We start from the raw sequence: 54,173 nt of genomic DNA on the forward strand, positions 1-54,173 counted from the left end.
TGGCGCCCGGCAGCGTGGTGGCAGGCTTCATCGACGGCGCCCTCAGCCTCAACCGCAATGAGTACGGCATCAAGACCTTCCCCGGCGTCATCGGCGAGACCGTCGCCGTCAGTCTGAACGCCGAGGCCGGCAAGGTCGCCCAGACCGCCCAGAAGTAACCGGACGTCCCGTTTCGTGATGGGGGGCACAGGGGTTTACCCCGGTGCCCCCCAGCGTCTTTGGGCTAAACTGGCCGTTCATGCGAGCGCGCCCATGAACCATCCTCTGCCTCCCGAGACCTCGAACGAGCCCCTAGCCCCGGGCCAGCGGCTGCCGGAATCCGAACGGAAGGAATTCAGCCCCGAGGCCCTGGCGGAGATCCAGGCCCTCATGGTCAAGTTCCCGGACAAGCTCGCGGCCACGCTGCCGGCGCTGCACATCGCCCAGCGCGAGTTCGGCTTCGTGAGCCTCTCGGCCATGAAGGCCGTGGCCAAGGCCATCGGCATCCCCGAGGGCCACGTCTTCGGCGTCGCCACGTTCTACACGATGTACCAGAAGGCCCCGGTGGGTCAGTTCCACCTCCAGGTCTGCACCAACATCAGCTGCGCCCTGCGCGGCGCCGCCCAGCTGCTGGAGAAGGTCTGCGAGAAGACCGGCGTGAAGCCCGGCCAGGGCCCCAGCGCCGACGGCATGTGGAGCGTGGAGGAGGTCGAGTGCCTCGCCGGCTGCGGAAGCGGCCCCTGCGTGCAGGTGAACCACGATGTCTACGACGAGTTCGTGGACGAGAAGAAGCTCCTCGAGGTGATGGAAGCCTGCAAGCGGGGCGATTACCGGCCTTGGGCCCACTGAGCGGAGACACAGACATGGCCGCCATTCGCACCAAGCCCGATCCCCAGATCTACACCTTCCCCGGCTTCGGCACGGAGAAGTACCCGAACCTGATGCTCCGCGGGGCGGGGGACCTGGACAACTGGCACCTCAAGGTCTACGAGCAGAAGCACGAGGGCTACGTGGCCCTGAAGGCCGCGCTGAAAATGGAGCCGGTGGCCGTGGTCGAGGAAATGAAGACCTCCGGCATCCGCGGCCGCGGCGGCGCGGGCTTCCCCTGCGGCCTGAAGTGGTCCTTCATGCCCAAGGACACGCCCGAGCGGAAGTTCACGCGCTACCTCGTCTGCAACGGCGACGAGGGCGAGCCCGGCACCTTCAAGGACCGCGCCATCCTCGAGTACAACCCGCACCAGCTCATCGAGGGCATGATCATCGGCGGCTGGGCCATGCAGTGCAAGCTGGGCTTCGTCTACATCCGCGGCGAGTTCCTCTGGCTCATCGAGAAGCTGGAGGCCGCCATCCAGCAGGCCCGCGATGCCGGCTACCTCGGCAAGAACATCCTGGGCACGGGCTGGGACTACGACATCCTCGTCTACCGCGGCGCCGGCGCCTACATCTGCGGCGAGGAGACGGCCCTGCTGAACTCGCTGGAAGGCCGCCGCGGCGAGCCCCGCGTGAAGCCGCCCTTCCCGGCGGCCAAGGGCGCCTTCGGCCAGCCCACCACCGTGAACAACGTGGAGACGCTCGCGGCCGTGCCCCCCATCCTCCGCATGGGCGGCGCCGAGTACGCCAAGCTGGGCACCCCCAAGAACACGGGCACCCGCATCTTCGGCGTCAGCGGCCACGTGAAGCGCCCGGGCCTCTTCGAGCTGCCCCTGGGCACGCCCATGGACTTCGTCGTGAACGAACTGGCGGGCGGCTCCAGCACCGGCAAGAAGATCAAGGCGATCATCCCCGGCGGTGCCAGCGCCCCCATGTTCGACGAGAAGGACTTCGACTGCCCGCTGGACTTCGACACCGTGAAGGCCCGCGGCTCCATGGCCGGCTCCGGCGGCCTCATCTGCATGGACGAGGACACCTGCATGGTGCAGGCCACCCTGCGCCTCATCCGCTTCTACGCCCACGAGAGCTGCGGCCAGTGCACGCCCTGCCGCGAAGGCTGCAACTGGATGGAGATGGTGCTCCACCGCATCGAGCACGGCGAAGGCCGCATGGAGGACCTGGACCTGCTGGCCAGCCTCACACCCCGCATCGGCCTGCGGACCCTCTGCCCCCTCGGCGACGCCGCCTGCGGCCCCATGGACTCCGCCCTCCAGAAGTTCCGCCACGAGTTCGAGCATCACATCACCCACAAGACCTGCTACGCCCAGGGCTCGCGGCTGCTGACCGCGGTGGGCGCGCACTAGCGGCCATCCTTCCGTTCCGCAGAACCGGGCGCCGACGGCGCCCGGTTCCTTGTTCGGGAAAGGTCGCGCCACTCAGGAGCCGACCAGGGTCGGGTGCGCGGGGCCGGCCTTGTAGCCGCCCTTCAGATCAGGCCAGCCGCATTCGACAAGCCGGAGGCACGCCTGGGCGACGCTTTCCACCCGCTGTCGTCCGTTGTTGAAGACGGCGTCGTACCAGTGGAAGGAGGTGATGTCCGTGTGCAGGCACTCGCTGATGAACTTCTCTCGCAGCTTGGACTGGACCCGGACCACGTCCCCGGCGTCCTCCATGGGCATCTCGAGGCGGCGCGCGATGGATCGGACGCGGAACTCGAAGCTGCCCACCAGGCGGAAATGGAAGCAGTTCTTCATGTCCTGGCAGACGACAGCCCCGCCCCGGCCGACGATGATCGCACCCCCGGCCATGGCGATGGGGACCAGGTGCTGCACCACCTTGGCGTAGGCGTCATCGTGGGTGAGGAAGCCGAAATGCGTCCGGAGGACATCCTGGGCGTGGCTTTCGTTCCCGAGGTGGGCCAGGAGCTCCCGGGAGAGCTTTTCGTCGGAGGCCACCTGATCCACCAGCGCCTTGTCGAAGATGGTCCAGGGCAGGCCTGTCACCTCGTCGAGGAGGGTTTTCAGGTGGAGGGCCAGGGGATAGCCCTGGCAGCCGAACTCCCTGGAGATGGTGATGGTGGGCAGGTTCCGCCTTTGATGGGAGCGCGCGAGCCGCTCCTGCAGCTCGGTCCACGTGCATTCCCGCTTCTCGATGCTCGGGACGAGGGACGCCAGGGGCTTGGGCATACGACCTCCAGTGGCGGGACAGCCAGGCGAGGACGGCCGGCGCTTGGAGCATAAGGCCTTCCTGGGCACAGGCAAGGCCCGGATCGTCTGGAGCCTCCTGGGAGGACCACCTACCCTGGAAGGATGCGCCTCTCCATCCTCCTCCTGCTCGCCTCGCTCCTCCGGGCCCAGGAGGTCTTCCTGGTGCAGCCCTACCTGCAGCTGGGCGATGCTCCGAAGGCGGCGGCCGTGGACCGGCTGGATCTGTTGTGGCAGACCGAGGATCGTGACGCCGCCTGGCGCGTGGAGGTGAAGGTCGGCGACCGCTGGAAGCCCCTGCGGCCCGCCTTCCGCCGGCTGGATGCGCCGCCTCTGCCGCCCCACCGCATCTACCGGGCCACCCTGAAGGACCTGCCGCCGGGGGCCCGCGTGCCCTATCGGGTGAAGCGGGATGGCGCGGTGGTGTTCGAGGCTCAGGCGCAAGTGCGCAAGCCTGACGCCCATCGGATGGTGGTGTTCGGGGATGCGGCGGACGGGTCGCGGGAACAGGCGGCCCTCGCGCAGGCCGTGGCCGGCGCGCATCCGGACGCAGTCCTCCTTGTCGGGGACCTGGTCTATGGCATGGGCCTGGCCTCCGAGTACCGCCAACGCTTCTTCCCGGTCTACAACGGCGGCTCCCGCCCGCTCATGGCGGAGGTGCCGTTCCTGGGCCTGCCCGGCAATCACGACGTGCCGTTCCGCCGCGCTCCGGATGCGGCCGCCTATTTCGCCTACTGGTCCCTGCCCCTGAACGGGCCCGCCCTGGAGCCCGGCGGGCCGAACGCCGCGCCCGTCGTGGCCGGCGTGCACGATGCCATGGTGGCTGCCGCGGGCCCGGCCTTTCCCCGCATGGCCAGCTACAGCTTCGACTACGGCAAGGTCCACTGGACCGTATTGGATTCCAACGCCTACGCGGATTGGACGAGCCCGGTCCTGAGGGCCTGGCTGGAGGCCGACCTGAAGGCCGCGAAGGCGGCCACCTGGCGCATCGTGGCCCTCCACCACCCCCTGTTCCAGAGCTCCCGCAGCCACATGGATGACCAGTGGATGCGCCCCATCAGCCCCCTCCTCGAGAAGTACGGCGTGGACCTGGTGCTGGCCGGCCATGTCCACAACTACCAGCGCACGGCTCCCCTCCGCTTCACGCCCACGAAGGTGGGGCCCCGGGGCAGGCCGGTGGAGGGCACCTTCACCGTCGACGAGGCCTTCGACGGCAAGACGGTCACCCGGGCGAAGGGCGTCGTCCACATCGTCACGGGCGCCGGCGGGGCCGAGCTCTACGACCGCTGGCAGACGGATGTCCGCGCCAGCTGGCAGCCCTGGACCCGCGCCTTCGTCTCCGACCGGCATTCCTTCACGGTGCTGGACGTGGACGGCCGCGAGTTGAGGCTGCGGCAACTGGATGCCGAAGGGCGGGAGCTGGAGGCCGTGACGCTCACGAAGTGAGCTTGTCAGGGGCCGCTGGGACCGTGCGGGGAACCTAGCGTGTTCCTGAGGCGAGCGAATAGGCGCGGATCCTGTGGTCCCGCATCTCGAAGATCCAGGTGTCAGACCAGATGGCATCGGTCTGGACCTTGACCCGGGCCTGGATCGAGCCCTGGACCACCGCCAACGTCCCGACCTCCACGCGGAGGTCGGGGTGCTTGCGGAAGGTGGTCTGGAAGAAGGCCCGGATCTGTGGCTTCGAAAGGATTCCGCCGGATCCCCGGAAGACGGCGTCCTCGGTCAGGCACCGCATCATCCCCTCGAGATCCCGGCGGCCGTAGGCCTCCAGGAAGCTGAGTACGAGCCGGGTGTCCGGCGTGTCGGGGGCGGACGGGGCCAGCGCCGGGGGACGGCACGAGGCCAGGAGGATGATCACGGAAGCCACGGCGTACGGCGCGGTGCGTGTCATGCGCCACCTCCGCAGGCCGCCCGGGCCGTCGAACGGCGCCTAGCGGCCGAAATGGATCGAATAGGTCAGCGGCTTCGGCAGCTGGGGGCTCTTCACCGTGGCGGTGAGGGTCAGCGCCTTGCCGTCGGGGCTCAGCTTGAAGAAGTTGGTGCGCTCGCCGTCCTCGTTCTTGAAGGTCTGGACGAGCTGGTCCTTGCCCACCTGGGCGGCCACCATGAACTTCTCGCCGTCCTCGCGGGTCCAGGGCGCGGCCTTGCCGCCGGCGGGCATGAGGATGGGGGCCCGGTCGTCCAGCTTCACGGCCACGCCCTTGTCGGTGATGGTGATGGTGACCTTCCGGTAGGCGGGGTTCAGCTTCCTGAGCCGCCCGCGGGCGATGGGTCGCTTGTAGAAGGCCATCTCCTTCACCGTGGCGTCGATGGCCGCGGCGATGTCATCGGCCTTGGTCTGGGTCCAGGCGCCGGAGAGGGGAGGCTCCTGGGCCGCCAGAGACAGAGCCGCGAGTACAGGTACGATGAACAGCCGGGCTGCGCGCATGGGGACCTCCGTGGAATGGGTGGTCCCACCATAGCACCGGGTGGTCCGCGGCAACACCTTCAAACGCCAACCGCAGAGAACGCGGAGAAAAACCTTCTCTGCGTTCTCTGCGGTGAAACAACCGATGGGGCTGGGTCGTCCCCTACCCGATGGTCGCCACCATGACGGCCTTGATGGTGTGCATGCGATTCTCGGCTTCGTCGAAAACCACGCTGTGGCGGGACCGGAAGACCTCGTCCGTCACCTCGCGGATGTCGTGGCCGAGAGCCTTCTGCTCCTTGGCCAGCTTGGTCTCGAAGTCGTGGAATGCGGGCAGGCAGTGGAGGAACTTCACGTCCGGGTTGCCGGTCTTCTGCACCATCTCCATCGTGACCTTGAAGGGCGTGAGCAGTTTCACGCGCTGGGGGATCTGGTCCTCCTCGCCCATGCTGGCCCAGACATCGGTGTAGAGCACATCGGCGTCCTTGACGGCGGCGGCGACGTCATCGGTGACCTCGATGGTGGCGCCGGTCTCCTCGGCGGCCTTGCGGGCGGCGGCCAGCACGGCGGGATCGGGGGCGAGGTCTTTCGGCCCCAGGGCCACCATGTGCATGCCGGTCTTGGCGGCGCCGTACATCAGGGCGTAGCTCATGTTGTTGCGGATGTCGCCGCAAAATACCAGCTTCACCTTGTTCAGGGGCTTGGCCACGTGCTCCTCGATGGTGAGGAAGTCCGCCAGGATCTGGGTGGGGTGGTCGGTGTCCGTGAGGCCGTTCCACACGGGCACGCCGCTGTGCTGGGCCAGGGCCTCCACCACTTCCTGTTTGTAGCCGCGGTACTCGATGCCGTCGTAGAAGCGGCCCAGCACCTTGGCGCTGTCCTCGATGCTCTCTTTCTTGCCGACCTGAGAGCTGGCGCTGTCCAGGAAGGTCACGTGGGCGCCTTCCTCGAGGGCGCCGACCTCGAAGGCGCAGCGGGTGCGGGTGCTGGTCTTCTCGAAGAGCAGCACGATGTTCTTGCCCTTCAGGGCCTCGCCGTGGAGCCCCATGCGCTTCTTGGCCTTCAGGTCCCGGGAGAGGTCCAGGAGGTAGCGCACCTCCAGGGGGGTGAAGTCCATCAGCGTGAGAAAGCTGCGTCCCTTGAGGTTGACGGCCATGGGGTCCTCCGAAGCGAATCCAGGCCCCAGGGTAGCCGCCCCCCGGGGTGACGGCGGTCCGGAAGGCGCCGGCCCGAACCCCGGTTTACAGAGTGTCAGAGCCCGTCCGGAGGGTCACCAGCAGCTGCCCCTTGGCCACGGTCGCGCCGGGGGCCGCGGTCACGTCGAGCACGGTGCCGTCCAAGGGGGCCGCCACGTGATTCTGCATCTTCATGGCCTCGAGGACGAGAAGGCTCTGGCCGCGGCGCACGAGGTCCCCGGGCTTCACGAGGACTTCCAGGACGAGGCCGGGGATGAAGGCCGTGATCCGGCCCGGGTCCCTGGGTGCGTAGGCCTTCCGGAGGGTGTACTTCCGGGTGTGGGCCGTTTCGTAGACGGTGTCGTTCAGGGTGAGGGTCTGGCGCGTGGTCATGGAGGCTCGCTCAGAAGGGGGGCACGCCGTGCTTCCGGGCGGGCCGCGGCTCGTCCTTCTGCTCGGAGATCGCCAGGGCGTGGAGCAGGAAGTCGCGGGTCTGCCGGGGGGCGATGACCGCATCCACATGCCCATTGGCCGCGGCGACGTAGGGGCTGGCGAATTTCTCGGTGTATTCCTGGACCTTCTGCTTCCGGAAGGCCTCGGGATCGGCCGCGGCGGCGATCTCGCCCTTGAAGATGATGTTGGCGGCGCCCTCGGGGCCCATGACGGCGATCTCGGCGCAGGGCCAGGCGAAGACGAAGTCGGCGCCCAGGTGGCGGGAGCACATGGCAATGTAGCCGCCTCCGTAGGCCTTGCGCAGGATGACCGTGATCTTGGGGACGGTGGCCTCGCTGTAGGCGTAGAGCAGCTTGGCGCCGTGGCGGATGACCCCGGCGTGCTCCTGGTCCACGCCCGGCAGGTAGCCCGGCAGGTCCACGAAGGTCACCAGGGGAATGTTGAAGGCGTCACAGAAGCGGATGAACCTCGCGGCCTTGTCCGAGCTGTCCACATCGAGGACGCCGGCCAGCACGGCGGGCTGGTTGGCCACCATGCCCACGGTGCGGCCGTTCATCCGGGCGAAGCCCACCACGACGTTGGCGGCCCAGAGGGCCTGGACCTCCATGAAGTCCGAGCCGTCGCAGACGGCCCGCAGCACGTCGCGCACATCGTAGGGCCGGTGGGCCTCGGAGGGGATGATGCGCTCCAGGTCCTCCTCGGTGCGGGAGGGGCTGGTGTTGAAGGGGTCAGCCTTCTTGCGGTTGTTCCAGGGGATGAAGGTGACCAGGCGCTTCACCTGCTCGAAGCACGTGGCCTCGCTTTCCGCATAGAAATGGGCATTGCCCGAGATCTCGGACTGCACCCGGGCCCCGCCTAGGTCCTCCATGGAGATCTCCTCGCCCAGCACGGTCTTGATGACCTCCGGGCCCGTGATGAACATCTTGGAGATCTTGTCCACCACGAAGACGAAGTCGGTGAGGGCCGGGGAGTACACCGCTCCGCCCGCGCAGGGGCCCAGGATGATGGAGATCTGGGGGATGACGCCCGAGGCCAGGGTGTTGCGGTAGAAGATCTCGCCATAGCCCGCCAGGGAGTTCACTCCCTCCTGGATGCGGGCCCCGCCGGAATCGTTGATGCCGATGAGGGGGATGCCCAGCTTGATGGCGTGGTCCATGATCTTGGTGATCTTGCGGGCGTGGGCCAGGCCCAGGCTGCCCCCGGCCACGGTGAAGTCCTGGGCGTAGATGGCCACCGGGTGGCCCGCGATGGTGCCCGTGCCGGTGATGACGCCGTCCCCGGGCAGCTGCTTTTTCGCCATGCCGAAGTCGGAGCACTTGTGTTCCACGAAGAGGTCGTACTCATGGAAGGAATCGGGATCGAGGATGGCGGTGATGCGCTCCCGGGCCAGGAGCTTGCCCTGGGCAGCCTGCTTCCGGGCCGCCTCCGGATGGGGCTCCTTGGCTTCGGCTTGGCGGGCGGCGTGATCCTTGAGTTTCCGGGGGAGGGACATGGGCGATCCTTGGAGGCATTTCGCGGCCCTGAGCGCAGGTCCGGGCAGGCTTTCAAAAAGCTGACCCATGCATCATAAATGCCTTGTCCCGGGAAAATCCACGCCAAGGATCACGAATTCCCGGAACCGGAGGGTCCCATTGGGCCCTCCTTGGCCGTATAGTCAGGGCCATCCATTCCATCCAGTCCGGCGCCGGGAGGCACGCATGCGACCACTCGCCCAGTTGATCCAAGGCAAGAAGGCCCTGGTGTCGGTAGGCCCCGACGACACGGTGTTCACCGCCCTGACCCTGCTGGCCCAGCACGACATCGGCGCCCTGCTGGTGCTGGAAGGAGGTCGCCTGGTGGGAATCTTCTCGGAGCGGGACTACGCGCGGAAGATCATCCTCAAGGGCAAGTCCTCGAAGGACACCCTCGTGCGGGAGATCATGAGCGAGCGGGTGAGCTGCGTGACCCTGGGGGAGACCGTAGAGGAGTGCATGGCCCTCATGACGGGCAAGCACATCCGCCACCTGCCGGTCCTTTCGGAGGACAACGAGGTGCTGGGCATCCTCTCCATCGGCGACCTGGTGAAGGAAACCATCTCCGACCAGCGGTTCACCATCGATCAGCTGGTGCACTACATCCAGAACTGAGCCGCTCGGCCGGTGTCTAGCCCCGGGTCTTCTCCGGGACCTTGTTGTGTCGGTAGGAGCCGAGCAGGAGGTTGGGACCCTGCTGGGCCACGCCATCCTCCAGGGGCTCCGCGCCGTAGTAGAACTGGTGCTGCATGTAGACCAGCGAATGCCCGGCGAGCTCCGGGAGGCTGCGCAGCACGGCGAAGGCCAGGTGGATGAGCGCATCCGTCGTCTGGTACTGGGTCATGGAGACGCGGTCGAGAAGCAGGTGGTCCTCGTACTTGTTCATGGGGCGGGAATAGAAGATGGTCTTCCCGTTGAACAGGATGTCCGTTCCATCCGTGGCGATGGTGTAGGTCTTGCCCTTGTCCGTGACCTCGAACTTGAAGGCCGTGCCCCGCTTGAAGGCGGTCATCAGGCTCTGGAACTTCGGGTGATCCAGGTAGGCCGCCCCGAAGTTGACCTTCTTCACGGCGGGCTTCATCTCCTTCGCCGTGGGACCGTACATCATGCGGTTGTAGCGCATGAGCTCCTGGCGCTGCTCCGGCGTCTGCTTCTTCGGCTTGTCCTTCTTGGGCGCTTTATCGGGCTGGGAGGTCATGGGGATCCTTGTCGCTCGCCGTGGATGCAGGCCATTGTCGCATGGGGCCTGCGTCCACGGCGGGGCGGATCCGGTCAGCCCTTGGCTTTAGAGGCCTCGCGCCAGGCTGCGATGAGCTTGGCCTCCTGCTCGGCGCTGGGACCGGCGAGGCGGGTGCGGCCCTTCTCCACCTTCTCCTGGGTCTTGTACCAGGCCAGGGTGTCCTTGACGGTCTCGAGGGCGGGGCGGAAGCGCAGGCCGGCCTTCACGGCCCGGTCGTTGCGCCAGGTGTGGAAGCCCTTGGTCTCGCCCGCGTAGGCGGCCCAGATGGGGAACTCGATGTCCTTCTGCTTGGCGAGGAAGTCCGTGGGGATCCACACGGGCTTGGCATTCGCGTTCCCACCCTTCTGGAAGGCCTCCACCAGGCTGCCCCAGGCCAGGCGCTTCTCCGGGCCACAGGCGTTGAAGGTGCCCACGGTGCCACGCTCGACCAGGTGCACCAGCCAGGCGGCCAGGTCGCGCACGTCGATGATCTGCACCGGGTCCGAGGCGCCGCCGGGCACGGCGAGCTCGCCGCCCCTGTCGAAGCGCACGGGCCAGTAGGTGAAGCGGCCGGAGGGGTCGTCGGGGCCCACGATGTAGCCGGGGCGGATGACCGCGGTGCGGCCGGGCAGTGCCTTCTGGGCCGCCTGCTCGCAGAGGGCCTTGAGCCCGCCGTAGTTCTGGAACTCCTTGCCCATCTCCTCCACGGCGGGATCAGCCAGGGTGGCCAGGGGTGCGTCCTCGGTGCCGTTCTCGGGGTTGGGCTCCTTGTAGGCGCTGATGCTGGAGATGATCAGGTACTGCTTTACGCGCGGCGCCAGCAGGCCGGCGGAGGCGGCCACCATGCGCGGGTAGTAGGCGCTGTTGTCGATGACGGCGTCCCAGGTGCCCGTCTCCAGGGCCTTCAGGCCTTCGCCCTTCTTGGGGTCTCGGTCGCCGTGCAGTTTCTCCACGCCGGGGAAGAGGTCGGGGCGCGTCTTCCCGCGGTTGAACATGGTCACGTGGTGGCCGCGGCTCTGGGCGATCTCGATGGTGGCGGGGCCGAGGAAACCCGTGCCGCCCAGGATGAGGATGCGCTTGGGGGCGGCCTTGGCCGCTCGATCAGCGGGGGCGGCGGACAAGTCCAGGCCGGTGGCGGCCAGGGCCGAGGCAGCGGCGGACCACTGGAGGAACTCGCGGCGGGAGACGGTCATGGGAACCTCCGGCGGACAGGATGGGATTGATGCATCGTGAATCGATATATACTCCTTCCGTTCGCACCCGCAACATCTTTTCCGGAGTCCCATGACGCCCGCCCGCCTGCTCCGCCGCCTCGTGATGCTGGAGGAGGGCGAGGCCCCGGCTCTGGCCTGGTCCTCCCTGTACTTCTTCCTGCTGCTCTTCGGCTACTACCTGCTGAGGCCCGTGCGCGAGGCCATGGGCATCGCCCGGGGGGCGGACAAGCTCCCCTGGCTCATGACGGGCACCCTGCTGGCCATGGCCCTGGCGAATCCGGCCTTCGCGGCCCTGGTGTCGAAGCTGCCGCGCCGGCGCTTCATCCCCTGGGCTTACCGCTTCTTCGCGCTGAACATGGCGGCCTTCTTCCTGGCCTTCCGCCTGCTGCCGGGCCACGGCGGCGCGGCGCTGGGTTACGCCTTCTACATCTGGCTCAGCGTCTTCAACCTCTTCGTCGTGTCCGTGTTCTGGGGCCTCATGTCCGACGTGTGGTCGGAGGGGCAGGGCAAGCGGCTCTTCGGGTTCATCGCCATGGGCGGGAGCCTGGGCGCCATCGCCGGCGCGGCGGTGACGGGGGCCCTGACGAAGGGCGCCGCCCTGGGCGGCCTCCAGGTGAAGGTGGATCCCCTCTCCCTCCTGCTGCTCTCCGCGCTGACGCTGGAACTGGCCGTGCAATGCGTGAAGCGGCTGGCGGCGATCTTCGCCCTGGGCGATGTGGCCCACGGGGCGCGGGAGCCGGGGCCGGGCCTGCTGGCGGGCCTGCGCCTCATTGCCACCTCCCGCTACCTCCAGCTCATCTGCGCCTACATCCTGCTCTTCACCATCACGAGCACCTTCCTCTACCTCCAGCAGGGCGCCATCGTCGAGCGCACCTTCCACGGCACGGCGGCGCGCACGGCGGCCTTCGCCCGCATCGACCTCTGGGTGAACGTCCTCACCCTGGTCACCCAGGTGTTCTTCACGGGCCGCCTCATCACGGCCCTGGGCGTCCCCGTGGTGCTGTCCATCCTCCCGGTGCTGAGCCTGGCGGGCTTCGGCGCCCTGTGGGCCTGGCCCACCTTCGGGGTGATGGCGCTGTTCCAGGTGCTGCGCCGGGGCCTGCACTACGCCGTGGACCGTCCCGCCCGCGAGATCCTCTACATTCCGCTGGGTCCCGAGGAGCGCTACAAGTCGAAGCCCTTCATCGACACCTTCATCTACCGCGGCGGCGACCTCCTGGGCGTGTGGGCACCCACGGCCTTCGCGGCTTTGGCAGTTCCGGTGGGCCTGGCCGCGGTGGGCTGCTCAGGTTTGTGGCTGGGCAGCAGCGTGGCGCTGGGTCGTCGTGTGAAGCAATTTGATTGACTTTCCGCCATCTTCCCGGATGATGTCGGACATGGTTCGAGTGTCTGGACAGTTCCCCGGTGCCTCGCGGGTCTCCGCGATGGGCGCGAACGTGTCCAGCTTTATGACCACCACCAACGGTACCATTACGCACCCGGACCACCGCGGCGCCTGACCTGACCCTTTCTTCAGATTCGGCCCCGCGCACCCCGCGGGGCTTTCTGTTTTGATCCGACTGTATTGATCCGACGGAGCCCCCATGCAGCCCACCCCCATCCGCGTCATGAAATTCGGCGGCACCAGCGTCGCCGGCGCCGCGCGGCTCCGCACCGTGGCGGACCTGGTGGCCGCTGCCAGGGCCACCCACCGCGTCTGCGTCGTGGCCTCCGCCATGGCCGGAGTCACCAACCTCCTGGTGAATGAAGGCCGCGTGCCGGATCCCGCCGCCGCGGACCGGCTCATGGACAGCTTCCGGGCTCTCCACGCCGAGGTGGTGGAGGCCCTGACGGGAGAGCTGGGCCCGGGTGTCGCCGCGCTTCGCGCCGAACTGGACGAGCTGGAGGCCCTGGGCCGCCGCCTGCTCCACGGCATGGCCCTGCTGGAGGAGGGGCCGCCCTCGGTGCAGGCCCAGGTGTCCAGCCTGGGCGAGCGGGCCTCCTGCGCCATTCTCGTGGCCCTCCTGGCGGCCCGGGGGCTGGAACCCATCTACCTCGATCCGGTGGCGCACGTGCGCGTGGAGGGCGATCCTCTCCAGGCCCGCCCCTGCCTGGCAGAGACGGAGGTGAGCTTCGCGGCCGTGAAGGCGGGGGAGGGCGGGCTCTGGGTGCTGCCGGGCTTCTTCGGCGGCGACGCGCAGGGGCGCATCCTGTCCCTGGGCCGGGGCGGCTCGGACCACAGCGCGGCGCTGGCCTCCGCGGCCCTGGGGGCGGACCTGCTGGAGATCTGGACCGACGTGGTGGGCCTCTACAGCGCCGACCCCCGCCTGGTGCCCGAGGCCTTCCCCCTGCCGGAGGCCAGCTTCGAGGAGGCCATGGAGCTCTCCTTCTTCGGCGCCAAGGTGCTCCACCCCAAGACCATCCCTCCGGTGCGGGAGCGGGGCATCCCCGTGCGGGTGTGCAGCAGCTTCGATCCGGCGCATCCCGGCACCGTCATCCGCGAGGCTGTACCGCCTCCCCCCAGCGGCGTGCGGGGCATCTCGTTCCTGCGGGGCCTCTCCGTGGTGAACCTCACGGGCCCCGGCATGCTGGGCGTGCCCGGCATCGCGGGCCGCGTGTTCGGCGCCCTGGCGCGCAAGGGTATCTCCGTGGTGCTCATCACCCAGAGCTCATCCGAGCTGTCCATCTGCTTCGCCGTGCGGCAGGCGGACGGGCCCGGCTCCGTGGCGGCCATCCAGGAGGCCTTCCCCGCGGAGCTGGCGGCGGGTTTCCTGGACCCCCTGGACCTGCGCGACGGCCTCTCGGTCCTCAGCATCGTGGGTGATGGCATGCGCACCCGGCCCGGCGTGGCGGGTACTTTCTTCGATGCCCTTGCCGAGGTGGGCTGCAACGTGGTGGCCATCGCCCAGGGGGCCAGCGAGCGCATCATCTCCGCCGTGGTGGAGGAGGGCGAGGGCGCCCGCGCCCTGCCGCACATCCACCGCCGCTTCTTCCGGACCCAGGTGGTGGTGGACGTGCACCTGCTGGGGGCGGGCAACGTGGGTGGCAGCCTCCTGGGCCAGATCCAGCGGCAGCAGGGCAAGCTGGCGGCGCAGGGCCTGGACCTGCGGGTGACCACCATCGCCACCAGCCGCCGCATGCGCCTGGACGCCAAGGGCCTGGACCTGGACCACTGGCGCGAGGACCTGGCCCAGGGCGAGCCCATGGACCTGGACCGCTTGATGGCGGTGGTGCGCAACGGCCCGCCGGCCCTCTCCGTGCTGGTGGATTGCACCACCAGCGGCGAGCTGGCAGGCCGCTATCCGGAGCTCTTCGACGCGGGGTTCCACGTGGTCACCGCCAACAAGAAGGCCAACAGCGCCTCCCAGAGCTTCTACCGCGAGCTGCGGGAGCGATCCTCGCGGCGCGGCCTGCGCTTTCTCTACGAGGCCAATGTGGGCGCGGGCCTGCCCATCATCGACACCGTGAAGAACCTGGTGCTGACGGGCGACCGCGTGCTGCGGGCCGAGGGCATCCTCTCGGGGTCCATGTCCTACATCCTGGGCCTGCTGGGGGATGGCGTCCCGCTGTCCGAGGCCGTGCGCGCCGCGAAGGAGAGCGGCTTCACCGAGCCCGATCCCCGGGACGACCTCAGCGGCATGGACGTGGCCCGCAAGCTGCTCATCCTGGCCCGGGAGCTGGGCATGGAGCTGGAGTTGGCCGATGTCCAGGTGGAGGGCCTGCTGCCCGCGGACTTCGACGCCAGCGGCGACATCCCCACCTTCATGGCGCGGCTGCCGGAGCTGGACGCGCCCTTCCGCGAGCGCCTGGCGACGCTGAAGGCCGAGGGGAAGACACTGCGCTATGTGGGCAGCCTTTCGGACAGCGGCTGTCGCGTCGGGCTCCTGCCCGTGGACGGAGAGCATCCCTTCATGGCCATCAAGGGGGGCGAGAACGCCCTGGCCCTGCTCACGGAGCGCTACCAGCCGCACCCCATGGTCATCCGGGGCTATGGCGCGGGGGCGGAGGTGACGGCCGCGGGCGTGCTGGCGGATGTACTGCGCCTGGTGCCCGGCGGCGCCCGGCCCTCGCGGCGGAGGCCTTCATGACGGAGCCCGGCTTTGGCCCGAACGGCGTGACGGCCTACGCCCCGGCCAGCATCGGCAACTTCGCCGCGGGCTTCGACCTGCTGGGCGCGGCCCTGGCGCCCCTGGACGGCAGCCTGCTGGGCGATCTCGTGCATGCGGCCCCGGCGGCGGAGGCCTCCTTCCACCTGGAGGGGCCCTTCGCGGCGGCCCTGGCCGGGGATACGCGTCCCAACCTCGTGCTGCGCGCCCTGGGCCTCTATCAGGCGGCGCTCAAGGCCCTGGGCCGCCCGGCGGGCCCCTTCGCCCTTCGTCTGGAGAAACGGCTACCCGTGGCCAGCGGCCTGGGCTCCAGCGCCAGCTCCATCGTGGCCACCCTGGCGGCCCTCCAGGCCCTCTGCGGGGATCCCCTCGGCGTGCCCGAGCTGCTGGAGCTGGCCGGACGGGCCGAGGGCAGCACCAGCGGCGGCATCCACCTGGACAACGTGGCGCCCTCCCTGCTGGGCGGCCTCCAGCTGACCGTCCCGGGCCGGGACGGGAAGCCCGCGGCCCGTCGCCAGCCCTGGCCCGCGGACCTGCTCCTCGTGGTGGCCCACCCGGAGTTCCAGCTGCCCACGGCGCAGAGCCGGGCGGCCCTGCCGGAGCGCCCGGCCTGGACCGACACCGTGGACTTCGCGGGCAACCTCGCGGGCTTCGTGCATGCCCTGCACACCGGCGACCGGGCCCTCCTGGCGCGCTGCCTCCGCGATCCCCTGGTGGAGGCCCACCGTGCCCCCCTGGTGCCGGGCTTCCGGGCGGCCCAGGCCGGGGCCCTGGCTGCCGGGGCCCTGGGTTGCACCCTGTCGGGATCCGGGCCTTCGATTTTCGCCGTGGCCGGGGACGATGCGGATGCCGGTGCCGTGGCCGCAGCCCTCCAGCGGGGCTTCGCGCAGGCAGGCCTGCCCAGCCAAGCCTGGATCTGCGCCCTGGACCTGGAGGGCGCCCGCCTCCTCTCGCCCGTGCCCCGCCCCCTCTTCCTCGAGGCCCAGCCATGAAGCTCGCCAGCACCCGCAATGCTGCCATCCAGGCCACCTTCCTGGAAGCCGCCCACCAGGGCCTGGCCCCGGACGGCGGCCTCTTCGCCCCGGTCGGGATCCCGCACTTTGCCGACGCGGCGGATCTGCTGAAGCTGGACTTCCGGACGCGATCCGTGGAGATCCTCCACCGGTTCCTGGAGGATGAACTGTCCCGTACCGAGGTGGAGGCCCTGGCCCTCACCGCCTTCACCTTCCCCGCGCCCCTGGTGCCCGTGCGGCCAGGCCTCTCCGCCCTGGAACTCTTCCACGGGCCCACCCTGGCCTTCAAGGACTTCGGCGCCCGCTTCCTGGCCCGGGTGCTGGCCCTCGATGCGGAGGCGAAGCCGCGCACGGTGCTGACGGCCACCTCAGGCGACACGGGCGCGGCCGTGGCCAGCGCCTTCCAGGGCGTGCCCGGCGTCCGCGCCGTGGTGCTCTACCCGGCGGGCCGCGTGTCGCCGCTGCAGGAGCGCCAGTTCGCCACCTGCGGCGGCAACGTGCTGGCCCTGGCGGTAGACGGCGCCTTCGACGACTGCCAGCGCCTGGTGAAGGGGGCCTTCGAGGACCCGGAGCTGGTGGAGGGCCTGGGCCTCACCTCCGCCAACAGCATCAACATCGCACGCCTCCTGGCGCAGCTGCTCTACTACTACGAGGCCGCGGCCCAGGCCCGGACGGGCGGGCCCCTCGTGATGGCCGTCCCCAGCGGCAACTTCGGCAACCTCTACGCAGGCCTCCTGGCCCAGGCCACGGGCGCGCCCATCGCCCGCTTCGTGGTGGCCACCAACGCCAACCGCGTGGTGCCGGATTACCTGGACACGGGCGTGTACCGCCCCCGGCCCTCCGTGGCCACGCTCTCCAACGCCATGGATGTGGGCGCGCCCAGCAACTGGGAGCGCATCCACGCGCTGTTCCGGGGCGACCACGGCGCCATGGCCGCGGCCCTGCGCTGGGGCAGCCGCACCGATGAAGAGACACGGCAGACCGTGCTCGACCTCGACCGCGGCGGCTACCTGGCGGATCCTCACGGGGCCGTGGCCTGCGGCGTGCTCCAGGCCCAGCTGCGCGCGGGCGAGCAGGGCATCTTCCTGGCCACCGCGCACCCGGCGAAGTTCCGTGAGTCCCTGGAACCCACCCTGGGCCGGGAGATCCCGCTGCCGAAAGCCCTCGGCGACCTGCTGGACAAGCCCCTCCTTTGCGAGCCCCTGGCCGCGGACCAGGCGGCCCTCAAGCAGCGGCTGAGCTGACCTCCGTTCGGCGCCGAATCACTTGGCCTGGAGGCTTTCGATGTGCCGGGCCAGATTGGCCACGCGCATGCGGACGATTGGTTCCTGGCTGCTGTTCAGGCTTCGGAAGACGGGCCCCCACACGGGCATGTCCTGGAGGCCGTGGGTTCCTGCGCCCTCTTCGCCACGGATGACCCGGGACACCCGCACCTTTGGGAAGGCGCCCTGGTTTCGCTGGCTGAGGGTCGTCAGATCGGGGACAGGATGGTTGAGATGGGCCGCCACTGGTCCATTGCCCAGACCCTTGGATCCGTGGCAGCTGGCGCAGTAGGCCAGGTACATCTCGGATCCCGAGGCGGGCGACGTGTAGCGTGCGGGGACGCTCTTGATGGCAGGTTGTTGGGCCAGGACGGGCAGGGCGAGGGTGGCGGCGCAAAGGAACGGGACGGCGCGAGAGAACATGGGCTTCTCCTGGGGGATGGAACGAAACCGCCCCCGCCCCTTCAGGGCAGGGGGAACGTTCGGCTGCAGCCACCTCTTGGCTCAGCTCAAGCCTGAAGATAGATCTGGGCTTGATTCAAACAAGATCTTGAGATCGTGTTCGACGAAAATGGAAGCCGATCCCGGGGTCGGGTTCACGAACCGTCAAGATCGGCGCCTCACCAGAGGGCGTAGGGGACCTCGCGGTGCCACTGGCCGCCGGGAAGGCCGTGGCGCGTGATCTCGTTGGAGGCCAGATCAAATGTGTAGGCCTGCCGGAAGGGCTTGAACCGGCTCGTGCAGTAGAGGCGCAGGTAGCGGGCCCGGGCCAGCGCGGCCCCGCGCATCAGGATCCAGGTCCCGTCAAAGCACGCAGCGTGGACCAGCACCTGCTCCCCCAGGGCCGGGTCCTGATCCACCAGCCGGTACTGGGGATCGTCGAGGATGGCCTGGAGTACCTGGGCGTACGGCCGTGTGGCCTTCAGGGTCTCGTGGTCCTCGACCGCCTGCTTGACCTGGCTGCGGCCGGCCTCGGTGTCGGCCAGGGTGGAGAACCAGAGGTTCCCCAGCCAGCCGAAGAGCCAGAGATCCGCCAAGCTCCGCCAGAGCGAGCCAAGGCCCTGGCGGCCTTCGACGATGTGGAAACCGGCTTCAGACCCCATCGGCGATGAGCACGGCCGGGGTGAAGGGCAGGTCCTTCGCCTCGGCGGGAGTCTTCAGGTCCCAGACCGCCAGGCGGTCCGCGTAGGGCTGCCAGAGGCGGGGCTGGGCCTTCACGGCCTTGAGGGGCGGGTGCAGCCAGAGGGCCTCCGGCAGGTCGGCCAGTTCCTCGGGCGTGAGCTCCAGGGCCTCGTCCGCCTCCCACAGGAAGCCGCAGCGGGCGGTCTCGCAGGCGGCCCAGAGCTGGAGCACTTCGCTGTGCTCGAAGCTGCTGAAGAGCACGCGGTCCAGGGCCTCGGCGGCCTCCACCGTGGCCAGGGCCTGCTGCCAGCCGGGCTCGCCTTTCAGTTCCACATTGATGAGCTTGGCGGGCAGCTCCAGCGCGTCCGCCAGGCGGGGCACGGGCTCGCCGTTCTTCAGGGCGGGCAGCTCCGCGGCCTTCATCTTCCGCAGGATCCCCGAGCCGTTGGCCGTGCGGGTCAGGTCGTCATCGTGGAGGATGGCGCAGACGCCGTCGCGGGTGGGCTGCACGTCCAGCTCGAAGCCGTCCATGCCCGTGGCCAGGGCCGCGCGGAAGGCCTCCATGGAGTTCTCCAGGTGCTTCGAGGAGAGTCCGCGGTGACCGAGGATGAGGGAGCGGACGGCGGCCATGGCGACTCCAGGGGACGGACCCAGCATAGCGGAGCCGCGCAAGCCCGCGGCCTGCCGAGCGGGGAAGCTATGCTGGAAGGATGGCCCGCGACCCACTCTCCAGGCTCCAGTGGCTGGTCTTCGCCCTGGTCAGCGCGGTGTTCACCACGGTCTACATCCCCCAGCCGGTGTTGCCGGTGCTGCGCCAGACCTTCGGCGTGGGCGAGGGCACGGCTTCACTCACGGTGTCGGCCGTGGTGCTGGGCATCGCCCTGGCGAACCTGCCCTTCGGCGCCCTGGCGGACCGCATGGCCATCCGGCCCATCCTGCTCACGGGGGGCCTGGTGGTGACCGCCGCCGGAGTGGCATCGGCCTTGGCGCCGACGCTGCCCCTGCTCGTGGCCGCCCGGTTCGTCCAGGGGCTCTTCGTGCCGGCCCTCACCACCTGCCTGGCCGCCTACCTGGCCCGGGAGATGCCTGCGGAGCGGCTCAACGTGGTGATGGGGTCGTACGTCTCCGCCACCGTGGTGGGTGGGTTATCGGGTCGCCTGCTGGGCGGGTTCGTGCTGCCGCCCGCTCATTGGCGCGGGGCCTTCATCGTGGCGGCGATCCTGCTGCTGGCCGCCACCCTGGCAGCCCATGCGGGCCTGCCGCGGGAGGATCGCGGGGCGGCCCATGGCGCGGAGACGGTGCGCTTCCGGGACGTGCTCTTCCGGCACGACCTGCTCCGCATCTACTGCGTGAGCGGTGGCGGCTTCTTCGTGTTCTCCTCCATCTTCAACTACATGCCCTTCTACCTCCACGGAGCGCCCTTCCGCTGGTCCACGCGCGCCGTGACGCTGCTCTACCTCTCCTACCTCGTGGGTGTGGTGGTGGGCCCGCTGGCGGGCCGCCTCAGCAACCGCATCGGCAACGGCGCGGCCATGGTGGTGGGATCGCTGGTCTTCGGGGCCGGGCTGGCGGTCACGCTCGTCCCGCAGGGGTGGGCCATGGCCCTGGCGCTGGCCCTGGTCTGCGCGGGCTTCTTCACCATCCACGCCTCGGCGGCGGGGGCCCTGAACCGCAAGCTGGCCGCCGGCCGGGGGCGCGCCAACGCCTTCTACGTGCTCTTCTACTACCTGGGCGGCGCCGCGGGAATCACCCTCAGCGGCCACGCCTACCACCTGGCGGGATGGCACGGCGTGGTGGGCCTGGCGGTGGGCGTGCTGCTGGTGCCACTGAGCACCGGCCTCGTGGAGATGCGGGCCTCGGGGAGACCGTGACCCTTCAGACCTTCGCCATCTCCTCGGCGGCGCGGGCGAGGTAGGTCTCCAGCAGGGCGGGCACCTGGCCAGGCGCGAGCGGACCGTGCACTTCCTCGCCGATCATCACCACGGGCGCCAGGCCGCAGGTGCCCACGCAGCGGGTGCTCTCCAGGCTGAAGACGCCGTCCTTGCTGGTCTCGCCGAAGTGGATGCCCAGTTCGTCCATGAGCTTCTGGGCCACCTTCTCCGCGCCCTTCACGTAGCAGGCGGTGCCGAGGCAGACGTTGATGAGGAACCGGCCCCGGGGCTGGAGGCGGAAGTAATGGTAGAAGGTGGCCACGCCCGTGACCTTGGCCAGGGGGATCTGCATGAGCTGGGCCACGGCCTCGAGGTGGCCGGGGCCCAGGTGGCCGAAATGGTCCTGGACCATGTGGAGCGTGGCGATGAGCAGGCTTTCGCTATGCTCGCGATCCCGGTTCCCGTCGATGAAGGCGAGGACATCCTCGGGGAGCATGGCGCGGTAGCCCCGCTCCAGCTCGGGCCAGTTGTCGGTGGGGCAGTGCGGGCAGGTGGTCATCGGATCCCCCGGGGTGTGCGGGCCGTGTAGTGCGTGTGGAGGAGGGCGTGCGCGGTCGGGCTGAGGGGCTCGCCCAGGAAGGCCTCGTAGAGCTTCTGCACGTCGGGATTGTCGTGGCTGCAGCGGAGGGTCTTGCCCGAGTCGATGCCGTAGAGGGCCCGGGCGCGGCCCTTCGCCAGGTCCCGGTTCATGGTGTAGCTGCCGATCGGAGGATAGGGCTGGCCGCCGCCGCAGATGCAGCCCCCGGGGCAGGCCATGATCTCGATGAGGTGGTACTCCTTTTCGCCCCGCTTCACCGCGTCCAGCAGGACCTTGGCGTTCTGGAGGCCGTTGGCCACGGCCACGTTGAGCGTCTTCCCCGCCAGGGTCACGGAGGTCTCGCGGATCTCCCCCGCGGCGCCGCGCACCTCGGTCAGCTCCAGGTTTCCGAGGTTCCGGCCGGTGAGCTTGAAGGCCGCCGTGCGCAGGGCCGCCTCCATGACGCCGCCCGTGGCCCCGAAGATGTCCGCCGCTCCGGAGGAGGTGCCCAGGGGATGGTCGAACTCGCCGTCCGGCAGCCGGGTGAAATCGATGCCGTAGGACTTGATCATCTGGGCCAGTTCGCGGGTGGTGACGACGGCGTCGGTGGTGGGCCGGCCGTCCAGGGTGTGCTCCGGCCGGGCCGCCTCGAACTTCTTGGCCACGCAGGGCATGACCGAGACCACGTAGATGTCCTTGGGGTCGAGGCCCTTCTGCTGGGCGTAGTAGCTCTTGATGAGGGTGGACTGCATCTGCATCGGGCTCTTGCAACTCGACATGTGCGGGATCAGCTCGGGGTAGAACTTCTCCAGGAAGCTGACCCAGCCCGGGCTGCAGGAGGTGAGCAGGGGCAGGGGACCGCCGCCCTCCATCCGCCTCAGCAGCTCATGGGCCTCCTCCATGACGGTGAGGTCCGCGCTGAAGTTGACGTCGAAGACGGCATCGAAGCCCATGCGGCGGAGGGCCGTCACCATCTTTCCCGTGACCGGGGTGCCGACCGGAAGGCCGAAGGCCTCGCCCAGGGCCGCGCGGATAGCCGGGGCGGTGGTGGCCACCACGTGCTTCTCGGTGCGGGGATGGCCCAGGGCCTCCCAGACCCGCTCGGTGTGGTCCTGCTCCAGGAAGGCGGCCGTGGGGCAGACGCTCACGCACTGGCCGCACTGGATGCAGGCGCTCTCGTCCATGGGGGCGAGGTTCGCCGGGCCCACCACGGTGGTGAAGCCCCGGCCGTGCTGGCTGAGGTTGGCCACGCCCTGGATCTCGTCGCAGACCCGGATGCAGCGGCCGCAGAGGATGCACTTCTCGGCGTTCCGCACCACGGAGGCGCCGCTGTCGTCCACGGGGAACTGCTTGCGCCGGCCCTCGAAGTGGCGCTCCCGCACGCCCAGCCGGTAGGCGAGGTTCTGAAGCTCGCAGACGCCGTCGCGGTCGCAGGTCTGGCAATCCTTCGGGTGGTTGTCCAGCAGCAGCTCCACGATGTCGCGCCGGGCCTGCCGGATGACCGGGCTGTTGGTCTGGACCTCCATGCCCTCCCAGGCCGTGGTGGCGCAGGAGGCCAGGCAGTGGTCGAAGCCCTCCACCTGCACCACGCACACGCGGCAGCTGCCCTCGAGGCTGAGGTTCGGGTGGTAGCAGAGGCGCGGGATGTGGATGCCGAGCCGTTCCGCCGCATCCATGACCGTGGTGCCGGCGGGGACCAGGATGGTCTCGCCGTCGATCGTGAGGTTGATCATCTCGGACATGGCGCGCTCCTACACCCGATCAACCGCGGTGAACTTGCAGACGTCGAAGCAGTTTCCGCACTTCACGCAGGCGGCCTGGTCGATGACGTGGGCCTCTTTCCGGGCGCCGGCGATGCACGCCACCGGACAGTTCCGGGCGCAGATCGTGCACCCGACGCACTTCTCGGGGTTGATCTCGTAGTGGATCAGGGCCACGCACTTCTTCGCCGGGCAGTGCCGGTCCACGATGTGGGCCAGGAACTCCCCGCGGAAGTGCTTGAGGCTGGACAGCACGGGGTTCGGCGCGGCGCGGCCCAGGCCGCAGAGGCTGGTGCGCTGGCAGAGGCGGGCCAGGCGCTCGAGCTTGTCCAGGTCGGCGAGCTCCCCCTTGCCCTGGGTGATGCGCTCCAGGATCTCCAGGAGGCGCGTGGTGCCCTCGCGGCAGGGCGTGCACTTGCCGCAGCTCTCGTCCTGGCTGAAGGCGATGTAGAACTTGGCGATGTCGACCATGCAGTCGTCCTCGCTCAGCACGATCATCCCGCCGGAACCCATGATGGAGCCCGCCTTCTGCAGGGGCTCGAAGTCCACTTCCATGTGCTGCATGGAAGCCGGGATGAACCCGCCCGCCGGGCCGCCGGTCTGGATGGCCTTGAGCTGCCGTCCGCCGGTCACGCCGCCGCCGATGTCGTTCACCACCCGCGCGAGGGGCGTCCCCAGGGGCACTTCCACCAGGCCCGTGTGCCGCACCTTCCCGGCCAGGGCGAAGACCTTGGTCCCGCCGCTCTTCTCCGTCCCGAGGCGGGCGTACCAATCCCCGCTGTAGCGGAGGATGGCCGAGATGTTGGCGAAGGTCTCCACGTTGTTGATGACGGTGGGGTGCCCCCAGAGGCCGCGGTCCGTGGGATAGGGCGGGCGCACCCGGGGCTGCCCGCGCTCGCCCTCGATGGACCGGATGAGGGCGGTCTCCTCGCCGCAGACGAAGGCGCCCGCGCCGAGCCGGATCTCCAGGTCGAAGTCCCACCCGGAGCCCATGATGTTCCGCCCCAGGAGGCCCTGGCCCCGGCAGGTGTCGAGGGCCTGCTGGATGCGCCGGATGGCCAGCGGGTACTCGGCGCGGATGTAGAAGAAGCCCTTCTGCGCCCCGATGGCGAAGCCGCCGGTGATCATGCCCTCGACGATGTTGAAGGGATCACTCTCCAGCATGGAGCGGTCCATGAAGGCCCCGGGATCGCCCTCGTCGCCGTTGCAGATGATGAAGCGGGTGGCATCGGCCTGCTTTCGCGCCATCGTCCACTTGGCCGCGGTGGAGTAGCCGCCGCCGCCCCGGCCGCGCAGCCGGGCCTTGGCCAGCTCTCCGATCACCCAGTCGGGGTCGCGGCGCTCGAGCACGTCGGCCAGGGCCTTGAAGCCGTCCATGTCCACGTACTCGTCGAGGCTCTCCGGATCCACCACACCGGCGTTGCGCAGCGCGACGCGGCTCTGGCGGTTGAAGAAGGCCACGTCGCCGTAGCGCTCCATGAAGGCCAGGGCGATGGGTTCCTCCTGGGCCCGCAGGCGCTCGACCACCTGCCCGCCCACCAGGTGGCCGTCGAGGATGGCGGTGAGGTCCTCCTCCCCGGAGACCCGGTAGAGCACCTTCTCGGGGCGTGCCAGCACGTAGGTGGCCGGGCCGCCGGAGGCTGGATGATCGGAGGCCAGGCCGCAGGCGCCGAAGCAGCTCGCCGCGCCGATCCGGACGGACTCGCGGGAGACGCCCCGTTCCGCGAGCATGGCCGCGAAGCGTTCCCGCAGGCCGGGGCCGGAGCCGTGGCAGCGGGAACCCTCGCAGAACAGCAACTCGCGCTCCGGCAGGGGCCCCGCCTCGTGGTCGAGCACATGCTGTGCCACGGGGGTGCCGCCCTGGATGTGCTCGGTGAAGATGCGGTGGACCAGGTCGCGGTTCACCCGCTCGTACTTCACGGGGAGCCGTCCGGGGAGCCGCACGCCGAGGATGGGCTCGCGGGAGCAGCGGCCCGTGCAGCCGGTGCGGTGCAGGAGGATGTCCTTCCGGCCCGAGGCCCGGATGTGGCGGACCAGCTCGTCCGCCACGGCCTGCGAGCCGGCGGCGTGCTCGCAGGTGGCGGATCCGACCTGGATCACGATCTGGCGTTCGGCGCCCCGGTCGGCGAGGCTCCGGCCGACACGGTCGGCCATGGCCTGATAGAAGTCATGCACGGGCTGCGGCATGGAATCTCCTACCCCCGGCCGCGGGGCCGGGGCGGATGTCAAAGGCGCGGGCGGATCAGGCTTGGGATCCCGGAGGCGCCGGCTGCAGGGAGTCTGGCCATTGACAACCTTCATGTCAACGATGAGGTGCGGACAACGACTTTTCTTGACGGAGTGTGCTAAGGCGCCCTCCGGGTCCCTTGGCGACCGAGCGTCCGAGGGGGCGGAGACGACCCGCAAGGCAGTCCCGGCAGGCCTCCGCTGTCTCGCCCACGCACGCCTTGCCCGGATAGATCTCGTAGCGCGCGCGGAAGGCCGGGGGCGTCACGTTGGGCATCACCACGTTGGCGCCGCGCTGGAGGGCCAGCTCCCGTCCCTGATCGCGGTTCAGCGTGGCCAGGGCGGTGGTGGCGGGAATGTTCGCGTCGGGGCAGAGCAGCCGGCTCAGGGCCACGACCTTGAGCGTGGTGGGCTCGTCGTTGGGCACCTGCAGCGCCGGGGGCGCGAGGAAGGCCAGGGCGCCGGGGCCGCCGAGGGGCGTCCGGGGACTGGGCAGGAAGGGGCCCACGCCGACCATGTCCAGGTCCAGCTCCCTGAACCGCAGGAGATCGGTGGCCAGCGTATCCCAGGTCTGCCCTGGAAGGCCGATCATCACGCCGGAACCGATCTCATAGCCCATGTCCCGCAGGCGGCGGAGCTGGCCGAGGCGGTCGCTGAGGTGGCCCGGCAGGCTGGGGTGGACCCGCCGGTACAGCGCGCGGTCCGCCGTCTCGAAGCGCAGCAGGTAGCGGTCGGCCCCGGCCTCGCGCCAGGCGAGCAGGTCCTCGTCGTCCCGCTCGCCCAGGGACAGGGTGACCGCCAGCGGCGTCCGCCGCTTGATGGCGCGGACGACCTCGGCGATGAACTCGCAGGTGAGGCCCGGGTCCTCGCCGCCCTGGAGCACCACGGTGCCGTAGCCCAGGGCCGCGGCCCGATGCGCGCAGGCGAGGATCTCCTCCGCCTCCAGTCGGTAGCGGTCCAGGTCCTCCTCCGGGGCCCGGAGCCCGCAGTAGAGGCAGCTCCGGACGCAGTGGCTGGACACCTCGACGAGCCCGCGGAGGTGCACCGCGTCGCCCACATGCTCGCGCCGGACCCGGTCCGCCTCGGCCCACAGGCGCTCCAGGGCCCCGGGGTCTTCCTCCCGGAGCCAGGCCATCAGGCCCGCGTGGTCGAGCCGGAACTCAGGGCTGCAAGGCATGGGTCGCCTCCAGGATCCCGGGGAAGGGCCGCAGGGCGCGCGCGAGGATGCCGAGGCTGTGCGCGATGGCCAGGCCGTAGTTGGTGATGGGGACGCAGGCATCCTCGCAGCGGCGGATCCGGGCGAGCATCTCCCGCCGGTTGCCCATGCAGTTCCCGCAGTGCACCACGAGGCGGTAGGGCGACAGGTCGCCGGGGAAGTCCCGGCCCTGGACCGTGTCGAAGCGCAGGGACCCGCCGGCCTTCTGCGCGAGCCAGCGGGGCAGCTTCACGCGGCCGATGTCCTCTTCCGTGGGATGGTGGGTGCAGCCCTCGGCCACCAGCACGCGGTCCCCCGGGCGCAGCGTGTCGAGTGCCAGGGCGCCCCGGGCCTGGGCTGCGAGGTCCCCCTGGAGGCGGCTCATGAGGATACTGAAGGAGGTCATGGGGACGGCCTCCGGCACAGCTTCGGCCACGGCGCGGAAGGCCTGGGAATCCGTGACCACCAGGGCCGGCGGCCGGCGCAGGCAGGCGAGCGCGGCGGGCAGCTCCCGGGCCTTCACCACCAGCGCGAGGCACGCGCCGTCCAGGAGGTCGCGGATGGCCATGACCTGGGGCAGGATCAGACGCCCCTTGGGGGCCGAGGCGTCGATGGGCATGACGAGCACCGCCGCTTCGCCGGGAGGCACCAGGTCCGCGATGAGGCGCTGGCTGGCTGCATGATCGCCGGGCGCCGCCGCGAACAGGGCGGACCTCAGCGCCTCCAGGCCCTCGCCGGTCACCGCCGAGACCGCCACGGCTGTCGCCCCGTCCAGGTCGGGGATCGCACCGCCCGGCGCGAGGTCGGCCTTGTTCAGGGCCACCACCACGGGGATGTCCCGGGCCCGCAGCTCGGCCAGCAGGCCGCGCTCGAAGGGGCCCCAGGCGCCCTGCTCGGCCACCAGGATGCCCAGGTCCACGCGGTCCAGGACGGCGCGGGAGCGGGCGGTGCGCGCGGCGCCCAGGTCGCCCTCGTCGTCCAGCCCGGCGGTGTCCACGAAGAGCACGGGCCCCAGCGGGAGCAGCTCCATGGGCTTCTCCACGGGGTCCGTGGTGGTGCCGGCCTGCGGCGAGACGAGGGCCACCTGCTGGCGGGTGAGGGCGTTCAGCAGCGAGGACTTGCCGACGTTGCGCCGGCCGAAGAGCCCGATGTGCAGGCGGAGTCCGCGGGGGGCGGGCGGCAGCTCAGCAGAACACATCACGTTCCCCCTTCCGGACGAGTTCCACCAGGCCTTCGGCCCGCCGCCGGGGCAGGCCCTCCAGGCCCCCGAGGGTCTCTGCCAGCAATCGTTCCGAGGCCTTCCGGGTGGCCGGGCTGGCGTGGTCCGCCGCATACTCCTGCAGGGTGGCGAGGGCGTTCGGCAGGCAGTGGGCCTTGATCTGGCCGGGCTTGGCCAGGTCCATGAAGTCCGCGCCCGTGCGGCCCAGACGGTAACAGGCGGTGCAGAAGCTCGGTAGGAACCCGCTTCCGGCCAACTCGCGGACCACCTCGTCGAGGCTCCGGTGGTCGCCCAGGGAGAACTGGGATCCGCCTTCGGCAGCGTCCTCCTCGTAGCCGCCGGGGTTGGTGCGGCTGCCGGCGCTGATCTGGCTGATGCCCAGCTCCAGGGCCTCGCGCCGGATGCCCGGCCGCTCCCGGGTGCTGAGGATGAGCCCGGTGTAGGGCACGGCCAGGCGCAGGATGGCGACGATCTTGCGGAAGGCCGCGTCGCTGACGGCGTGGGGCGGGGCCTCGCTGGTGGCCGAGCCCTCGGCGGGCTCGATGCGGGGCACGCTGAGGGTGTGCGGGCCGCAACCGAAGCGGTCCTCCAGGTGCCGGGCGTGGCGCAGCAGCGCCAGCACCTCGAAGCGCCAGTCGTGGAGGCCGAACAGGGCGCCGAGGCCCACGTCGTCGATGCCCGCCTGCATGGCCCGGTCCATGCAGCCCAGGCGCCAGTCGAAGTCGGCCTTCTGTCCCCGGGGGTGCATCCGGGCGTAGGTGCCGCGGTGGTAGGTCTCCTGGAACAGCTGGTAGGTGCCGATCCCCTCATCCTTCAGGCGGCGGAAGTCCGCCACCTCCAAGGGCGCGATGTTCACGTTCACCCGGCGGATGGCATCGCCCCCGTGGCGGGAGGCGTACACGGTGCGGATGGCCTTCAGGATGTAGTCGAGCCCTTCGTCGGGGTAGGCCTCGCCGGCCACCAGGAGCACCCGCTTGTGGCCCTGGGCCAGCAGCTGACCCACTTCGGCGGCGATCTCCCCCTGGCTCAGGGCCCGCCGGGGCAGGCTGCGGTTCGAGGCCCGGAAGGCGCAGTACAAGCACTCGTTCCCGCAGAGGTTCGAGACGTAGAGCGGGGCGAACAGCACGATGCGGCTGCCGTAGATCTGTTCCTTCACCCAGCGGGCCGTGGCGAAGAGCTCCTGCGTCAGCTCCGGGTCCTCCAGGGCCATGAGCGTTGGGAGATCGGCTTCGTCCAGGCCCTTCAGCTCCCGCGCCTTGGCGAGCAGCTCGCGGATGCGCGGGGCGTCCGGCGCGGGGGCGCCCTCCAGGGCCGCGAGGAGGGACGCCTCGTCCAGGGGGAAAGCTTCGGACGGACCGCGCATGGAAAGAACCTCCGCAGGGGAGACCGCGGACCGAAGATAACCCTTAAGTCATCTTTATTCCACCCCCCGGAGCCGATTCCCGGTCCGGGGTCAGGCCCGGGCGGGCCGACGCCTCGGCGGCAGGCTGTACCAGGCGATGGTGCCGAGGATGAGCCCGCCGCCCAGGAGGGCCCAGGCCGTGGGCCGCTCTCCGATCCCCAGGAACACCCAGATGGGGTTGAGGACGGCCTCCAGTGTGCCGGTGACCACCGCGGCGGTGGCGCTGAGGTGCCGCATGCCGGCGTTGAAGAAGAGGTAGGCCACGCCGATCTGGAAGACGCCGAGGTAGAGCAGGATGCCCGCGTGGGCCGGGGATGGGCGGAACTCCCGCAGGGCCGGGGCCGCGCAGAGGGCCGCCACCAGGAGGTTCCCGAGGATGATGGAGCTGATGGGGTCCGCCTCCGGCCGGCGCTCCCGCTGCACCTTGAGGGTAAGGGAGAAGAGGGCCAGACAGATGCCGGAGAGCACGCCCAGGAGGTTGCCGGAGAGGGTGCCCGCCCCCAGCCGCCCCACGAAGAAGAGGGCCATCGCCCCCAGGCAGACGGCGACGGCCGTCAGATCCCGCGCGGCGACGCGGCGCCCGGCGAGGCGGGGCTCCAGGAACACCAGGTAGATGGGGGCCGAGAACTGGAGGAAGATCGCGTTCGCCGCGGTGGTGAGCTTGGTGGCGGCCACGAAGCAGACCAGCACCCCGGCGTAGGCGGCGGCGCAGGCCAGCGCCAGCGCGTCGGGCCGGGGGAAGGGCCGCCCGCCCCGGAGCTTCACCACCAGGGCGATGGTGAGGGCCGCCACCAGGCTCCGGGCGAAGGCGATCTGGAGGGCGCCCAGGGGCAGCACCTTGATGAAGAGGCCGCTGGAGCTCCACAGCAGGGCCGCCAGGGCCACCAGGGCCGCGCCTTTGGTTCGATCCACCGGTCCGGTCATGGGCCCATTGGATCATGACCGGAACCAGCGGCCCATCCCGGCCCTTAAGACCTCTACGAAGGACACGAATACGCCCTGCGGGCGCAGGAATGGCCACGAAGGGCCTTCCCAGGGCAACACCTTCGTGCCCTCGCTCTTTCTTCGCGCTGTTCGTGGAGATCCTTGATTTTACGGAATGGGAATCAGGTCAACCCACCGTACCCAGGACGCGCCGCCAGCCCGTGAAGCGGATGCCGCCTTCGATGCGGAGGAGGGCCCAGCATTCAAGGCCCGGCTCGGTGCTCGGGCCGTGCTGCTGGCCGGGCCCGCAGGCCAGCCAGTCGCCGGGGCGGAGGTGGGCGGGGCCGTCCTGCATGGCGCCGGCCAGGACCAGGGACAGCTCGGCCCCTCCATGGCTATGGCGGGGCATGCTCATGCCGCCGGGCATGCGGGCCAGGTTCAGCGTGGCGCCGGTGGCCGGATCCTTCAGAAGCCGGGCCACCTGGGCGCCGCCGAGGCCCAGCCGGGTCCATCGCCAGCCATCCTCGGCGGGCAAGTGAGGCCGGAGGAGGCTGAGGGCGTCCCGGCCGGAAGGGCCCGCGGCGGGGATGGCTTCGCTGGCGGGATGCTGGCTTCGGCAGCTGTCGCAGTGTCCCAGGTGCACTTTCAGCAGCAGGGCCGTGAGGGGGTCGCCACCGGGCTCCAGCGCCTGCCAAGCCCCCTCCTCCGGGTGATGCACGGGACCACGGGGCACCCGGCCCTGCCGAAGGGCCGTCAGGGCGCCATCCAGGGCGCGCTCGGCGGAGGGGGCGGGGGGCTCGGGCCAGAGGCGCCGGAGCAGGTCCGGGGTGCGCTCGAAGCTGTCCAGGAAGGCCCGGCAGGGGGGGCAGAGACTCAAGTGCAGCTTGACCCCCAGCCAATGGAAGGGCCCCAGGACCCCCTCTTCGTAGTCCGTGAGCAGGTCGACGACTTCGGCGCAGGTGGGCATGAGCAGCGTCATCGGTCCTCCGCCAGACGGGGGGCGAACTCCGGAAGCAGGGCCCGCAGGGCCAGGCGGGCCCGGTGGACCCGCTGGCGCACCAGCTCGCGCGTGATGCCCAGGTGCCGGCTGATCTCGTCCGTGTCCCAGCCCTCGAGGTCCCGCAGGACGAAGACGGCGCGCTGGTCGTCGGACAGCCGGTCCAGGCCCATCCGGACCCTGGCCTTCAGCTCATCCCGCTCGACCTTCATCAATGCCTCCGCGTCCTCGCTCCATTCGAGGAGCAGGTCCACGTCCTTGTGATGCCCGTCGTCGGCGAAACGTGGCATCAGATCCTCGATGGCATCTTCTCGGCGCCGGATCCGCTTCCTCCGGGCCATGAGGGCCTGGTTCACGCAGATGCGGTAGGCCCAGGTGCTGAACTTGCTGGCGCCCTGGAAGCCCGGCAGCTCCCGGAGGATGGTGAGGAGGGCGTCCTGGAGGGCGTCCTGGCTCTCGGCCTCGTTGCCCAGGATGCGGTCGATGACCCGGAAAAGCATGCCCAGGTGCGGCCGGACGAGGGCCTCGAAGGCCTCGGGATCCCCTCCGGCCGCGGCCTGGACCAGGGCCGCCTCGGTGGGGGCGGGGGCTAGGGTCATGGGGCCTCCGGGAGGGTCCTGCGGGGCAGGCGGATGGTGAAGGCCGAGCCGAAGCCGGGCCCGCGGCTGGCGACGCGCACCTCGCCCCCATGGCGGGTCACGATCTCCTTCACCAGGAAGAGGCCCAGGCCCGTGCCCGCCACCTGCCGGGTCATCTCGTCGCCCACCCGGAAGAACCGGTGGAAGACCCGGGGGAGGTCCTTGGCGGCGATGCCGTGGCCCTGGTCGCTCACGACGATGAGGGCGTCCTCGCCGTCGCCGTCGAGGGTGACGGTGGTCTTCCGGGGCTCGGCCGAGTACTTGTAGGCGTTGGACAGCAGGTTTTCCACCACGGTGCCGAGCGCCTTGGGATCCGCCTCCACCCACAGGGCCTCGGGGGTGCATTCCAGCGTCAAGCCGAGGGCGCCGGGGCCCAGGCGATGGTCCATCCCTTCGCAGACCGCCCGCAGCCAGGGTCCCAGTTCCAGGGGGCCCATGTGGAGGACCAGGCTGCCCGATTCGGCCCGCGCCACGTCCAGCAGGTTGCCCACCAGCTCGTTCAGCCGCTCGAGGTCTTTTTCCATGAGCTCGCGGATCCGCTGCCGCTGGTCGGAGCCCAGCTCGCGGGTGAAGAGGGTCTCCGTCCACACCCGCAGGGAGGCGATGGGCGTCTTCAGCTCGTGGGTGACGGCGGAGGTGAAGTTCCGCTGGCGCAGCTTGAGATCCAGTTCCTCCGCGAGTTTCCGGTAGAGGAGGACGAAGCCGAACAGCACCGCGAACACCATGAAGGCGCCTTCGGTGCTCGCCCGGAAGACGGCGTGCCAGCGCTGGTCCTTCAGCTCCCGGAAGGGGCCGGGGCGCACCGTGAGGTAGGCGGTCCCGTCCAGCAGGAGGGGGTCGTCCGGGGCCATGGGGCGCGGGACCAGCTCCACCTGGGGGTAGGCCTCCTGGATGGCCTGCCGGCGCTCGGCCAGGCTGGGCATGACCGGAAGCTCTCCCACCACCGTGCCGCCCGGGGAGGCGGGATCACGCTGGGCGTGGAGCACGTCGAGCATCTTCTGGGTGTCCATCTGCCAGGCCTGGGCCCGTGCCGCCAGCAGGTTCTGCGTGCGAACCTCCAGCAGCCGGCCCGAATCCCGAATCTGCAGGCGGATCCACCAGCCCACCTGGAGGCACAGGACCACGGACACGGACAGGAAGATGATCCGTTGCAGGGGGAAGGTCTGGGCACGAGGGGCCATGCCTCCATCTTGGCAGTGTCGCCCCATGAGGCCATCCTGGAGTCCGATGCCCTCCTCATCCCCGCCCTCCGGCCCCAAGCCGACCCCGCCCCCTTCGAGGACGGACTCCGGGGGCAAGTCCGCGCTCCCCGGCTCGGCCACGGGTTCCGGGCCCAAGCATGCCCCCGCGAGCCAGGCCCCGCGGCCTCAGGGCGCGGAGCTGCTGGCGGAGCTGATGCAGGCCCAGCGGCAGTTCACCGTCGCCATGCACGAGGTGCGGGAGCTGCGCGCCAAGCTGAACCGCCGGTCGCATCAGATGCAGGTCCTTCAGCACGTGTCCGAGATCCTGGCCGCCACCTCCAAGGGGGGACAGGTGGTCAGCGTGGTCCTCGATGTGCTGGTGCAGGAATTCCGTTGCCCCCGCGCCGTGGTGTGGACGCTGGAGGACGGGGGCTCCAGCTACCTGCCCAAGGAGGCGGCCGGGCTCACCCGCACCGAATGGTCGGAGATGCGGCTTCCCGCCCCGAACCCCTTCCCGGAGATGCCCCTGGTTCTGTTCCAGAGCCAGTGGCTGGACAAGCCCTGCGGCGGGGCCACCCTGGCGCCGCTCCGCGGGCCCGATGGCGCCCTCCTCTACTTCGTCCCCTTCGAGCACCAGCTCCTCCTCATGGGCTTCGTGATCCTGGCGGTGCCGGCGGACCGGCGGGTGGAGGAGGAGGAGCTGGATTCCATCTCCATCCTCCAGCGGCAGACGGCCATCTCCCTCTACAACGCCTGGCTTTTCCGGGATCTGTCCGAGCAGCGGGACGCGCTTCAGAGCCAGACCCTCGAACTGGAGCGCGTCAATGACGCGCTGCGCGAGGCGGACCAGCTCAAGAGCGAGTTCCTGGCCCTCACCAGCCACGAGCTGCGCACGCCGCTCACGGGCATCCTGGGCTTCACGCGCCTGGTCATGGACGGCCTCTACGACGACGCCGAGGAGATGCGGTCCATGCTCCAGGACAGCTATAGCTCCGGGCAGCACCTCCTGGCCCTGCTGAACGACATCCTCGACCTCGCCAAGATCGAATCGGGACGCCTGGAGGTCCACCCGGAACCCTTCGGCCTCGACCGGCTGCTGGACGAGGTGAAGCCCATCGCGGAGGCGTACCCCCGCAAGCCCGGGGTGGAGCTGGTCTGGCCCGACGCCACCAGCCTGCCCGAAGTGATGGTGGATCCGAGCCGCCTGAAGCAGGTGCTCCTCAACCTGCTCTCGAACGCCCTGAAGTTCACCAAGGAGGGCAGCGTCGCCGTCCAGGTGGAGCGGCGCCCGGGCGTCATCGTCCTCATGGTGGTGGACACGGGCATCGGTGTGAGTCCCGAAGGCCAGGCGCGCCTCTTCCAGAAGTTCGCCCAGGCCGAAGGAGGCCACGCCCGCGAGTACGGCGGCACCGGGCTCGGCCTCGTCATCTGCAAGCACCTCATGGGCATGATGGGCGGCACCATCCACCTCCACAGCGAGGGCCTCGGCAAGGGCAGCACCCTGACGATCACGATGCCGATCGCGTGAGTTGTCAGCTATCGGCTGTCAGCTGTCAGCGGGCCGTTTGGTGATTCGGGTGAGTTGAGCTTTGCGTGCGAGGGACGACGCCATTTTCTTGATGGCCTGAACTTGATCTAGGAGGGAATCGGCCGCTGCCGGGAGGAGATGGCCGAGGTCAGAGGCGAGCAAGATCTGGTATTCCAACTCGGAAGCTGAGCCCAGGGCCATGTGGAGGAATCGTGCGAAGTCCGCATCTGAACCCCGCCCACATCCCTCGGCGATATTGGTCGGTATCGAAGCGGCGGAGCGGCGCATCTGGTTGACCAAGCCAAATCGTTCCGAGTCGGGGAACCCAGAGGTTTCCCGATAGACCGCCAACGCCAACTCGTGCGCACGTCGCCAGACGGCGAGATTCCGAAAATCCTGCATGGTCTGTCCTGGGTAATGCCCCGGATCATACCTGGCCCCACCCTGGTTTATTCTGAAAAGGCCGAGAATGACATTCCCCGGCGCTGACAGCTGACAGCTGATAGCCGACAGCCAATCCCCCCGGAGCCTCCATGTCCTACGTCCGCCGCCTGCACTTCCTCCCCTTCACCCGCCCCATGGTCGGCGAAGAGGAGATCGCGGAGATGATCGACACGATCCACAGCGGATGGATCACCACGGGGCCGAAATCGGCGGCCTTCGAGGAGAAGCTGAAGGCCTACAACGGCGTGCCCCACTGCCTGACGATGAACAGCGCCACCACGGCCCAGGAGATCACCATGCAGGTGCTGAACCTGCAGCCGGGCGACGAGGTCATCACCACCTCGCTCACTTGGGTGAGCACGCTGAGCACGGTGGTGCTGCAGGGCGGCGTGCCCGTGCTGGTGGACATCGACCCGAAAACGCTCAACATCGACCCGGCGAAACTGGAGGCGGCCATCACGCCCCGCACCAAGGGCATCATCCCCGTGCACCTCACGGGCCTGCCGTGCCCCATGGACGAGATCTGGCGCATCGCGGAAAAGCACGGCCTCTGGGTCATCGAGGACGCGGCCCAGGCCATGGGCGCCCACTACAAGGGCACCAAGATCGGCGGGAACCCCCGCTCGATCATGAGCGTCTACAGCTTCCACCCGAACAAGAACATGACCACGGGCGAGGGCGGCGCCATCGCCTTCTTCAACGACGAGTACGAGAGCCGCATCAAGCGCCTGCGCTTCCACGGCATCGACCGGGACGCCTGGAAGCGCTTCGCCAAGGAGGGCAGCCCCCACACGGAGGTCTACGAGCCCGCCCGCAAGGCCAACTTCATGGACCTCCAGGCGGCCATGGGCCTGCACCAGATCGACAAGCTGGACGGCTTCAACGAGCGGCGCGGCGTGCTGTTCCACCGCTACCTGGAGCTGATGAAGGACATGGACGAGGTGATGCTGCCCTGGCCCGGCGACGCCGACCACGGCCATTGCTTCCACCTCTTCGTGCTGCGCATCCACCCCGAGAAGGTGGGCCTCGACCGCGACGCCTTCGTGGCCGCCCTCAAGGAGGAGAACATCGGCACGGGCATTCACTACCGCCCGGCCCACATCCACCCCTGGTACCGGGACTTCTACGCCGCGCACCCCCAGCACCTGCCCCAGGACGGCCTTCCCCACACCGAGTGGAGTGGCGAGCGCCTCATGAGCCTGCCCCTGTGGCCCGGCCTCAGCGAGGCCGACCAGGACCAGACCGTGGGCGCCATCAAGCACGTGATCGCCCAGGCCAAGGCCAAGAACCGCGTCACGCGCTGAGCTCGGTCTGCGGAGATATGGCGGATGAGGGAAACGCCTTCCTGCTTATCGGCGAACCTCCGCCGGAAAGGCAGGAACACGGAAGGCACAGAAGCGCCCATTGAGCGTGCACGGAGGGCACCGAAGGGGCTCGATCCACCGTGGACACCCCTTCGCGAGCGGCGGCCGTGGCGGCCCCTGGAAGCTGTCCAAAGCGCCGATGCATGTTCCTTTTCTCCGCTTTCCTCGACGCCTCCGCAAACCCCCGCTTATGGATGCCTTTTCTCCGAGCTTCCGGGCCAAAGCCGCCTCAGCCCAGCCGCTCGTGGGGCAGGGTGGGCACCGGGGCGTACACGGTCAGGTGCGGGTCGTACATGTAGAGGTTGGCCACGCGGCCGGTGTAGGCGCAGGCGAACTGCTGGAGCTGGTCGGCGAAGCGGGTCGGCTCGTCCCGGTCCCGGAACATGGGGCCCCAGGTGGGGTTGAAGGCGGCCTCCACGGACTTCGTGAGGGAGTCCAGCTCGAGGCTGTGGATCTCGGCCCGCCGCTGGAGCGCCTCTGCGCTGCTGGCCAGGTGGGCGGCCTCATGGTCCAGGGCGACGGTGGCCTCGGCGCTGAGGCGGGGGCCCAGCACGTGCCGCCGCACCCGGTTGCGCTTCCACTGGTCCATGAGTACGGAGGCCCGGCGGAGTGTGCGGCGGCGGATGGTCTCCAGGCGGAGCATGTCCCGCATGTCGTGGTTCTTCACCTCGAGCAGCTGGATCTCGTGCTCCAGCTCCGGCACCAGCAGCAGGGTCCGCCAGGAGGCGTTCTTCTTGGATCGGAGCACGTCGCCGTAGATGTGGTCGCCCACGTAGAGGATCTGCTCGCCCTCGGCCCCCAGCTGCGCCTCCAGCCAGGCGGCATGACCACCGGTGAAGCACCGGGGCTGCCCTTCGATGGCCGCGGGAGGCGGCGTGTCCAGGAAGAAATCCGGCTTCCGGCTGCTCACCACGATCAGGTCGAAGTAGTCGGTCCAGCGGGGCCGGGCTTCGTCCTGGCCGTCCAGCAGGTGGCCCAGGACGCCCGCGGTGAAGCTCCACTCACTGTTGGTCAGGAGGAAGAGCTTCTTTCCCTCCCGCTTGAGCCGGTCCAGGGCCAGGGCCAGCTGGGGATCCCTCGGGATGAAGAAGTCGCGGTGCTCGAGGATCTCCCCTTTCATCTCCCCGTTGCGGTGGGCGGTGTCGATGGCCCAGCGCACGTCATGGAAGATCTGGAGGTAGTTCCCGGCCTGAAGGATGCCCTGGTCGAAGCCGTCCACCATCCGGGCGTAGAGGTAGCCCTCGGGGATCTCGAACAGGGTGTCGAGGTTGCGGAAGCCCTTGGCGGAGGTGGACAGCCGGCGGCGGCCATAGACGGCGTCCAGCTCCGGCCGGGGGAGGATCCGGGTGCCGTGGCAGGCGCGGACCACCTGGCGCTCGCGGTTGAGCTTGAGCACGTTGCCGCGGAGTCCGTCCAGCAGCAGGCCGCGCACCGCGAAGGCCGGATCGTAGCCGATCTCCAGGAGCCACGGCGAGTAGCCGCGGTCCCGCGCCAGCAGGCGCACCGCTTTCTTGAAGGCGAGCTCGTCGATCTCCGGCGCCCGGTAGCGCGCCAGGGTGTGGTCCATGTCGAAGCCGATGGCCCTGATCTCGCCCAGAGGCAGGGTGCGCAGGGCGAAGAGCTTGTGCTCCGGCGGCAGCCGGTCCTCTCCGTCCAGCAGGGGCGGCGCGGCCAGCAGGTCGGGGTCCCAGGCGGTCATGGAGCGAGTCTACTCCCGGGACATGCTGATCAGATGACCTTGCCCGGATTGAAGAGGCCGCTGGGATCCAGGGCCTGCTTGAGGGCGCGGAGGGCCCGGATCTGGCCGGGGTCGGACAGGGCCAGGAAGGCGTCCCGCTTGGCGAGGCCGATGCCGTGCTCGCCGCTGAGGGTGCCGCCCAGGCTGAGGGCGAGGCGGAAGAGGTCCAGGAGCTGGCGCTCCAGCTGGGCAGGATCGGCGTCGCCGGCGCCCAGCAGGTTCACGTGCAGGTTGCCGTCGCCCAGGTGGCCGTAGGTCACGCTGGGGATGGCCAAGCGCTCCAGCCCCGCGAAGAACTCGCGCAGGCGGCTGCGGGGCACGACGATGTCCTCGCTGACCTTCTTCGGGTGGCGCTCCTTCAGGAAGGCGCTGGTCATGCGGCGCACGGCCCAGATGCCCGCCCGCTGGCGCGCGTCTGAGGCGATCTCCAGGTTCTCCGCCACGGGGCCCAGCAGGTCCATGAGGTCTTCGAGAAAGCCCTCCGAGGTGCAGCCGCGGTCGTCGAACTCCAGGATGGCCAGGGCCTCGCCGGGCAGGCGGCGCGCTTCCTCGGGTCCGTGGGCGCGCAGCTCGGCCAGGACGGCGGGATCGAAGAACTCGAAGGCGCTGGGCAGGTAGCCCGCGCCCACCAGGCGGCCCGGCAGGTCCAGCAGGTCCTCCCAGCGCTTCACGGGCAGCAGCAGGGTGGCGTGCTCCCGGGGCAGGGGGGTGAGGCGCAGGGTGGCGCCCACGATGAACCCGAAGATGCCTTCGCTGCCGATGAGGAGCTGGCCCAGGGCCGGGCCAGCGTTGGCCTTCACGCTGTGGATGCCGAAGGTGTGCACTTCGCCGTCCTCCAGCAGCGCGTCCACGGACAGCACCCAGTGGCGGGTCATGCCGTACTTGCAGGCGTTGGGGCCGCCCGCGTTGGTGGCCAGGGTGCCGCCCAGGGCGCAGCTCTCCCAGGAGTTGGGGTCCGGCGGGTAGAAGAGGCCCCCGGCGGCGGCCGCGGCCTTCACGTCCCGCAGGGGGGCGCTGGCGGGGGCGCTGAGGCAGAGGTCCTGGGGCGATAGCCGCAGCTCGCCGCGCCAAGTCGAGAAGTCGACGACCACGGCCCGTTCCCCCGCGGGCACGCAGCCGCCCGCCTTGCCCGTGCCCGCGCCCCGGGGCACCAGGCCGAAGCCCTCGGCCTTGGCGAGGCGCACCAGCTCCTTGAGGGCCGCGGGACCCCTGGGCAGCACCACGGCCAGGGGCAGGCTTCCCTGCGCGTGGGATTCGTCGCGACGGTAGGGTTCCAGGACCTCCGGGTCAGAGAGGACCGTGGCGTCGGGGAGGGCCGGGAACCGGGCCATGTCTTCGGGCGGTCAGGAGACCAGCGTGCCCACGGGCTCGCCCTGCACGGCGGCCACGAGGTTGCCGGGCTTGTTCATGTCGAAGACGAGGATGGGGAGCTTGTTTTCCATGCACAGGGCGATGGCGGAGGCGTCCATGACCCGCAGGCCCTTCTCCAGCACGTCCTGGAAACAGATGCGGTCGAAGCGGGTGGCGGTGGGGTCCTGCTTGGGGTCGGCGGTGTAGATGCCGTCCACGTTGGTGGCCTTCATCACCACCTCGGCGGCGATCTCGTTGCCGCGCAGGGCGGCGGCGGTGTCCGTGCTGAAGTACGGATTGCCGGTGCCCGCGCCGAAGATCACCACGCGGCCCTTCTCCAGGTGGCGGGTGGCCCGGCGGCGGATGTAGCTTTCGGCCACCTTGGGCATCTCCAGCCCGGACAGCGTGCGGGTGTGGACGCCCTTGTGCTCCAGGGCGTCCTGGAGGGCCAGGGCGTTGATCATGGTGGCCAGCATGCCCATGTGGTCGGCGGTGGTGCGGTCCATGCCCTTGGTGGCGCCCGCGACGCCACGGAAGATGTTGCCGCCCCCGATGACGAGGCCCACCTCCACGCCCAGCTCCCGGATGGCCTTGACCTGGTCGGCGATCATGTTGACCACCGCGGGATCGATGCCGTACTTCTGCTCGCCCATGAGGGCTTCGCCGGAGAGTTTGAGGAGGATGCGCTTGAACTTCATGGGGACTCCGATCCGGGTGGGGGCGTACCTACAAAAGGGGCGGCCGGAACGGCCGCCCCTTTTGTAGCAGGAAAAGGAACCTACTTGGCGGCGGCGACTTCGGCGGCGAAGTTCTCGCTGCGCTTCTCGAGGCCCTCGCCCATGATGTACTTCGTGAAGCGGCGGACGCTGAGCTTCTCGCCAATCTCGGCGGTCTTCTGGGACAGGTACTGCTGCACCGTGAGGTCGGGGTTCATGATGAAGGGCTGCTCGAGGAGGCAGACCTCCTTGAAGATGCTGTTCATCTTGCCCTCGACGATCTTCTCGACGATGTTCTGGGGCTTGCCGGTGGCCAGGGCCTGCTCGGTGGCGATGCGCTTCTCGGTGTCGAGGAAGTCCTGGGTGACCTCGTCCTTGGTGACGAAGCGGGGCGCGGGGTCGGCGGCCGCGATGTGCATCGCGATCTCCTTCACCAGGCGCTGGAAGGCCTCGTTGCGGGCCACGAAGTCGGTCTCGGAGTTCACTTCCACCAGCACGCCCACGCGGCCGCCGGGGTGGATGTAGGCCTCCACGATGCCTTCGGCGGCGATGCGGTCGGCCTTCTTGGCGGAGGCGGCGAGGCCCTTCTTGCGCAGCCACTCGACGGCCTGCTCCATGTCGCCGTTGTTCTCCTCCAGCGCCTTCTTGCAGTCCATCATGCCGAGGCCGGTCTTCTCGCGAAGGTTCTTCACGTCATTGGCGGTGAATGCCATGTCATCTCCTGGAATCGGGTGGGGTCTTCAGACCGTCAGCCATCAGCGGGCGGGCCCTCTGATGGCTGACGAATGGGGCGGAGAGGGACTAGCCCTCGACTTCCATCTTTTCGGCCATCATCTTCTTCATCTCGTCGCTGTCGCCCTTGTCGCGGAAGGACTGGCGGCCCTCGAGGATGGAGTCGGCCACGCGCTCGGAGAAGAGCAGGATGGAGCGGATGGCGTCGTCATTGGCGGGGATCACGTAGTCGACCATGTCGGGGTCGCAGTTGGTGTCCACGATGCCCACCACCTTGATGCCCAGCTTCTTGGCCTCGGTGACGGCGATGTCCTCGCGATGGGGATCGATGACGAAGAGCACGTCGGGCAGCGAGCGCATGTCGCGGATGCCGTGGAACGCGGTCTCTAGCTTGAGGCGCTGGCGGTCGAGGTTCAGCAGCTCCTTCTTGGAGAGCATGGCCGTGCGGGCGGGATCCGCCAGGGTGGCTTCGATCTCGCGGAACTTCTCGAGGCTCTTCTTGATGGTGGCGAAGTTGGTCAGCATGCCGCCCAGCCAGCGGTTGTTGACGTAGAAGGCGCCGCAGCGGCCGGCCTGCTCGGCGATGAGTTCCTGGGCCTGGGGCTTGGTGGCCACGAAGAGGAAGTTCTTCCCCTCGCTGGCGGCCTTGGTCAGGAAGTTCGCGGCGGAGTTCCAGAGGCGCAGGGTCTTCTGGAGGTCGATGATGTAGATGCTGTTGCGGGCCCCGAAGATGTACTTCTTCATCTTGGGGTTCCAGCGCTTGGTCTGGTGCCCGAAGTGGGCACCGGCCTCGAGGAGTTCCTTCATCTGGATGGCAGCCATGCTGGCCTCCCTGGTCAAGCGGCGGTTTCAAGAAGGACGCCGCGGTGGGATGGAAGGCGGTTTCCCGCCTCGATTCGACCGCCCTTCCTGCAGATGCCGGGGGCGGCCCGGTGTAGCTCGGGGGGCCGAAGCCCCCCGCAAAGCTTTCCCAATGCTTTTTCGGCGCAGCCGAAAAAGTTAGCGCTTGCTGAACTGGAAGCGGCGACGGGCGGCCTTGCGACCGGGCTTCTTGCGCTCCTTCATGCGGGGGTCGCGGGTCAGGAGACCGGCGCCGCGCAGGAGGGACTTCAGCTGCTCGTTGTAGCCCAGCAGGGCGCGGGAGATGCCCATGCGGATGGCCGAGGCCTGGCCGGCGGGGCCGCCGCCGACGACGCTGATGACCATGTCGAACTTGCCGTCGAGGTCGGCCAGCACCAGGGGTTGGTGGACCATCATGCGGAGCACGGCGTTCGGGAAGTAGTTCTCGAGGCTGCGGCCGTTGACGGTGATCTTGCCGGTGCCGGGACGGAGGAAGGCGCGGGCGGCCGCGCTCTTGCGGCGACCGGTTCCGTAGTTCTGGGAAATGGCCATGGGGTCCTCGCCTCTACTTCTGGATGGTCAGGATCTGGGGCTGCTGGGCGGCCTGCTCGTGCTCGGGGCCGGCATAGACCTTCAGCTTGCGGTACATCGCCCGGCCGAGGGGGCCCTTGGGCAGCATGCCCTTGACCGCGCTCTCGATGATGCGCTCGGGGTAGGTGGCCTTCATCACCTCGGCCTTGACTTCCTTCATGGAGCCAGGCTGGGTGGTGGTGCGGCGGTAGAACTTCTGCACGCCCTTCTTGCCGGTCAGGACGGCCTTCTCGGCGTTGATGACGACGACATGGTCGCCGGTGTCGAGGAAGGGGGTCCAGGTCGGCTTGTTCTTGCCGGAGAGGACATCCGCCACGGCGGTGCTCAGGCGGCCCACGGGAATGCCGGTGGCATCCACCAGGAACCACTGGCGCTTCAGATCATCGGCTTTCGGGAAGTACGTGCTCATGGCCTGCTCCGGGATCACATCAGGCTGCGAAGACACCACCCTACGGGCGGCGAGTCCACAGAAGGGAAAGCTTATCGTTGGAGGCCGGTGGGGTCAAGCCGGGATTTCAGCCCTGGGGCGCGGCCAACCGCCACAGCTCCTGCGCGATGCGCGAGGCGCCCAGTCCGTCCACCAGGGCCATGCCGTCGCGCACCTGCTCCTGGCGGTTGTCCTGGCCCTCGGGACCCAGCCATTGGGTCAGCGCCTCCCGCACGATGCCGAGGTCGGCCTCGGGCCCCACGCCCAGGTCGAAGCAGCCGTTCGCCATGGCCAGGTCCGCCAGGATGCCGTGCTGCCGGTCGTTCTGGCCCCAGACCGTGGCGGGGACGCCCATGCAGAGGGCTTCGGCCAGGGTCACGCCGGCCGAACACCAGATGGCGTCGTGGTCCTGGATGCGCCGAGTGAGGGCCGGCAGGCTCCTGGCCACGGTGCAGCCCGGGAAGGGATCGCCCTGGATGCCGTTGGGGGCCAGCAGCGTGCAGGCGCCGTGCCAGCGGTCCTCGGAGGCCAGCCTGGCCAGGGTGTCGAAGGCCTTCTGCGCCAGGTTGGGACCGTCGCTGCCGCCGAAAGTGACCAGCAGTTTGTGGACGGCCAGGGGCTGGAGGGGCACCCGCTTGGGACGCAGCTCCAGCGCGGCCTTGTCCACCACGATGAAGTTGGCGCCACGCACCACGCGGCAGGCGCCGGAGGTGGTCTCGTAGGGCCGGATCTTGCGCCCGTCCACCACCTTCACGGGATGGTCCGCCCAGCGGACACCCTCCAGGAAAGGCTGGAAGAGCAGGTCCGCCACCTCATGGGCGTCCGTGTCGTCCTCCATGACGGCCACCCTCAGGGGTCGCAGGGCCTGGAGGAACTCGGTGCTGGTGTCCCACTGGTCCACGAGCGCCACGGCGGCGCGGGCCTTCAGCTCCGCCGGCAAGGGCGCGTGGATCGTCTCGCCCAGGTAGGTCGCCTCGCAGGGCAGGGCCTGGTCCAGGAAGGGGTGCCGGCCACCGCCCACCCGGCGGGCGCGATCATCCCCCGAGGCGGCGATGCAGGCGGTGCCCCCGAGGGCGCGCCAGGCCTCCTGCAGGGCGATGGCGCGGGCCACGTGCCCCAGCCCGAGGCGCAGATCGGCGTGGACGCGGAGGATCAGCAGGGGGGACATGATCCCGAGAGTCTAGCCCAGCCTGTCAAGCGACGGGAGGGACGATCTTTCCCGGAGGGCGCGGTTCTGGAATGCTGGTTCAGACCCCCATCGGAGATGACCGTGTCCGCTTCCAACCTGCCCCAGGCTCCCGGCGCGAGCACCGCCAAGACCACCGGGATCCTTTCCATCGTGCTCGGCGTGCTGTGTCTGCCCGTGGGGCTGGTGCTGGCCATCGTGGCCCTGGTCCAGCACAACAAGGCGAAGAGCGCCTTCGCCGCAGCGCCGGACGCCTACGAGCCCGTGGGCAACGTGGGGCTCGTGACGGCCATCATCGGCCTGGTGCTGCCGGTGCTCCTCGCCATCATCGGGATCATCGCGGCCATCGCCATTCCCGCCCTGCTGGGCCAGCGGGGCCGGGCCCGGGACAAGGCCGCGATGGCGGCCCTGACCGGGACCCTCTGGAATCTGACGGCCGAGTACGACCGCCAGGTCGAGGCGCACGCGCCCCCGTCCGCGATTCCAGGGGCGCTCGAAGCCAAGCTGAAGGATCTCGGCCGCGAGGCCCGGAATCCCTGGAATCCGGCGGCGCCACCCTTCGTCTACACCATCGGCGTGGTGGAGGGGGCCGATCCCGAGACCCTCGCCTCACTCGTCCGAGCCCGGGCCACGGAGAAGGGGACGCCCGTCTTCCTCGTGGCCCCACCCGATCCCGCCCAGGCCCGCCAGGGGTGGTTGGCGGGGGCCGTGCGCCTCCAGCAGCCGATCAACGGTGAGGCCGTGTACACCAAGACCGCTTCCCTGGACTGACCGATGAGCGATCTCTCCCTGCTTCCCGCCCCCGGCGCCAAGGCCGCCAAGGTCTGCGGCATCCTCTCCATCGTCTTCGCCCTCACCTGCGTGGGCCTCCCTGTGGCGCTCATCCTGGGCATCGTGGCCCTGCTCCAGCAGGTCAAGGCGAAGCGCCTGGCCAAGGCAGACCCCCAGGGCTACGCACCGGTCCCATCCACGGGCCTGGTCACGGGCATCATCGGCCTCGTGCTGGCGGCGCTGATGCTGCCCGTCATGGGCATGGCAGCCGCCTTCGCCGTTCCCAGCGTGATGCTCTACCGGGAGCAGGTCCGGAATACGGCCGTCCAGCACCACCTCGACCGGGCGAAGGCCAAGGCTGAAGCCGCCGTCCTGGAATGGCAGGCCCGGAATCCTGGCCAACCTGTGCCCCAGGAAGCCCTCATTCGGGATCTCCTCCGGGATCCGGAGCTGGCGGCCCTGAGGAACCCCTTCGATCCCCAGAGCCCGGCCTTCCTGGGCGGCGAGACCGGCCCCGGCGGCGCGGTGATGATCCATCCGGACCGCAGCGAGGAAGGGGGCGTCACCACCTGGTCCGTGAAGTTCCGGGCCGAGATTCCTCGGCGGAACGAGCAGCGCGTGCTGACGGCCGAGGTCATCACCCACACCCAGGAGCAGGTGCAGGGTCGCACCGAGGACGGCTGGGAGGTGGTGAACCCGCCGGCAGCCCAGAACTGAGGGTCAAGGAAAGGGGTGGCCCTCGGCGAAACCGGGTTGTGGGGCGTCGATCGACGGCGCCTCCGCCACGGGCCAGCCGTCGGCGAAGTAGGCCTCCTTGTACCGCACGTAGCGGGTCCAGACGCTGGCCACGAGCTCGCGCTGCTGCTCGCTGAGGGGGCCCTTCACCCTGGCGGGCCAGCCGGCCACCAGGCTGTGGGGGGGCGCCTGGAGGCCCTCGCGCACGAGGCTGCCCGCGGCCACGAGGCAGCCTTCGCCGATCTCGGCGCCGTCCATGATCGTCGTGCTCATGCCGATGAGGGCGCCCTTCCGGATGGTGCAGCCGTGCAGCATCACGTTGTGGGCGATGCTGACCTCCTCCTCGATGAGCAGGGGCCACTTGCCATTGGTGACGTGGAGGCAGCAGGCGTCCTGGATGTTGGTGCGAGCGCCGATGCGGATCCAGTTCACGTCGCCGCGGATGGCGCAGTTGAACCAGATGCTGGCGTCGTCGCCGATGGCCACATCGCCCAGCACCAGCGCGCTGTCCGCCAGGAACACGCGCGAGCCGAGCTTGGGAACCATGCCTTGGAAGGGGCGGATCATGCGGCCTCCAGAGGCTGAGTCTAGCCGACCGTCAGCCACCCGAGCTTCACCGCCCCCAGGCCCAGCGATCCCACGATGAGCCAGAGCACCAGCCCCTGGAGGAAGGGGCGGAGGCCCACGCTGCGCAGGGCCTCGCGGCTGAGGCCGGCGCCGATGAGGAAGAGGGTGAGCACCAGGACGCGCCGGGCGGCCGCGGCCACCAGGTGCCCCGGCGCCTGGAGGGCGGGCACGAAGGTGACGAGGGCCGCCATGGCCAGGAAGCCAGCGATGAACCAGGGCTTCTTCACCGGCGGGGCGTCGGCGGAGGCGGGTTCGCGGCGAGCCATGACCCAGCCGATGCCGAAGGTGAGCGGCACGATCCACAGGGCCCGGGCCAGCTTCACGGTGGTGGCTACCTCCAGGGCCCGGGGGCCGTACGCGAGCCCCGCGCCCACCACGGAGCTGGTGTCGTGGATGGCCAGGGCCGACCAGAGGCCGAAGGCGTCCTGGCCCAGCCCGGCCGCGTGGCCCAGGGGTGGGAAGATGACGAGGGCCGCGGCGTTGAGCAGGAAGACCGTGGCCAGGGCCACGGAGATGCCGTGGTCCCTGGCGCGGATCACCGGGGCCACCGCCGCGATGGCGCTGCCGCCGCAGATGGCGGTGCCCACGGAGATCAGCAGGCCGGTCTCGCTGTCCACCTTCAGCGTCCGCGCCAGCCAGAGGCCCAGGGCGAGCACCAGGAGCAGACTCAGGGCCGTGTAGCCGAGGCCGTGCAGGCCCGCCTTGGCCACCGCCCGCAGGTTCATGTCCGCGCCCAGGCCGATGACAGCCAGGGGCAGCAGCCGGTGGGTCCACCTTCGGGTGAGGCTGGCCGCGGGATTGCCCAGGGTGAGGGCCAGCGCGGCGCCTCCCACCAGGGCCGCCGCGGCGGGGGTGAAGGGGGCCAGGGCCAGGAGGGCGCCGAGGGGAAGGAGGAGGGAGGCGAGGTGCTTCATGGGGACTGAAGGTAGGCCCATTCGATTCGAAAAAATAATAGTCATAATGGATGACTCATCAGAAAAACGGATGGATCCCGATGCGTGATGACCTTGACCCCCGCCGCCTGGAGACGTTCCGAGTCGTGGCCCAGGCGGGCCGGATCTCCGCGGCCGCCAGCCTCCTGAACCTGTCGCAGCCGGCCGTGACAGCCCAGATCCGGCAGCTGGAGGCGGATCTGGGCCGCTCCCTCTTCACCCGCCACGCCTCCGGGGTTCAGCTCACCGAGACCGGTCGCCTCCTGGCGGACTACGCCCGGCGGGTCCATCGCCTGCTGGAGGAGGCGGTGGAGCGGCTTCAGGCGGAAGAGCAGCCCGCGGGGGAATTGCGTCTGGGCGCGAGCACCACCGCCGCCGCCTACATTCTGCCCCCGGTGCTCCAGGCCTTTGCCGCCAGCCACCGGCCTGCTCCGCTGGTCCTGGAGGTGGGCAACACGGATGAGGTGCTGGCCTGGGTGCGGGAGGGGCGTGTCCCCCTGGCCCTGGTGGAGGGGCTCACGCGGGCTCCCGGGCTGTCCCTGCAGCCCTACCTGAAGGACGAGCTGGTGGCCGTCCGGGCGGCCCGGGCGCCGGAGCCGCTGAAGGCCGTGCGCACCGCGGCGGACCTGGCCGGAGTTCCGCTCATCTGGCGCGAGCCGGGCTCGGGCACGCGGGTGGTGGTGGAGCGCTCCCTGCGGAGGACGCGGCGGATCCAGGGCCCCCGGGCCACGGACCTGGTGGTGGGAGATACGGAAGCCATCAAGTCCTGCGTCCTGCTGGGCCTCGGCATCGGCTTCCTTTCGCGCTGGAGCATCCAGCGGGAGCTGCAGCGGGGGACCCTCGAGCTCATATCCCTTCCGGACCTGAGCATTCCCCGGACTTTTTCATGGGCCCAGGTAGGCGGGGGGCTCGCGGGCCAGGCCGCGGCCTTCCTGCGCCATGCCCTGGCGCATCCTCCCGCGCCGTCCGGGGGGACGGGACGGTAGGCTAGAGCATGACCGAGCAGCTCATCCCCACCCGGCGCGACTTTCCCGCAGACGACCCCATCTTCGCCCTGAACACCGAGGCCCAGACCCGGAAGGCAGCGGGCGAATCCATCCTCAACGCCACCGTGGGCGTCCTGCTGGACGAGGCCGGGCAGCTGGTGGTGCATGAGACGGTGATGGACCTGTGGCGGGGCCTGGGCGCCATGGACGTGGCCCCCTACGCGCCCATCGCCGGGGATCCCGCCTTCCTGAAAGCTCTGGTCCAGCGGTACTGGCCCGCCCTCGACAGTGCGGGCGCGGCCTGCGCCACCCCGGGTGGCAGCGGCGCCCTCTCCCTCTCCCTGCGGAACTTCCTGGAGCCGGGCCAGGCGCTCCTCACCACCGCGCCCTACTGGGGCCCCTACGCCACCATGGCGGGCGAGAACGGCATGCGGGTGGAGACGGCTCCCTGGCCGGCGGTGGGACAGGCGCTGGACGCGGCAGCCTGGGACCAGGCCCTGCGGGCCCAGATGAAGACCCAGGGCCGGGTCATGGTCTGGCTCAACGACCCCTGCCACAACCCCTCCGGGCGCAGCCTGTCCGCTCCCGACCGCGCGGCGCTGGCGGGGCTTCTCCGGGGCGTGTCAGCCCTGGGGCCCGTCACCCTGATCCTGGACCTGGCCTACCTGGACTACACCTGCGAGCCCGAAGCTGTGGCGGCGGCCCTGAAGGACTACGCGGCCCTGGGTTCCGAGGGCCGGGTGCTGGTGGGGGCCGCCTTGTCCCTCTCCAAGGCCATGACCCTCTACGGCGGCCGCGGCGGCGCCCTGGCCTTCCCCTGGTGCGACGATCCGGCCCTGCAGGCTGCGCTGACCCAATCCAGCCGGGGCACCTGGTCCAACTGCCCCCGGGCCCCCCAGTCCCTGCTCCTGCGCCTGGCGCGGGACGGCAAGGCCCAGGCGCGGCTGGCGGCGGAGCATCGCCACTGGTCCGAGGTGATGGCCGCCCGCGCCCAGGCCCTGGATGCGGCCCTGGAGGCCGAAGGCATGGCGCCCTTCCGCTGGAGTGGAGGATTCTTCGTCACGGCCCTCGCGGCGGATCCGGAGGCGGCCTGCGAGGGCCTGAAGGCCGAGGGTGTGTTCACGGTGCCGCTGCCGGAGGGACTGCGCGTGGGCCTGTGCTCCATGCGGAGGGACGAAGCCCCCCGGCTCGCCCGCGCCCTGCGGAAGGTGGCCGCCCGCTGATCTGGGCTTGGAAACGGACGGATCCTGGGTTATTCTGGTCGACCGCGGGCGTATAACTCAGCGGTAGAGTGCTACCTTCACACGGTAGAAGTCCCAGGTTCGAATCCTGGTACGCCCACCAAAAACCCCCGCCGGGTGGCGAAGAAGGCTCCCCAGGGAGCCTTCGAAGCCGGGACCCGGCGAGGGGTTTTTAAACGCAGCATCCGCCAGGGCTGATCCCTTCGTCGCGTTCCTTCCGATCCCCTCCGTTCCGGGAGCCTCACATGCCCTTCATCAATGCCACCCAGGTCCGCGCCGGGATGATCGTCAACTTCGAGAACGAGCTCTGCCGCGTCATCAGCGTCGAGCACCAGACGCCCGGCAACCTGCCGGCCCGCGTGGTGGTGAAGATGAAGCGCCTGAAGGACGGCATCAACCGGGAGAACCGCTTCGGCAGCGCCGACAAGGTGGACAAGGCGAGCCTCGAGCAGCACATGCTCGAGTACCTCTACGAGGACGGCGACCACCTCGTCTTCATGAACAACGAAACCTACGAGCAGATGGACGTGAGCAAGGAACTCCTGGGCGACGACCTGGTCTTCCTCGAGCCCAACATGCAGGTGGAGATCGAGTTCTACGAAGGCCAGCCCATGGGCGCCACCCTGCCCGCCAGCGTGGTGCTGGAGATCGTCGAGACCGACCCCGTCATGAAGAACGCCAACGCCACCGGCTCCTACAAGCCCGCCAAGCTGAACAACGGCATCACCGTGGGCGTGCCGCCCTACATGGAAGCGGGGCAGAAGATCCGGGTGAACACGGTGGATCGCACGTTCATGGAGCGGGTGAAGTAGGCACCGACCTCCTCGGGAGAGAGGCCTTGCGTATCGCCGGAGGCGATACCAAGAGGATCCGGGTGAACACGGTGGATCGCACGTTCATGGAGCGGGTGAAGTAGACGCAATCACATCGTGCGAGGCCCCGGTAGGCAGATGCCGCCGGGGCCTTGTTCTATGTGATTTTCGCCAGACGAAATTCCAACCTCGCGGTAAAGTACTGGTCGCTTGGTACCCGTTTGCGTGACCAGGATCACAATCCGATGGAAATGTGCGATAACTGACTTAGTGCCTCGGTGGAGCCCCATGCCTCAAGCAGTCCTCAACCTGAGAAGGATCGAGTTCCTGGCTGGGCTGCCGATGAACGCTGCCGAAGAGCTGGCCAGCATCGCGGAGATGCGGCGGTTCCCTGACGGCGCCCGGGTCTACACCCAGGGCGACCAGGTGCCGGGCGTCTACGTGGTGGTGAAGGGCGGCCTCAAGGTGTTCCGCACGGACGGCCGCGGCCGGGTCCAGGTGCTTCAGTTCCTCAAGGTCGGGGACTGCGTGGGCGAAGTGGCCGTGTTCGATGGCGCCTCCATCGCCTCCAGCGCCGAATCCCATGGCGAGACCGAGTGCTGGCTCATCCCCTCCGCGCCCTTGCGTCAGATCGTCCACCGCCACCCCGAAGTGGCCGAGATGCTCATCCACCACTTCGCCGCCAAGGTGCGCCACCTGGTGACCCTGGTGGAGACCCTCAGCCTGCACAGCGTGCCCGAGCGCGTGGCCCAGCTCCTGCTGGAGGCCCACGAGTCCCATCCCATGCGGTCCCTGGTGGAATTCCAGGAGACCCAGGAGGACCTGGCCCAGTGCATCGGCGCCAGCCGCGAGGCCTTCAGCCGAGCCCTGCGTCTCCTGACCGACCTGGGCCTCATCCAGAGCACCTTCCCGGTGGTGCGGATCCTGGACCTGGGAAAGCTGCAGCGGTACGCGAAGGGCTGAGCCGCGCTCCCAGACGATCCAGGTCTTGGAGCGGGGCTACACCACCGTGAGGTAGCGCACCTTGGCCCCGGCCTCTTCGCCGGGGGCCTCAACCCACGCGAAGGCGTCGGCCTGGGCGAGGGTGACGAGGTCGGCGGAGCCCTTGCCGGGCAGGGGGTGGAGCTGGCCGTCCGCGAGGCGGCAGGGATGCAGCAGGGGGCGGTCCCCCTTGTGGCGCACCGCGCCGGCCAGGCGGCCGCGGCGCCAGGGATCCGGCAGGGCGCGGCCCTCCAGTTTCGCCAGCGCCACGGGCAGGAAGAGCAGCGCGTTGAGGTAGGCAGACACGGGATTGCCCGGCAGGCCCAGCACCAGCAGGTCCCCGAGCTGGGCCGCCAGCATGGGCTTGCCGGGCTTGAGGCGGATCTTGTGGAAGAGGATCGTCGCGCCCAGGTCCCTCAGCACCGCGGGCAGGTGGTCGTGCTCGCCCATGCTCACGCCGCCGGAGGTCAGCAGGATGCGGGCGCCGCCGGGGCTCCGCAGGGCGGCGGCCAGGGCCTCGGGATTGTCCGGGAGGGCGGGGCGCCGCTCGACATCCGCCCCCAAGGCATGGGCCAGGGCTGCCAGCATGGGCCCGTTGGAATCCCGGATCTGGTGCGGCCGGGGATCGGCCACCAGCTCGTCGCCGGTGGAGGCTACGGCCACGCGGATCCGCGTGGGTGCAGGCAGGGGCTGGCCCACCCAGGCGCGGAGGGCCGTGCGGGCCACGTTGAGAGGCTGGTCCGCGGCCAGCAGCAGGTCGCCGGACCGGGCCTGGCCGCCGCGGGGCCGGACATGGTCGCCGGCCTCGGGATCGGTCAGGGGATGGATGAAGCCGGCCTCCTCCCGCAGCTGCTCCACGGGAAGGATGGCGTCCGCCCCGGCGGGCAGGGCCGCCCCCGTCATGATGCGCACGGCGGTGCCCGCCGTGAGGGTGAAGGCTGCGGGGTCGTCTCCGGCGAAGAGGGTGCCCAGCAGGCGGCGCGGAGCCGGGCCATCCCCGGACCGGAGGGCCACGCCGTCCATGGCCGCCAGATCCGTGGCGGGATCGTCCCGGTCCGCCCGCACTTCGGGGAAGGCGGGCGCGGGGAGGGCCGTCCAGAGTCGGGCCAGGGCCTCGTCCAGGGGCAGCAGGTCGGGATGGTCGCAGGTCATGGCCATGGGCGAAGGATACCGCCACGGGCCAGGCAGCGAGCTGTCAGCACTTCACCTCGGCGTTCTTCCGCGCGTAATACCACCAGTTGAGGACGAGGCACAGCACGTAGAAGGCCGCGAAGCCGTAGAGGGCGACCTCGACCTTCCCGGCATCGACCTGGATCTTGAAGATGGCGGGGATGATGAACGCCCCGTAGGCGGCGGCGGCGGAAGTCCAGCCCAGCACGGGGCCCGCGAGCCTGGGCTCGAAGATGAAGGGAACCATCTGGAAGGTGGACCCATTGCCCAGGCCCGAGGCCACGAACAGCAGCAGGAAGAGGATGAGGAAGGGGAGGAAGTGGGTGGCCGGATCCGGTGCGGCCTGGGCCAGCTTGACGAAGTGGGCCACGCCCAGGGCGCCGAGGATCATCAGCACCGTCGCCCACTGGGTGACCTGGGAGCCGCGGAACTTGTCCGAGAGCAGGCCGCCGATGGGCCGCACGAGGGAGCCCACCAGCGGGCCCAGGAAGGCGTAGGCCAGCGGGTTGGGGCTGTGGGGGTTCAGCACGCCCACGGGGTAGCGGCCGAACACGACCTTGATGAGCAGGGGCAGGGCGGAGCTGAAGCCGATGAAGCTGCCGAAGGTCATGAGGTAGAGGATCGTCATGATCCAGGTGTGCTTCTTTGGGAAGATGGCGAACTGCGCGACCAGCCCCGCCTTGATCCTCCCGGGAAGGAGCTTCATGAGGCCCAGGCACAGCAGGATGGTGAGCACCAGCACGCCCATCTGGGTCATCAGGCCCAGCTTGAAGTTCAGCAGCAGGAGCACGCCCACGGCCGTGGCGGCGAAGCCGATGGCATGGAGGCCCAGGATCTTCAGGAGGGCGAGGACCGCGGGTTCGCAGTCCTGGCCTTCGCGGTTGTCCATGAGGAACCAGGCGAGGAGGGCGAGCACCGCCAGGAAGGGAGCCCACACCAGGGCGCCGTTCTGCACCCACAGCTGGCGGCCCGCGGCGTTCAGGTGCGGCGCGCCGGCCAGGGCGCCGAACATGGAGGCGCCCATGACGGCGGGCACCAGCACCTGCATGATGCTCACGCCCAGGTTCCCGATTCCGGCGTTGAGACCCAGGGCCAGGCCCGCCAGGCGCTTGGGGAAGAATCCGTTGATGTTGGCCATGGAGGAGGCGAAGTTGCCGCCGCCGATGCCGCTGAGAGCCGCCAGCACCGCGAAGGTGGCGAAGGGTGTGGCCTTGTCCTGGAGGGCGATGCCCGCGCCCAGGGCTGGGGCCACCAGGAGGGCGGTGGTGAGGGCGATGGTGTTGCGGCCTCCCGCCAGGCCCACCAGGAAGGCGCTGGGGATGCGCAGCGTGGCGCCGCTCAGGCCCGCGATGCTGATGAGCGTGAAGAGCTGTGCGGGCGTGAAGGGGAAGCCCACCTCCTTCATGCGCACCGTGAGCACGCTCCAGAACATCCACACGCAGAAGGCTGAAAGCAGGGCGGGAACGGAGACGGAGAGGTTCCGCCAGGCGATGCGGCTGCCCCCGGAGGCCCAGGCCTGCGGGTCTTCGGGGTTCCAGTGGGTGAGCTTGGACATGGGGTTCTCCAGGAGTGGGGGTCAGGCCGGTTCAGGGACGCCGGTTTCGGCGAGGGCGGGCGCAGGGCGCTCGAATCGGGTGAAGAGCGTCTCGTCCTGCTCGCGGGTCAGGCGGCGGACCACCGTGTGGAGCCAGACCAGGCAGACCAGGGACAGGGCCGCGAGGAACAGCCACATGGCGGTCCACAGGCCCGTGGCCTTGAGCAGGTAGCCGAAGAGGATGGGCCCCACGAAGCCGCCCAGTCCTCCGAGGACGCCCACGATGCCGCCCACCACGCCCACCTCGTCCGGGAAGTAGTCCGGGATGTAGCGGTAGACGGCGGCCTTGCCGATGCCCCACACGATGCCCACCACGAAGACCAGGAAGGTGAAGATCCAGACGTTGGCCTGGAAGAACACATGGGTGGTTCCGGAGGCCAGCAGCTGCTTCTTCGTCACGCGGTCGCCCACCTTCACCACGGGCGTCTGCCAGAAGCGGCTCTGGGGCAGCACCAGCATCCTTTCATTCTGGACTTCCGACTCTGCCCCCCTGGCGCGGAAGGCATAGGGCGTGTCCCCCACCACGATGCGGCCGGGGCCCACTTCCATGACGACGCCACCCACCTGGGCCAGCACCGAGGGCCCGGGGCTCTCGATGGACATGCGGGGCACCATGAGGGCCGCGCAGGCCACGATGCTCAGGCCGAAGGTCCAGTACATGACGGCCCGGGCGCCGAAGCGGTCGGACATCCAGCCCCCTGCGGCGCGGATGAGGCCCGAGGGCAGGCTGAAGAGGGCGGCCAGGAGGCCGGCCATGGCCAGGCTCATCCCGTAGACGCCCACGTAGTAGGGGATCAGCCACTGGGCCAGGGCCACGAAGCAGCCGAAGACCAGGAAGTAGTAGAGGCCGAAGCGCCACACGCGCATGTGGCGCAGGGGCGTGAGCATCTGGACGAAGGTC

Annotated in this window: 52 protein-coding genes and 1 tRNA gene (1 of these 53 running past the window's edge); 18 read left to right on the forward strand and 35 right to left on the reverse strand. The window is 69.6% G+C overall.

The features are described from left to right. Window positions 1-252 precede the first annotated feature (252 nt). The gene (locus tag MLJ35_RS10590) at window positions 253-828 is read left to right on the forward strand and encodes an NADH-quinone oxidoreductase subunit NuoE family protein (protein WP_243383860.1); all 576 of its coding nucleotides are present in this window, start codon (window positions 253-255) and stop codon (window positions 826-828) included. Between the two features lie 14 nt (window positions 829-842). Then, window positions 843-2,213, forward strand: a complete 1,371-nt coding sequence (nuoF, locus tag MLJ35_RS10595; protein ID WP_243383859.1) for an NADH-quinone oxidoreductase subunit NuoF — start codon at window positions 843-845, stop codon at window positions 2,211-2,213. 72 nt (window positions 2,214-2,285) lie between these two features. Here the strand turns inward: nuoF and MLJ35_RS10600 are convergent, their stop codons facing one another. Then, complete coding sequence (locus MLJ35_RS10600; RefSeq protein WP_243383858.1) at window positions 2,286-3,035, reverse strand: cytidylate kinase-like family protein; 750 nt, start codon at window positions 3,033-3,035, stop codon at window positions 2,286-2,288. A 123-nt stretch (window positions 3,036-3,158) separates the two neighbouring features. Here MLJ35_RS10600 and MLJ35_RS10605 point away from each other — a divergent pair, with 123 nt between their 5' ends. Next, a complete protein-coding gene (locus MLJ35_RS10605; RefSeq protein WP_243383857.1) occupies window positions 3,159-4,499 on the forward strand; it encodes a metallophosphoesterase in 1,341 nt (446 codons plus the stop codon). A gap of 34 nt (window positions 4,500-4,533) precedes the next feature. Here MLJ35_RS10605 and MLJ35_RS10610 read toward each other — a convergent pair whose 3' ends face one another. The 5 genes from MLJ35_RS10610 to MLJ35_RS10630 all read right to left on the reverse strand — a co-directional run bounded on the left by MLJ35_RS10610 (window position 4,534) and on the right by MLJ35_RS10630 (window position 8,583). Further along, window positions 4,534-4,947, reverse strand: a complete 414-nt coding sequence (locus MLJ35_RS10610) for a nuclear transport factor 2 family protein (RefSeq protein ID WP_243383856.1) — start codon at window positions 4,945-4,947, stop codon at window positions 4,534-4,536. Between the two features lie 39 nt (window positions 4,948-4,986). Further along, on the reverse strand, window positions 4,987-5,484 hold the full coding sequence (locus MLJ35_RS10615; protein WP_243383855.1) for a hypothetical protein: 498 nt from the start codon (window positions 5,482-5,484) through the stop codon (window positions 4,987-4,989). Window positions 5,485-5,626: 142 nt separating this feature from the next. Beyond that, window positions 5,627-6,619, reverse strand: a complete 993-nt coding sequence (gene argF / locus MLJ35_RS10620) for an ornithine carbamoyltransferase (protein ID WP_243383854.1) — start codon at window positions 6,617-6,619, stop codon at window positions 5,627-5,629. Between the two features lie 85 nt (window positions 6,620-6,704). Then, window positions 6,705-7,031, reverse strand: a complete 327-nt coding sequence (locus tag MLJ35_RS10625) for an acyl-CoA carboxylase biotin carboxyl carrier protein subunit (RefSeq protein ID WP_243383853.1) — start codon at window positions 7,029-7,031, stop codon at window positions 6,705-6,707. A gap of 10 nt (window positions 7,032-7,041) precedes the next feature. After that, on the reverse strand, window positions 7,042-8,583 hold the full coding sequence (locus MLJ35_RS10630) for an acyl-CoA carboxylase subunit beta (RefSeq protein ID WP_243383852.1): 1,542 nt from the start codon (window positions 8,581-8,583) through the stop codon (window positions 7,042-7,044). Between the two features lie 205 nt (window positions 8,584-8,788). On the opposite strand from MLJ35_RS10630, the gene MLJ35_RS10635 reads away from it, so the two are divergent. After that, window positions 8,789-9,217: a CBS domain-containing protein gene (locus tag MLJ35_RS10635; protein ID WP_243383851.1), complete on the forward strand. Its 429-nt coding sequence runs from the start codon at window positions 8,789-8,791 to the stop codon at window positions 9,215-9,217. 16 nt (window positions 9,218-9,233) lie between these two features. Here the strand turns inward: MLJ35_RS10635 and MLJ35_RS10640 are convergent, their stop codons facing one another. Continuing rightward, a complete protein-coding gene (locus tag MLJ35_RS10640) occupies window positions 9,234-9,800 on the reverse strand; it encodes a hypothetical protein (RefSeq protein WP_243322792.1) in 567 nt (188 codons plus the stop codon). A 74-nt stretch (window positions 9,801-9,874) separates the two neighbouring features. Continuing rightward, window positions 9,875-11,014 (reverse strand): twin-arginine translocation signal domain-containing protein, encoded by a 1,140-nt coding sequence (locus MLJ35_RS10645; RefSeq protein ID WP_243384325.1) that lies wholly within the window; start codon window positions 11,012-11,014, stop codon window positions 9,875-9,877. Window positions 11,015-11,105: 91 nt separating this feature from the next. On the opposite strand from MLJ35_RS10645, the gene MLJ35_RS10650 reads away from it, so the two are divergent. The 4 genes from MLJ35_RS10650 (at window position 11,106) to thrC (ending at window position 17,377) form a co-directional block, all read left to right on the forward strand. Beyond that, window positions 11,106-12,380 (forward strand): NTP/NDP exchange transporter, encoded by a 1,275-nt coding sequence (locus tag MLJ35_RS10650; RefSeq protein ID WP_243384326.1) that lies wholly within the window; start codon window positions 11,106-11,108, stop codon window positions 12,378-12,380. A 238-nt stretch (window positions 12,381-12,618) separates the two neighbouring features. Beyond that, the gene (thrA, locus tag MLJ35_RS10655; RefSeq protein WP_243384327.1) at window positions 12,619-15,102 is read left to right on the forward strand and encodes a bifunctional aspartate kinase/homoserine dehydrogenase I; all 2,484 of its coding nucleotides are present in this window, start codon (window positions 12,619-12,621) and stop codon (window positions 15,100-15,102) included. Next, a complete protein-coding gene (locus MLJ35_RS10660) occupies window positions 15,099-16,112 on the forward strand; it encodes a homoserine kinase (protein ID WP_243384328.1) in 1,014 nt (337 codons plus the stop codon). The genes thrA and MLJ35_RS10660 overlap by 4 nt, the downstream gene beginning before the upstream one ends. Then, window positions 16,109-17,377, forward strand: a complete 1,269-nt coding sequence (gene thrC / locus MLJ35_RS10665; protein WP_243384329.1) for a threonine synthase — start codon at window positions 16,109-16,111, stop codon at window positions 17,375-17,377. The genes MLJ35_RS10660 and thrC overlap by 4 nt, the downstream gene beginning before the upstream one ends. 18 nt (window positions 17,378-17,395) lie before the next feature. Here the strand turns inward: thrC and MLJ35_RS10670 are convergent, their stop codons facing one another. The 3 genes from MLJ35_RS10670 to MLJ35_RS10680 form a co-directional block, all read right to left on the reverse strand. Further along, window positions 17,396-17,818, reverse strand: coding sequence for a c-type cytochrome (locus tag MLJ35_RS10670; protein ID WP_243384330.1), 423 nt, complete (start codon window positions 17,816-17,818; stop codon window positions 17,396-17,398). A gap of 197 nt (window positions 17,819-18,015) precedes the next feature. Beyond that, window positions 18,016-18,432, reverse strand: a complete 417-nt coding sequence (locus MLJ35_RS10675; protein ID WP_243384331.1) for a hypothetical protein — start codon at window positions 18,430-18,432, stop codon at window positions 18,016-18,018. Window positions 18,433-18,487: 55 nt separating this feature from the next. Further along, window positions 18,488-19,147, reverse strand: coding sequence for a glycerophosphodiester phosphodiesterase (locus MLJ35_RS10680; protein WP_243384332.1), 660 nt, complete (start codon window positions 19,145-19,147; stop codon window positions 18,488-18,490). A gap of 80 nt (window positions 19,148-19,227) precedes the next feature. Between MLJ35_RS10680 and MLJ35_RS10685 the strand changes: the two genes are divergently transcribed. Then, window positions 19,228-20,388, forward strand: a complete 1,161-nt coding sequence (locus MLJ35_RS10685) for an MFS transporter (RefSeq protein ID WP_243384333.1) — start codon at window positions 19,228-19,230, stop codon at window positions 20,386-20,388. A 4-nt stretch (window positions 20,389-20,392) separates the two neighbouring features. Here MLJ35_RS10685 and nuoE read toward each other — a convergent pair whose 3' ends face one another. The 10 genes from nuoE to MLJ35_RS10735 form a co-directional block, all read right to left on the reverse strand. Continuing rightward, the gene (nuoE, locus tag MLJ35_RS10690) at window positions 20,393-20,947 is read right to left on the reverse strand and encodes an NADH-quinone oxidoreductase subunit NuoE (protein WP_243384334.1); all 555 of its coding nucleotides are present in this window, start codon (window positions 20,945-20,947) and stop codon (window positions 20,393-20,395) included. Then, window positions 20,944-22,707, reverse strand: a complete 1,764-nt coding sequence (locus MLJ35_RS10695) for an NADH-dependent [FeFe] hydrogenase, group A6 (protein WP_243322803.1) — start codon at window positions 22,705-22,707, stop codon at window positions 20,944-20,946. The genes nuoE and MLJ35_RS10695 overlap by 4 nt, the downstream gene beginning before the upstream one ends. A 9-nt stretch (window positions 22,708-22,716) precedes the next feature. Further along, a complete protein-coding gene (locus MLJ35_RS10700; protein ID WP_243384335.1) occupies window positions 22,717-24,912 on the reverse strand; it encodes an NADH-ubiquinone oxidoreductase-F iron-sulfur binding region domain-containing protein in 2,196 nt (731 codons plus the stop codon). Window positions 24,913-25,027: 115 nt separating this feature from the next. Further along, window positions 25,028-26,128, reverse strand: coding sequence for a [FeFe] hydrogenase H-cluster radical SAM maturase HydE (gene hydE, locus MLJ35_RS10705; protein WP_243384336.1), 1,101 nt, complete (start codon window positions 26,126-26,128; stop codon window positions 25,028-25,030). Then, entirely contained in the window at window positions 26,112-27,344 is a 1,233-nt protein-coding gene (gene hydF / locus MLJ35_RS10710) for a [FeFe] hydrogenase H-cluster maturation GTPase HydF (RefSeq protein ID WP_243384337.1), read from the reverse strand. Before hydF ends, hydE begins: the two co-directional genes overlap by 17 nt. Continuing rightward, window positions 27,331-28,728 carry a [FeFe] hydrogenase H-cluster radical SAM maturase HydG gene (gene hydG / locus MLJ35_RS10715; RefSeq protein ID WP_243384338.1) on the reverse strand — a complete coding sequence of 466 codons (1,398 nt, stop codon included), beginning with the start codon at window positions 28,726-28,728 and terminating at the stop codon, window positions 27,331-27,333. Before hydG ends, hydF begins: the two co-directional genes overlap by 14 nt. A 90-nt stretch (window positions 28,729-28,818) precedes the next feature. Beyond that, window positions 28,819-29,679, reverse strand: a complete 861-nt coding sequence (locus tag MLJ35_RS10720) for a DMT family transporter (RefSeq protein ID WP_243384339.1) — start codon at window positions 29,677-29,679, stop codon at window positions 28,819-28,821. 199 nt (window positions 29,680-29,878) lie between these two features. Continuing rightward, window positions 29,879-30,670: a cupin domain-containing protein gene (locus MLJ35_RS10725; RefSeq protein ID WP_243384340.1), complete on the reverse strand. Its 792-nt coding sequence runs from the start codon at window positions 30,668-30,670 to the stop codon at window positions 29,879-29,881. Next, a complete protein-coding gene (locus tag MLJ35_RS10730) occupies window positions 30,667-31,287 on the reverse strand; it encodes an RNA polymerase sigma factor (RefSeq protein ID WP_243384341.1) in 621 nt (206 codons plus the stop codon). Before MLJ35_RS10730 ends, MLJ35_RS10725 begins: the two co-directional genes overlap by 4 nt. After that, on the reverse strand, window positions 31,284-32,507 hold the full coding sequence (locus MLJ35_RS10735; protein WP_243384342.1) for a sensor histidine kinase: 1,224 nt from the start codon (window positions 32,505-32,507) through the stop codon (window positions 31,284-31,286). Before MLJ35_RS10735 ends, MLJ35_RS10730 begins: the two co-directional genes overlap by 4 nt. A gap of 46 nt (window positions 32,508-32,553) precedes the next feature. On the opposite strand from MLJ35_RS10735, the gene MLJ35_RS10740 reads away from it, so the two are divergent. Next, window positions 32,554-34,035 carry a sensor histidine kinase gene (locus tag MLJ35_RS10740; RefSeq protein WP_243384343.1) on the forward strand — a complete coding sequence of 494 codons (1,482 nt, stop codon included), beginning with the start codon at window positions 32,554-32,556 and terminating at the stop codon, window positions 34,033-34,035. 18 nt (window positions 34,036-34,053) lie between these two features. Here the strand turns inward: MLJ35_RS10740 and MLJ35_RS10745 are convergent, their stop codons facing one another. Further along, window positions 34,054-34,437 (reverse strand): four helix bundle protein, encoded by a 384-nt coding sequence (locus MLJ35_RS10745; RefSeq protein WP_243384344.1) that lies wholly within the window; start codon window positions 34,435-34,437, stop codon window positions 34,054-34,056. A gap of 131 nt (window positions 34,438-34,568) precedes the next feature. Here MLJ35_RS10745 and MLJ35_RS10750 point away from each other — a divergent pair, with 131 nt between their 5' ends. Then, window positions 34,569-35,783 carry a DegT/DnrJ/EryC1/StrS family aminotransferase gene (locus tag MLJ35_RS10750; RefSeq protein ID WP_243384345.1) on the forward strand — a complete coding sequence of 405 codons (1,215 nt, stop codon included), beginning with the start codon at window positions 34,569-34,571 and terminating at the stop codon, window positions 35,781-35,783. 289 nt (window positions 35,784-36,072) lie between these two features. On the opposite strand, the gene MLJ35_RS10755 is transcribed toward MLJ35_RS10750, so the two are convergent. The 8 genes from MLJ35_RS10755 to MLJ35_RS10790 all read right to left on the reverse strand — a co-directional run bounded on the left by MLJ35_RS10755 (window position 36,073) and on the right by MLJ35_RS10790 (window position 43,405). After that, window positions 36,073-37,542: an HAD-IG family 5'-nucleotidase gene (locus MLJ35_RS10755; RefSeq protein ID WP_243384346.1), complete on the reverse strand. Its 1,470-nt coding sequence runs from the start codon at window positions 37,540-37,542 to the stop codon at window positions 36,073-36,075. Window positions 37,543-37,571: 29 nt separating this feature from the next. Continuing rightward, window positions 37,572-38,912 carry an FAD-binding oxidoreductase gene (locus MLJ35_RS10760; RefSeq protein ID WP_243384347.1) on the reverse strand — a complete coding sequence of 447 codons (1,341 nt, stop codon included), beginning with the start codon at window positions 38,910-38,912 and terminating at the stop codon, window positions 37,572-37,574. Between the two features lie 12 nt (window positions 38,913-38,924). Then, complete coding sequence (gene pyrH, locus MLJ35_RS10765) at window positions 38,925-39,629, reverse strand: UMP kinase (protein ID WP_243322815.1); 705 nt, start codon at window positions 39,627-39,629, stop codon at window positions 38,925-38,927. A gap of 80 nt (window positions 39,630-39,709) precedes the next feature. Next, entirely contained in the window at window positions 39,710-40,360 is a 651-nt protein-coding gene (gene tsf / locus MLJ35_RS10770) for a translation elongation factor Ts (RefSeq protein WP_243294605.1), read from the reverse strand. Between the two features lie 88 nt (window positions 40,361-40,448). After that, window positions 40,449-41,201 carry a 30S ribosomal protein S2 gene (gene rpsB, locus MLJ35_RS10775; protein WP_243322816.1) on the reverse strand — a complete coding sequence of 251 codons (753 nt, stop codon included), beginning with the start codon at window positions 41,199-41,201 and terminating at the stop codon, window positions 40,449-40,451. Window positions 41,202-41,378: 177 nt separating this feature from the next. Next, window positions 41,379-41,771: a 30S ribosomal protein S9 gene (rpsI, locus tag MLJ35_RS10780; RefSeq protein ID WP_243322817.1), complete on the reverse strand. Its 393-nt coding sequence runs from the start codon at window positions 41,769-41,771 to the stop codon at window positions 41,379-41,381. A gap of 13 nt (window positions 41,772-41,784) precedes the next feature. After that, on the reverse strand, window positions 41,785-42,219 hold the full coding sequence (gene rplM / locus MLJ35_RS10785; protein WP_243287185.1) for a 50S ribosomal protein L13: 435 nt from the start codon (window positions 42,217-42,219) through the stop codon (window positions 41,785-41,787). A 106-nt stretch (window positions 42,220-42,325) separates the two neighbouring features. Continuing rightward, window positions 42,326-43,405, reverse strand: a complete 1,080-nt coding sequence (locus MLJ35_RS10790; protein WP_243384348.1) for a hypothetical protein — start codon at window positions 43,403-43,405, stop codon at window positions 42,326-42,328. Window positions 43,406-43,507: 102 nt separating this feature from the next. Here MLJ35_RS10790 and MLJ35_RS10795 point away from each other — a divergent pair, with 102 nt between their 5' ends. Then, window positions 43,508-44,194: a hypothetical protein gene (locus tag MLJ35_RS10795; protein WP_243384349.1), complete on the forward strand. Its 687-nt coding sequence runs from the start codon at window positions 43,508-43,510 to the stop codon at window positions 44,192-44,194. Between the two features lie 3 nt (window positions 44,195-44,197). Beyond that, a complete protein-coding gene (locus MLJ35_RS10800) occupies window positions 44,198-44,911 on the forward strand; it encodes a DUF4190 domain-containing protein (RefSeq protein ID WP_243384350.1) in 714 nt (237 codons plus the stop codon). Between the two features lie 3 nt (window positions 44,912-44,914). Here the strand turns inward: MLJ35_RS10800 and MLJ35_RS10805 are convergent, their stop codons facing one another. Together MLJ35_RS10805 and MLJ35_RS10810 are read right to left on the reverse strand one after the other, a co-directional pair. Beyond that, on the reverse strand, window positions 44,915-45,496 hold the full coding sequence (locus MLJ35_RS10805) for a gamma carbonic anhydrase family protein (protein ID WP_243384351.1): 582 nt from the start codon (window positions 45,494-45,496) through the stop codon (window positions 44,915-44,917). A gap of 20 nt (window positions 45,497-45,516) precedes the next feature. Further along, window positions 45,517-46,470, reverse strand: a complete 954-nt coding sequence (locus tag MLJ35_RS10810; protein ID WP_243384352.1) for a YeiH family protein — start codon at window positions 46,468-46,470, stop codon at window positions 45,517-45,519. An 80-nt stretch (window positions 46,471-46,550) separates the two neighbouring features. Here MLJ35_RS10810 and MLJ35_RS10815 point away from each other — a divergent pair, with 80 nt between their 5' ends. The 5 genes from MLJ35_RS10815 to MLJ35_RS10835 all read left to right on the forward strand — a co-directional run bounded on the left by MLJ35_RS10815 (window position 46,551) and on the right by MLJ35_RS10835 (window position 50,490). After that, entirely contained in the window at window positions 46,551-47,474 is a 924-nt protein-coding gene (locus tag MLJ35_RS10815) for a LysR family transcriptional regulator (RefSeq protein WP_243384353.1), read from the forward strand. Between the two features lie 8 nt (window positions 47,475-47,482). Further along, the gene (locus MLJ35_RS10820) at window positions 47,483-48,697 is read left to right on the forward strand and encodes a pyridoxal phosphate-dependent aminotransferase (RefSeq protein ID WP_243384354.1); all 1,215 of its coding nucleotides are present in this window, start codon (window positions 47,483-47,485) and stop codon (window positions 48,695-48,697) included. Between the two features lie 46 nt (window positions 48,698-48,743). Further along, window positions 48,744-48,818: transfer RNA gene (locus tag MLJ35_RS10825), tRNA-Val, on the forward strand. A gap of 142 nt (window positions 48,819-48,960) precedes the next feature. Beyond that, entirely contained in the window at window positions 48,961-49,527 is a 567-nt protein-coding gene (gene efp / locus MLJ35_RS10830) for an elongation factor P (protein ID WP_243287178.1), read from the forward strand. A 288-nt stretch (window positions 49,528-49,815) separates the two neighbouring features. Further along, complete coding sequence (locus tag MLJ35_RS10835; RefSeq protein WP_243287177.1) at window positions 49,816-50,490, forward strand: Crp/Fnr family transcriptional regulator; 675 nt, start codon at window positions 49,816-49,818, stop codon at window positions 50,488-50,490. Between the two features lie 36 nt (window positions 50,491-50,526). Here the strand turns inward: MLJ35_RS10835 and MLJ35_RS10840 are convergent, their stop codons facing one another. The 3 genes in view from MLJ35_RS10840 to MLJ35_RS10850 are tightly spaced (at most 37 nt apart) and all read right to left on the reverse strand, a layout consistent with a single transcriptional unit that may run on beyond the window. After that, on the reverse strand, window positions 50,527-51,666 hold the full coding sequence (locus MLJ35_RS10840; RefSeq protein WP_243384355.1) for a molybdopterin molybdotransferase MoeA: 1,140 nt from the start codon (window positions 51,664-51,666) through the stop codon (window positions 50,527-50,529). Between the two features lie 37 nt (window positions 51,667-51,703). Beyond that, the gene (locus tag MLJ35_RS10845) at window positions 51,704-53,233 is read right to left on the reverse strand and encodes an MFS transporter (RefSeq protein WP_243384356.1); all 1,530 of its coding nucleotides are present in this window, start codon (window positions 53,231-53,233) and stop codon (window positions 51,704-51,706) included. Between the two features lie 21 nt (window positions 53,234-53,254). Then, a protein-coding gene (locus MLJ35_RS10850) for an MFS transporter (RefSeq protein WP_243384357.1) crosses the window boundary here: on the reverse strand, window positions 53,255-54,173 show its 3' portion. Its footprint extends 608 nt past the window's final position; only the last 919 of its 1,527 coding nucleotides appear in the window; its start codon lies beyond the right edge, outside the window; its stop codon occupies window positions 53,255-53,257.

It is taken from the genome of Geothrix alkalitolerans (assembly GCF_022808885.1).
Lineage (GTDB): Bacteria > Acidobacteriota > Holophagae > Holophagales > Holophagaceae > Geothrix > Geothrix alkalitolerans.

What these genes read in the sequence shown, in the direction of transcription:
- MLJ35_RS10590 (WP_243383860.1), top strand. Translation starts at nt 253, where the DNA reads ATGAACCATCCTCTGCCTCCCGAGACCTCGAACGAGCCCCTAGCCCCG.
- nuoF (WP_243383859.1), top strand. Translation starts at nt 843, where the DNA reads ATGGCCGCCATTCGCACCAAGCCCGATCCCCAGATCTACACCTTCCCC.
- MLJ35_RS10600 (WP_243383858.1), bottom strand. Translation starts at nt 3,035, where the DNA reads ATGCCCAAGCCCCTGGCGTCCCTCGTCCCGAGCATCGAGAAGCGGGAA.
- MLJ35_RS10605 (WP_243383857.1), top strand. Translation starts at nt 3,159, where the DNA reads ATGCGCCTCTCCATCCTCCTCCTGCTCGCCTCGCTCCTCCGGGCCCAG.
- MLJ35_RS10610 (WP_243383856.1), bottom strand. Translation starts at nt 4,947, where the DNA reads ATGACACGCACCGCGCCGTACGCCGTGGCTTCCGTGATCATCCTCCTG.
- MLJ35_RS10615 (WP_243383855.1), bottom strand. Translation starts at nt 5,484, where the DNA reads ATGCGCGCAGCCCGGCTGTTCATCGTACCTGTACTCGCGGCTCTGTCT.
- argF (WP_243383854.1), bottom strand. Translation starts at nt 6,619, where the DNA reads ATGGCCGTCAACCTCAAGGGACGCAGCTTTCTCACGCTGATGGACTTC.
- MLJ35_RS10625 (WP_243383853.1), bottom strand. Translation starts at nt 7,031, where the DNA reads ATGACCACGCGCCAGACCCTCACCCTGAACGACACCGTCTACGAAACG.
- MLJ35_RS10630 (WP_243383852.1), bottom strand. Translation starts at nt 8,583, where the DNA reads ATGTCCCTCCCCCGGAAACTCAAGGATCACGCCGCCCGCCAAGCCGAA.
- MLJ35_RS10635 (WP_243383851.1), top strand. Translation starts at nt 8,789, where the DNA reads ATGCGACCACTCGCCCAGTTGATCCAAGGCAAGAAGGCCCTGGTGTCG.
- MLJ35_RS10640 (WP_243322792.1), bottom strand. Translation starts at nt 9,800, where the DNA reads ATGACCTCCCAGCCCGATAAAGCGCCCAAGAAGGACAAGCCGAAGAAG.
- MLJ35_RS10645 (WP_243384325.1), bottom strand. Translation starts at nt 11,014, where the DNA reads ATGACCGTCTCCCGCCGCGAGTTCCTCCAGTGGTCCGCCGCTGCCTCG.
- MLJ35_RS10650 (WP_243384326.1), top strand. Translation starts at nt 11,106, where the DNA reads ATGACGCCCGCCCGCCTGCTCCGCCGCCTCGTGATGCTGGAGGAGGGC.
- thrA (WP_243384327.1), top strand. Translation starts at nt 12,619, where the DNA reads ATGCAGCCCACCCCCATCCGCGTCATGAAATTCGGCGGCACCAGCGTC.
- MLJ35_RS10660 (WP_243384328.1), top strand. Translation starts at nt 15,099, where the DNA reads ATGACGGAGCCCGGCTTTGGCCCGAACGGCGTGACGGCCTACGCCCCG.
- thrC (WP_243384329.1), top strand. Translation starts at nt 16,109, where the DNA reads ATGAAGCTCGCCAGCACCCGCAATGCTGCCATCCAGGCCACCTTCCTG.
- MLJ35_RS10670 (WP_243384330.1), bottom strand. Translation starts at nt 17,818, where the DNA reads ATGTTCTCTCGCGCCGTCCCGTTCCTTTGCGCCGCCACCCTCGCCCTG.
- MLJ35_RS10680 (WP_243384332.1), bottom strand. Translation starts at nt 19,147, where the DNA reads ATGGCCGCCGTCCGCTCCCTCATCCTCGGTCACCGCGGACTCTCCTCG.
- MLJ35_RS10685 (WP_243384333.1), top strand. Translation starts at nt 19,228, where the DNA reads ATGGCCCGCGACCCACTCTCCAGGCTCCAGTGGCTGGTCTTCGCCCTG.
- nuoE (WP_243384334.1), bottom strand. Translation starts at nt 20,947, where the DNA reads ATGACCACCTGCCCGCACTGCCCCACCGACAACTGGCCCGAGCTGGAG.
- MLJ35_RS10695 (WP_243322803.1), bottom strand. Translation starts at nt 22,707, where the DNA reads ATGTCCGAGATGATCAACCTCACGATCGACGGCGAGACCATCCTGGTC.
- MLJ35_RS10700 (WP_243384335.1), bottom strand. Translation starts at nt 24,912, where the DNA reads ATGCCGCAGCCCGTGCATGACTTCTATCAGGCCATGGCCGACCGTGTC.
- hydE (WP_243384336.1), bottom strand. Translation starts at nt 26,128, where the DNA reads ATGCCTTGCAGCCCTGAGTTCCGGCTCGACCACGCGGGCCTGATGGCC.
- hydF (WP_243384337.1), bottom strand. Translation starts at nt 27,344, where the DNA reads ATGTGTTCTGCTGAGCTGCCGCCCGCCCCCCGCGGACTCCGCCTGCAC.
- hydG (WP_243384338.1), bottom strand. Translation starts at nt 28,728, where the DNA reads ATGCGCGGTCCGTCCGAAGCTTTCCCCCTGGACGAGGCGTCCCTCCTC.
- MLJ35_RS10725 (WP_243384340.1), bottom strand. Translation starts at nt 30,670, where the DNA reads ATGACGCTGCTCATGCCCACCTGCGCCGAAGTCGTCGACCTGCTCACG.
- MLJ35_RS10730 (WP_243384341.1), bottom strand. Translation starts at nt 31,287, where the DNA reads ATGACCCTAGCCCCCGCCCCCACCGAGGCGGCCCTGGTCCAGGCCGCG.
- MLJ35_RS10735 (WP_243384342.1), bottom strand. Translation starts at nt 32,507, where the DNA reads ATGGCCCCTCGTGCCCAGACCTTCCCCCTGCAACGGATCATCTTCCTG.
- MLJ35_RS10740 (WP_243384343.1), top strand. Translation starts at nt 32,554, where the DNA reads ATGCCCTCCTCATCCCCGCCCTCCGGCCCCAAGCCGACCCCGCCCCCT.
- MLJ35_RS10745 (WP_243384344.1), bottom strand. Translation starts at nt 34,437, where the DNA reads ATGCAGGATTTTCGGAATCTCGCCGTCTGGCGACGTGCGCACGAGTTG.
- MLJ35_RS10750 (WP_243384345.1), top strand. Translation starts at nt 34,569, where the DNA reads ATGTCCTACGTCCGCCGCCTGCACTTCCTCCCCTTCACCCGCCCCATG.
- MLJ35_RS10755 (WP_243384346.1), bottom strand. Translation starts at nt 37,542, where the DNA reads ATGACCGCCTGGGACCCCGACCTGCTGGCCGCGCCGCCCCTGCTGGAC.
- MLJ35_RS10760 (WP_243384347.1), bottom strand. Translation starts at nt 38,912, where the DNA reads ATGGCCCGGTTCCCGGCCCTCCCCGACGCCACGGTCCTCTCTGACCCG.
- pyrH (WP_243322815.1), bottom strand. Translation starts at nt 39,629, where the DNA reads ATGAAGTTCAAGCGCATCCTCCTCAAACTCTCCGGCGAAGCCCTCATG.
- tsf (WP_243294605.1), bottom strand. Translation starts at nt 40,360, where the DNA reads ATGGCATTCACCGCCAATGACGTGAAGAACCTTCGCGAGAAGACCGGC.
- rpsB (WP_243322816.1), bottom strand. Translation starts at nt 41,201, where the DNA reads ATGGCTGCCATCCAGATGAAGGAACTCCTCGAGGCCGGTGCCCACTTC.
- rpsI (WP_243322817.1), bottom strand. Translation starts at nt 41,771, where the DNA reads ATGGCCATTTCCCAGAACTACGGAACCGGTCGCCGCAAGAGCGCGGCC.
- rplM (WP_243287185.1), bottom strand. Translation starts at nt 42,219, where the DNA reads ATGAGCACGTACTTCCCGAAAGCCGATGATCTGAAGCGCCAGTGGTTC.
- MLJ35_RS10790 (WP_243384348.1), bottom strand. Translation starts at nt 43,405, where the DNA reads ATGTCCCCCCTGCTGATCCTCCGCGTCCACGCCGATCTGCGCCTCGGG.
- MLJ35_RS10800 (WP_243384350.1), top strand. Translation starts at nt 44,198, where the DNA reads ATGAGCGATCTCTCCCTGCTTCCCGCCCCCGGCGCCAAGGCCGCCAAG.
- MLJ35_RS10805 (WP_243384351.1), bottom strand. Translation starts at nt 45,496, where the DNA reads ATGATCCGCCCCTTCCAAGGCATGGTTCCCAAGCTCGGCTCGCGCGTG.
- MLJ35_RS10810 (WP_243384352.1), bottom strand. Translation starts at nt 46,470, where the DNA reads ATGAAGCACCTCGCCTCCCTCCTCCTTCCCCTCGGCGCCCTCCTGGCC.
- MLJ35_RS10815 (WP_243384353.1), top strand. Translation starts at nt 46,551, where the DNA reads ATGCGTGATGACCTTGACCCCCGCCGCCTGGAGACGTTCCGAGTCGTG.
- MLJ35_RS10820 (WP_243384354.1), top strand. Translation starts at nt 47,483, where the DNA reads ATGACCGAGCAGCTCATCCCCACCCGGCGCGACTTTCCCGCAGACGAC.
- efp (WP_243287178.1), top strand. Translation starts at nt 48,961, where the DNA reads ATGCCCTTCATCAATGCCACCCAGGTCCGCGCCGGGATGATCGTCAAC.
- MLJ35_RS10835 (WP_243287177.1), top strand. Translation starts at nt 49,816, where the DNA reads ATGCCTCAAGCAGTCCTCAACCTGAGAAGGATCGAGTTCCTGGCTGGG.
- MLJ35_RS10840 (WP_243384355.1), bottom strand. Translation starts at nt 51,666, where the DNA reads ATGGCCATGACCTGCGACCATCCCGACCTGCTGCCCCTGGACGAGGCC.
- MLJ35_RS10845 (WP_243384356.1), bottom strand. Translation starts at nt 53,233, where the DNA reads ATGTCCAAGCTCACCCACTGGAACCCCGAAGACCCGCAGGCCTGGGCC.